Origin of the sequence: Streptomyces sp. NPDC048623, from assembly GCF_040650755.1 — a bacterium.
GTDB lineage: Bacteria > Actinomycetota > Actinomycetes > Streptomycetales > Streptomycetaceae > Streptomyces.
Genome location: NZ_JBEZHV010000025.1, coordinates 55,073 through 101,720 on the forward strand (window position 1 = coordinate 55,073; position 46,648 = coordinate 101,720).

The 46,648-nt window shown below is 73.0% G+C and carries 48 protein-coding genes (1 of these 48 only partly in view); 21 read left to right on the forward strand and 27 right to left on the reverse strand.

Annotated features, from left to right (window positions below):
* Window positions 1-887 carry the 5' portion of an excalibur calcium-binding domain-containing protein gene (locus tag AB0C73_RS29460; RefSeq protein WP_362536077.1) on the reverse strand. Its footprint begins 142 nt before the window's first position, so only the first 887 of its 1,029 coding nucleotides appear in the window; its start codon is at window positions 885-887; its stop codon lies beyond the left edge, outside the window.
* Window positions 888-961: 74 nt separating this feature from the next.
* On the reverse strand, window positions 962-1,297 hold the full coding sequence (locus tag AB0C73_RS29465; RefSeq protein WP_362536079.1) for a MazG-like family protein: 336 nt from the start codon (window positions 1,295-1,297) through the stop codon (window positions 962-964).
* A 40-nt stretch (window positions 1,298-1,337) separates the two neighbouring features.
* Here AB0C73_RS29465 and AB0C73_RS29470 point away from each other — a divergent pair, with 40 nt between their 5' ends.
* Both AB0C73_RS29470 and AB0C73_RS29475 read left to right on the forward strand, forming a co-directional pair.
* Window positions 1,338-2,315: a hypothetical protein gene (locus tag AB0C73_RS29470; RefSeq protein WP_362536081.1), complete on the forward strand. Its 978-nt coding sequence runs from the start codon at window positions 1,338-1,340 to the stop codon at window positions 2,313-2,315.
* 54 nt (window positions 2,316-2,369) lie between these two features.
* Complete coding sequence (locus AB0C73_RS29475) at window positions 2,370-2,699, forward strand: nuclear transport factor 2 family protein (protein ID WP_362536083.1); 330 nt, start codon at window positions 2,370-2,372, stop codon at window positions 2,697-2,699.
* A 30-nt stretch (window positions 2,700-2,729) separates the two neighbouring features.
* On the opposite strand, the gene AB0C73_RS29480 is transcribed toward AB0C73_RS29475, so the two are convergent.
* Window positions 2,730-3,575 carry an SDR family oxidoreductase gene (locus tag AB0C73_RS29480; RefSeq protein ID WP_362536085.1) on the reverse strand — a complete coding sequence of 282 codons (846 nt, stop codon included), beginning with the start codon at window positions 3,573-3,575 and terminating at the stop codon, window positions 2,730-2,732.
* A gap of 161 nt (window positions 3,576-3,736) precedes the next feature.
* On the opposite strand from AB0C73_RS29480, the gene AB0C73_RS29485 reads away from it, so the two are divergent.
* The 3 genes from AB0C73_RS29485 to AB0C73_RS29495 all read left to right on the forward strand — a co-directional run bounded on the left by AB0C73_RS29485 (window position 3,737) and on the right by AB0C73_RS29495 (window position 6,564).
* The gene (locus AB0C73_RS29485; RefSeq protein WP_362536087.1) at window positions 3,737-5,014 is read left to right on the forward strand and encodes a Bcr/CflA family multidrug efflux MFS transporter; all 1,278 of its coding nucleotides are present in this window, start codon (window positions 3,737-3,739) and stop codon (window positions 5,012-5,014) included.
* 25 nt (window positions 5,015-5,039) lie between these two features.
* Complete coding sequence (locus tag AB0C73_RS29490) at window positions 5,040-5,522, forward strand: hemerythrin domain-containing protein (protein WP_362536089.1); 483 nt, start codon at window positions 5,040-5,042, stop codon at window positions 5,520-5,522.
* 64 nt (window positions 5,523-5,586) lie between these two features.
* Complete coding sequence (locus tag AB0C73_RS29495) at window positions 5,587-6,564, forward strand: small ribosomal subunit Rsm22 family protein (protein ID WP_362536091.1); 978 nt, start codon at window positions 5,587-5,589, stop codon at window positions 6,562-6,564.
* Here the strand turns inward: AB0C73_RS29495 and ddaH are convergent.
* On the reverse strand, window positions 6,561-7,409 hold the full coding sequence (ddaH, locus tag AB0C73_RS29500) for a dimethylargininase (RefSeq protein WP_362536093.1): 849 nt from the start codon (window positions 7,407-7,409) through the stop codon (window positions 6,561-6,563). The two genes, AB0C73_RS29495 and ddaH, sit on opposite strands and share 4 nt — an antisense overlap.
* Before the next feature lie 168 nt (window positions 7,410-7,577).
* Here ddaH and AB0C73_RS29505 point away from each other — a divergent pair, with 168 nt between their 5' ends.
* Both AB0C73_RS29505 and AB0C73_RS29510 read left to right on the forward strand, forming a co-directional pair.
* A complete protein-coding gene (locus AB0C73_RS29505; protein ID WP_362536095.1) occupies window positions 7,578-8,267 on the forward strand; it encodes a TetR/AcrR family transcriptional regulator in 690 nt (229 codons plus the stop codon).
* 109 nt (window positions 8,268-8,376) lie between these two features.
* On the forward strand, window positions 8,377-9,150 hold the full coding sequence (locus AB0C73_RS29510) for a bifunctional DNA primase/polymerase (protein WP_362536097.1): 774 nt from the start codon (window positions 8,377-8,379) through the stop codon (window positions 9,148-9,150).
* A gap of 137 nt (window positions 9,151-9,287) precedes the next feature.
* On the opposite strand, the gene AB0C73_RS29515 is transcribed toward AB0C73_RS29510, so the two are convergent.
* Genes AB0C73_RS29515 through efeO form a run of 4 tightly spaced genes read right to left on the reverse strand, consistent with a single transcriptional unit; the run spans window position 9,288 to window position 13,737 of the window.
* The gene (locus tag AB0C73_RS29515; RefSeq protein ID WP_362536099.1) at window positions 9,288-10,325 is read right to left on the reverse strand and encodes a hypothetical protein; all 1,038 of its coding nucleotides are present in this window, start codon (window positions 10,323-10,325) and stop codon (window positions 9,288-9,290) included.
* Window positions 10,285-11,169 (reverse strand): iron uptake transporter permease EfeU, encoded by an 885-nt coding sequence (gene efeU / locus AB0C73_RS29520; protein ID WP_362536101.1) that lies wholly within the window; start codon window positions 11,167-11,169, stop codon window positions 10,285-10,287. Before efeU ends, AB0C73_RS29515 begins: the two co-directional genes overlap by 41 nt.
* Window positions 11,170-11,211: 42 nt before the next feature.
* Window positions 11,212-12,555, reverse strand: a complete 1,344-nt coding sequence (efeB, locus tag AB0C73_RS29525; RefSeq protein WP_362536103.1) for an iron uptake transporter deferrochelatase/peroxidase subunit — start codon at window positions 12,553-12,555, stop codon at window positions 11,212-11,214.
* Between the two features lie 15 nt (window positions 12,556-12,570).
* A complete protein-coding gene (efeO, locus tag AB0C73_RS29530; protein WP_362536105.1) occupies window positions 12,571-13,737 on the reverse strand; it encodes an iron uptake system protein EfeO in 1,167 nt (388 codons plus the stop codon).
* Between the two features lie 325 nt (window positions 13,738-14,062).
* Here efeO and AB0C73_RS29535 point away from each other — a divergent pair, with 325 nt between their 5' ends.
* Window positions 14,063-14,725, forward strand: coding sequence for a PhzF family phenazine biosynthesis protein (locus AB0C73_RS29535; RefSeq protein ID WP_362536107.1), 663 nt, complete (start codon window positions 14,063-14,065; stop codon window positions 14,723-14,725).
* A gap of 18 nt (window positions 14,726-14,743) precedes the next feature.
* Here AB0C73_RS29535 and AB0C73_RS29540 read toward each other — a convergent pair whose 3' ends face one another.
* Both AB0C73_RS29540 and map read right to left on the reverse strand, forming a co-directional pair.
* The gene (locus tag AB0C73_RS29540; protein ID WP_362536109.1) at window positions 14,744-15,397 is read right to left on the reverse strand and encodes a biliverdin-producing heme oxygenase; all 654 of its coding nucleotides are present in this window, start codon (window positions 15,395-15,397) and stop codon (window positions 14,744-14,746) included.
* Between the two features lie 134 nt (window positions 15,398-15,531).
* Window positions 15,532-16,389 (reverse strand): type I methionyl aminopeptidase, encoded by an 858-nt coding sequence (gene map, locus AB0C73_RS29545; RefSeq protein ID WP_362536111.1) that lies wholly within the window; start codon window positions 16,387-16,389, stop codon window positions 15,532-15,534.
* 57 nt (window positions 16,390-16,446) lie between these two features.
* Between map and AB0C73_RS29550 the strand changes: the two genes are divergently transcribed.
* Complete coding sequence (locus AB0C73_RS29550) at window positions 16,447-16,692, forward strand: hypothetical protein (RefSeq protein ID WP_362536112.1); 246 nt, start codon at window positions 16,447-16,449, stop codon at window positions 16,690-16,692.
* Window positions 16,693-16,701: 9 nt separating this feature from the next.
* Here the strand turns inward: AB0C73_RS29550 and AB0C73_RS29555 are convergent, their stop codons facing one another.
* Both AB0C73_RS29555 and AB0C73_RS29560 read right to left on the reverse strand, forming a co-directional pair.
* Window positions 16,702-17,856 (reverse strand): hypothetical protein, encoded by a 1,155-nt coding sequence (locus AB0C73_RS29555; protein ID WP_362536114.1) that lies wholly within the window; start codon window positions 17,854-17,856, stop codon window positions 16,702-16,704.
* Window positions 17,853-18,449, reverse strand: a complete 597-nt coding sequence (locus tag AB0C73_RS29560) for a sigma-70 family RNA polymerase sigma factor (RefSeq protein WP_362536116.1) — start codon at window positions 18,447-18,449, stop codon at window positions 17,853-17,855. The genes AB0C73_RS29555 and AB0C73_RS29560 overlap by 4 nt, the downstream gene beginning before the upstream one ends.
* A 111-nt stretch (window positions 18,450-18,560) precedes the next feature.
* On the opposite strand from AB0C73_RS29560, the gene AB0C73_RS29565 reads away from it, so the two are divergent.
* Window positions 18,561-19,046, forward strand: a complete 486-nt coding sequence (locus tag AB0C73_RS29565) for a plastocyanin/azurin family copper-binding protein (protein ID WP_362536118.1) — start codon at window positions 18,561-18,563, stop codon at window positions 19,044-19,046.
* The gene (locus tag AB0C73_RS29570) at window positions 19,036-19,476 is read left to right on the forward strand and encodes a hypothetical protein (RefSeq protein ID WP_362536120.1); all 441 of its coding nucleotides are present in this window, start codon (window positions 19,036-19,038) and stop codon (window positions 19,474-19,476) included. The genes AB0C73_RS29565 and AB0C73_RS29570 overlap by 11 nt, the downstream gene beginning before the upstream one ends.
* On the opposite strand, the gene AB0C73_RS29575 is transcribed toward AB0C73_RS29570, so the two are convergent.
* Both AB0C73_RS29575 and AB0C73_RS29580 read right to left on the reverse strand, forming a co-directional pair.
* A complete protein-coding gene (locus AB0C73_RS29575; RefSeq protein WP_362536122.1) occupies window positions 19,473-20,750 on the reverse strand; it encodes an MFS transporter in 1,278 nt (425 codons plus the stop codon). The two genes, AB0C73_RS29570 and AB0C73_RS29575, sit on opposite strands and share 4 nt — an antisense overlap.
* Before the next feature lie 110 nt (window positions 20,751-20,860).
* A complete protein-coding gene (locus AB0C73_RS29580; protein WP_362536124.1) occupies window positions 20,861-21,466 on the reverse strand; it encodes a hypothetical protein in 606 nt (201 codons plus the stop codon).
* A 100-nt stretch (window positions 21,467-21,566) separates the two neighbouring features.
* Between AB0C73_RS29580 and npdG the strand changes: the two genes are divergently transcribed.
* On the forward strand, window positions 21,567-22,280 hold the full coding sequence (npdG, locus tag AB0C73_RS29585; protein ID WP_362536126.1) for an NADPH-dependent F420 reductase: 714 nt from the start codon (window positions 21,567-21,569) through the stop codon (window positions 22,278-22,280).
* An 88-nt stretch (window positions 22,281-22,368) separates the two neighbouring features.
* On the forward strand, window positions 22,369-22,554 hold the full coding sequence (locus AB0C73_RS29590; protein ID WP_362536127.1) for a hypothetical protein: 186 nt from the start codon (window positions 22,369-22,371) through the stop codon (window positions 22,552-22,554).
* On the opposite strand, the gene AB0C73_RS29595 is transcribed toward AB0C73_RS29590, so the two are convergent.
* Window positions 22,551-23,348, reverse strand: coding sequence for a site-2 protease family protein (locus AB0C73_RS29595; protein ID WP_362536129.1), 798 nt, complete (start codon window positions 23,346-23,348; stop codon window positions 22,551-22,553). The genes AB0C73_RS29590 and AB0C73_RS29595 overlap by 4 nt on opposite strands.
* 177 nt (window positions 23,349-23,525) lie before the next feature.
* Between AB0C73_RS29595 and AB0C73_RS29600 the strand changes: the two genes are divergently transcribed.
* Window positions 23,526-26,879 (forward strand): BTAD domain-containing putative transcriptional regulator, encoded by a 3,354-nt coding sequence (locus AB0C73_RS29600; RefSeq protein ID WP_362536131.1) that lies wholly within the window; start codon window positions 23,526-23,528, stop codon window positions 26,877-26,879.
* 52 nt (window positions 26,880-26,931) lie between these two features.
* On the opposite strand, the gene AB0C73_RS29605 is transcribed toward AB0C73_RS29600, so the two are convergent.
* The 3 genes from AB0C73_RS29605 to panB all read right to left on the reverse strand — a co-directional run bounded on the left by AB0C73_RS29605 (window position 26,932) and on the right by panB (window position 29,780).
* A complete protein-coding gene (locus AB0C73_RS29605) occupies window positions 26,932-27,792 on the reverse strand; it encodes an ABC transporter permease (protein WP_362536133.1) in 861 nt (286 codons plus the stop codon).
* Window positions 27,789-28,802 carry an ATP-binding cassette domain-containing protein gene (locus tag AB0C73_RS29610; RefSeq protein ID WP_362536134.1) on the reverse strand — a complete coding sequence of 338 codons (1,014 nt, stop codon included), beginning with the start codon at window positions 28,800-28,802 and terminating at the stop codon, window positions 27,789-27,791. The genes AB0C73_RS29605 and AB0C73_RS29610 overlap by 4 nt, the downstream gene beginning before the upstream one ends.
* Before the next feature lie 114 nt (window positions 28,803-28,916).
* Window positions 28,917-29,780 carry a 3-methyl-2-oxobutanoate hydroxymethyltransferase gene (gene panB, locus AB0C73_RS29615; protein WP_362536136.1) on the reverse strand — a complete coding sequence of 288 codons (864 nt, stop codon included), beginning with the start codon at window positions 29,778-29,780 and terminating at the stop codon, window positions 28,917-28,919.
* Between the two features lie 215 nt (window positions 29,781-29,995).
* On the opposite strand from panB, the gene AB0C73_RS29620 reads away from it, so the two are divergent.
* The 3 genes from AB0C73_RS29620 to AB0C73_RS29630 all read left to right on the forward strand — a co-directional run bounded on the left by AB0C73_RS29620 (window position 29,996) and on the right by AB0C73_RS29630 (window position 33,753).
* Window positions 29,996-31,642 carry an MFS transporter gene (locus AB0C73_RS29620; protein WP_362536138.1) on the forward strand — a complete coding sequence of 549 codons (1,647 nt, stop codon included), beginning with the start codon at window positions 29,996-29,998 and terminating at the stop codon, window positions 31,640-31,642.
* Window positions 31,643-31,959: 317 nt separating this feature from the next.
* Window positions 31,960-32,553, forward strand: coding sequence for a TetR/AcrR family transcriptional regulator (locus AB0C73_RS29625; RefSeq protein ID WP_362536178.1), 594 nt, complete (start codon window positions 31,960-31,962; stop codon window positions 32,551-32,553).
* Window positions 32,554-32,715: 162 nt separating this feature from the next.
* Window positions 32,716-33,753, forward strand: coding sequence for an endonuclease/exonuclease/phosphatase family protein (locus tag AB0C73_RS29630; protein ID WP_362536140.1), 1,038 nt, complete (start codon window positions 32,716-32,718; stop codon window positions 33,751-33,753).
* 9 nt (window positions 33,754-33,762) lie between these two features.
* On the opposite strand, the gene AB0C73_RS29635 is transcribed toward AB0C73_RS29630, so the two are convergent.
* The 7 genes from AB0C73_RS29635 to AB0C73_RS29665 all read right to left on the reverse strand — a co-directional run bounded on the left by AB0C73_RS29635 (window position 33,763) and on the right by AB0C73_RS29665 (window position 40,230).
* The gene (locus AB0C73_RS29635; RefSeq protein ID WP_362536142.1) at window positions 33,763-35,526 is read right to left on the reverse strand and encodes an NAD+ synthase; all 1,764 of its coding nucleotides are present in this window, start codon (window positions 35,524-35,526) and stop codon (window positions 33,763-33,765) included.
* 39 nt (window positions 35,527-35,565) lie between these two features.
* Window positions 35,566-37,158, reverse strand: a complete 1,593-nt coding sequence (locus AB0C73_RS29640; protein ID WP_362536144.1) for a multicopper oxidase family protein — start codon at window positions 37,156-37,158, stop codon at window positions 35,566-35,568.
* A gap of 70 nt (window positions 37,159-37,228) precedes the next feature.
* The gene (locus AB0C73_RS29645; RefSeq protein ID WP_362536146.1) at window positions 37,229-37,789 is read right to left on the reverse strand and encodes a hypothetical protein; all 561 of its coding nucleotides are present in this window, start codon (window positions 37,787-37,789) and stop codon (window positions 37,229-37,231) included.
* 87 nt (window positions 37,790-37,876) lie between these two features.
* Window positions 37,877-38,296, reverse strand: a complete 420-nt coding sequence (locus AB0C73_RS29650; RefSeq protein WP_362536148.1) for a CBS domain-containing protein — start codon at window positions 38,294-38,296, stop codon at window positions 37,877-37,879.
* A 133-nt stretch (window positions 38,297-38,429) separates the two neighbouring features.
* Window positions 38,430-39,062, reverse strand: a complete 633-nt coding sequence (locus AB0C73_RS29655; protein WP_362536150.1) for a DUF305 domain-containing protein — start codon at window positions 39,060-39,062, stop codon at window positions 38,430-38,432.
* On the reverse strand, window positions 39,059-39,739 hold the full coding sequence (locus AB0C73_RS29660; RefSeq protein ID WP_362536152.1) for a DUF3105 domain-containing protein: 681 nt from the start codon (window positions 39,737-39,739) through the stop codon (window positions 39,059-39,061). The genes AB0C73_RS29655 and AB0C73_RS29660 overlap by 4 nt, the downstream gene beginning before the upstream one ends.
* Before the next feature lie 89 nt (window positions 39,740-39,828).
* On the reverse strand, window positions 39,829-40,230 hold the full coding sequence (locus AB0C73_RS29665; protein ID WP_362536154.1) for a hypothetical protein: 402 nt from the start codon (window positions 40,228-40,230) through the stop codon (window positions 39,829-39,831).
* Window positions 40,231-40,508: 278 nt separating this feature from the next.
* Here AB0C73_RS29665 and AB0C73_RS29670 point away from each other — a divergent pair, with 278 nt between their 5' ends.
* Complete coding sequence (locus AB0C73_RS29670) at window positions 40,509-41,870, forward strand: glutamine synthetase family protein (RefSeq protein WP_362536156.1); 1,362 nt, start codon at window positions 40,509-40,511, stop codon at window positions 41,868-41,870.
* A gap of 69 nt (window positions 41,871-41,939) precedes the next feature.
* On the forward strand, window positions 41,940-42,452 hold the full coding sequence (locus AB0C73_RS29675) for a GNAT family N-acetyltransferase (protein ID WP_362536158.1): 513 nt from the start codon (window positions 41,940-41,942) through the stop codon (window positions 42,450-42,452).
* On the opposite strand, the gene AB0C73_RS29680 is transcribed toward AB0C73_RS29675, so the two are convergent.
* Window positions 42,422-43,369 carry a LysR substrate-binding domain-containing protein gene (locus AB0C73_RS29680; RefSeq protein WP_362536160.1) on the reverse strand — a complete coding sequence of 316 codons (948 nt, stop codon included), beginning with the start codon at window positions 43,367-43,369 and terminating at the stop codon, window positions 42,422-42,424. The two genes, AB0C73_RS29675 and AB0C73_RS29680, sit on opposite strands and share 31 nt — an antisense overlap.
* Before the next feature lie 106 nt (window positions 43,370-43,475).
* Here AB0C73_RS29680 and AB0C73_RS29685 point away from each other — a divergent pair, with 106 nt between their 5' ends.
* Window positions 43,476-44,765 (forward strand): MFS transporter, encoded by a 1,290-nt coding sequence (locus AB0C73_RS29685; RefSeq protein WP_362536162.1) that lies wholly within the window; start codon window positions 43,476-43,478, stop codon window positions 44,763-44,765.
* Between the two features lie 8 nt (window positions 44,766-44,773).
* Here the strand turns inward: AB0C73_RS29685 and AB0C73_RS29690 are convergent, their stop codons facing one another.
* Window positions 44,774-45,205 carry a VOC family protein gene (locus AB0C73_RS29690; RefSeq protein WP_362536163.1) on the reverse strand — a complete coding sequence of 144 codons (432 nt, stop codon included), beginning with the start codon at window positions 45,203-45,205 and terminating at the stop codon, window positions 44,774-44,776.
* Window positions 45,206-45,459: 254 nt separating this feature from the next.
* Between AB0C73_RS29690 and AB0C73_RS29695 the strand changes: the two genes are divergently transcribed.
* Window positions 45,460-46,648: transposase (locus tag AB0C73_RS29695; protein ID WP_362536165.1), on the forward strand; the 1,189-nt coding region annotated here is incomplete at its 3' end.

Below are 46,648 nucleotides of genomic sequence, written 5' to 3' on the forward strand. Positions count from 1 at the left end.
CCTGAGCTGCCGGAGCCGCCCGTCGAGCCGTCGTTGTCGTAGGTGGGCTCGGGCGTCGGCTTGGGTGTCGGCCTGGGCTTCGGGGCCGGGTGGAGGCGGGTGTTCGGGGACTGGGGGCAGGGGGTGCCCGGGGCCGTGAGGTGGAGGCGGGCCGCGGTCGTCGTCGGGGACTCGACCGGGGCGGCCGGGGCCGGGGACTGGAGGCACACGGTCCAGTCGTCCGCCGTCGCGGGGAGCGGGACGTCCGTGTAGGCGCTGGCGGTCTCGACCGACTTCAGCGACAGCGGGGCCAAGGTCTCGGAGGCCGTCGCGAAGGTCTGCCCGGTGACCTTCGGCATCTTCGGGTACGGGATCGGGTCGCCGTCCCGCGCCGGGCACGGCGCCCCGGTCAGGACCACCGCGAAGTCGAGGGTGGGGTGCGCGGCCGAGTCCTGTGCCGCCGGGGCCTGGAAGCAGACCTTCCAGGCGCCGTCGTCCGCCTGGCCGGCATCGGCCTCGGACGCGTCGTGCGAGACGGTGCCGAAGCCGGCCGCCTGCGCCGCCGCCTTCGCCGTCCGCAGGTTCTGGCCCACGAAGCTGGGCGGCGCGCTCGGAGCGGTCGCGGGTGCGGTGGTGGGCGTGGCCGTCACCGGCGCCACCGCCTTCGGCTTCGCGTCGTCCTCCGGCGGGTCGCCCAGGAACGGCGCGAGGAACCACAGGCCCGCCAGGACCGTGGCGATGATCTTCGTGGCCCGGGCCCAGCGGCTCAGCCACGCGAGCGCGATGCCACCGGGCGGGAACACCACCAACGCCACGACGACCACCGCCGGATGCTGCCACCAGCGCCGCGCCGGCGGGGGCGGGGAGAAGGGCGCGTACGGGTGCGGGTACGGCGGAGGTTGCGTCATGGCGGGACTCCTCGGGCCGGGCAAGAAGATCGAGCGCCGCTCAACATACACACGACGTTCACCCTCTTCACCGTTTACTCATGAATTGGTGCTTCCGGTTCCAGCGACCGCCCCGCCACCCGTTCCACGTGCCCCTCGAACACCTCCCGCGCGTCCGGGGTCAGGGTCCGCAGGGCGACCATCGCCGTGATGATGACGTCGCACAGCTCGGCCTCGACGTCCTGCCAGGTGTGGGTGGTGCCCTTGCGGGGGTTCTGGCCCGTGGCGCCGATGACGGCCTGGGCCGTCTCGCCGACCTCCTCGGAGAGCTTGAGGACGCGCAGCAGTACCTCCTCGCCGCGCGGCAGGTGCTGATGGGTCGTGAGCCAGGTGTGGAGGCGGGTGACGGTGGTCCAGATGTCCTCGGTCATGACGGGCAGCCTGCCAGGTGCGGACCGGTAGGGTGCGCGGATGAGGTTCGGGGGCAAGGGGAGCGACCGGCGGTTCACGGCCGCGGTTCACACGTTCGAGGCGGCCGTCCGGGCCACCGGCTCGTGGGACCTGCCCGCCGCCTTCGAGGACCTGCGGCGCGCCTTCCGTGACGCGTCCGACGCCGAACTGCGCTCCGCCGGGCCCCGACTCGCCGCCCTCCTGCGCCGTCTCGGGCAGGGGCCGGACAGTGCTGTCGTCGGCATGGTCGCCGCGTGTGTCGAACGCGGGGCCGATCCCGTCGCCTGCGCGCCCGCCGTGCTCGAACGGGTGCGGGCCGGATTCGAGAGGGCCGGCGAGCTCGCCGAGCGCTGGGTCGCGGACGGGCGGGGCGAGTTGCCCGGGCCGGACGGGGAAGGGCTCCGCAACGCCGACTACGACACGTACGGCTACGGGCCGATCGTCGCCTGGCGTGCCCTCCCGTCCTTCGAGGCGGCGGCCCTCACCCTGCTCGGCTCCGCCGCCGTCCGCCGCGCCCTGGGCGCCGAGCGGGACGCGCACCTCACCGCCGTGGCGGGGTTCGGCGGCCGGTTCCGGCGGCTCGCCCACGCGTTCGCCGTCCTCGACGACGAGCCGGTGCTCGCCGTCCACCGCCCCACCGGCGCCCGGTTCATGCTGCGCGCCTCGGGGCTCGGCGACAACTTCCAGTTGCACACCCTGCTCGCCCACGCCCTGATCGGCGGCGGGCACCTCCCCGGCCGGGCCCCGTCCCGTACCGCCGTCGCGCGCTGCCGGGACCGGGACGGGGCAGCGCCCTTCAGCGAGGCCTTCACCCTTCACGCCGGCGACGGGACACGGGTCAGGAACCGGGACAGGCTCGTGGACGTTCCGCTCCAGGACGGTGTACGGCTCCTCGTCCTCGGCGACGTCCCCCACCCTCGCACCTGGCAGGCCCGCCGGCTGCTCCCCGGCATCACCGGAGACCTCGTCCTCGTACGCGTGCTGCCGCCGGAGGGCTGAACCCCCGGGCCCGGTTCCACCGCAACCGGGCCCGGCCGGTGTACCGCTGGAATCATGACGATTCCCGTGGAGCAGCTCGCCGACCCCGTCGTGCGCGCCTTCGTGACCGCCCTCAACGCCAACGACAAGGACGCCTTCTTCGGCCTCCTCACCCCCGACGCGACCATGTCCGACGACGGTACGGAGCGGAATCTCCGCGACTGGACCGAGCGGGAGATCTTCTCCTCCAACGGGCGCATGGAGGTGGAGGACGAGTCCGACGGCGGCCGGACCCTCGTCGCCACCTACACCAACGACACCTGGGGCTCGATGCGCACCGCCTGGCGCATCACCGTGGAGGGCGGGAAGGTCGCCCGCTTCGAGACCGGGCAGGCCACCCCGTAACGGCCCCGCCCACCCACCGGGGCGGGGCCCTCAGCCCCGCCCGATGTACGGCATCGTCGTCGCCATCACCGTCGCGAACTGCACGTTCGCCTCCAGCGGCAGCGCCGCCATGTGCACCACCGTCGCCGCCACGTCCGCCGCGTCCATCACCGGCTCCACCGCCACCTCGCCGTTGGCCTGCAGGATCCCGGTCCGCATCCGCGCCGTCATCTCCGTGGCCGCGTTGCCGATGTCGAGCTGACCGCAGGCGATCCGGTACGGACGCCCGTCGAGCGACAGCGACTTCGTCAGGCCCGTCATCGCGTGCTTCGTCGCGGTGTACGCGACCGAGTGCGGGCGCGGCACATGCGCCGAGATGGACCCGTTGTTGATGATCCGTCCGCCCTGCGGCGTCTGTTCCTTCATCGCCCGGAACGCGGCCTGCGCGCACAGGAACGCGCCCGTCAGGTTGACGTCCACGACCGAGCGCCAGGTCTCCGGGTCCAGATCCTCGACCGGCACCCCGCCGCCCGCGAACGTCCCCGCGTTGTTGAAGAGCAGGTCGACCCGGCCGAACCGGTCCCGTACCGCCGCGAAGAGGGCCGCGACCTGCTCGGCGGAGGTCACGTCCGTGGGGACGCACAGGACCCGGTCGCCGGGAAGGGGCGCCGCCGTCTCCGCCAGGGCCTCCGCCCGGCGGCCCGCGAGCGCCACCGACCAGCCCGCCGCCGCGAGCGCCCGCGCCACGCTCCGGCCGATGCCCGAACCGGCGCCCGTCACCACTGCGATGCCCGCGCTGCCGCCCGTACTGCTGCCCGCGCTGCTGCTTGCGTTGCCGCCCGCGTCGCTGCCTGCGTTGCTCATGGGCGCGCAGCGTACGGCAGCCGTATGCCCCATGAACTCATCCGTCCGACACGTGGATGTCCTGTACCCGACAGCGTGAGGTCGTTCCGCCCTCCTCGAATACCCGGAGGCCGGACGTCCGGGGTTCGAGCCGGCCTGGGCCCCGCCCGGACCACCTACCCTCTGGGAGAGGATTCAACGAAACGGAGCAGTCGATGGCGGAGAGCGGTCGGGTCACCACCGACGACGGGGCGGACATAGCGGACGCGGCTCCACCCGCCGCCTCCGCCCGGCGGGCCGGGCTGCTCGTCACCCTCGTCCTCGGCGGCCTGACCGCCCTGCCACCCCTCTCCATGGACATGTACCTGCCGGCCCTGCCGGAGGTCACGGACGCGCTCCGCTCGCCCGCCGCCACCATCCAGCTCACCCTGACCGGATGCCTCGCCGGCATGGCGCTCGGCCAGCTCGTCGTCGGCCCCATGAGCGACCGATGGGGCCGGCGGCGCCCGCTGCTCGTCGGCATGATCGTGTACGTCCTCGCCACCGCCGTCTGCGCGCTCGCGCCCTCCGCCGAACTGCTCATCGGCTTCCGGCTGCTCCAGGGCCTGGCCGGGGCGGCCGGCATCGTCATCGCCCGGGCCGTCGTCCGCGACCTGTACGACGGCGTCGAGATGGCCCGGTTCTTCTCCACCCTCATGCTGATCTCCGGCGTCGCACCCGTCGTCGCCCCGCTCATCGGCGGCCAGATCCTTCGGATCACCGACTGGCGCGGCGTCTTCTACGTGCTCACCGGCGTCGGCCTCGTCCTCACCCTGGTCGTGTGGCGCTTCCTGCACGAGACCCTGCCGCCCGAGCGGCGCCACGAAGGAGGCGTCGGCGAAGCCCTGCGCACCATGCGCGGGCTGCTCGCCGACCGGGTCTTCACCGGCTACATGCTGGCCGGCGGCCTCGCCTTCGCCGCGCTCTTCGCCTACATCAGCGCCTCGCCGTTCGTCGTCCAGGAGATCTACGGCGCCTCCCCGCAGACCTTCAGCCTGCTCTTCGGGCTCAACTCCGTCGGCCTCGTCGCCGTCGGCCAGATCAACGGCAAGCTGCTCGTCGGCCGGGTCAGCCTCGACAAGGCGCTCGGTCTCGGCCTCGGCGTCATCCTGCTCGCCTCGGTCGCGCTGCTCGTGATGACCAGCGGCGCCCTCGGCGACCCGGGGCTCGCGCCGATCGCCGCCGGGCTCTTCGTCCTGATGTCGGCGATGGGCCTCGCGATGCCCAACACCAACGCCCAGGCCCTGATGCGCACCCCGCACGCCGCCGGCTCCGCCTCCGCGCTGCTCGGCACCTCCTCCTTCCTCATCGGCGCCGTCGCCTCCCCGCTCGTCGGCATCGCCGGCGAGACCACCGCCGTGCCCATGGCCGTCGTCCAGGTGAGCTGCGCCGCCGCCGCGCTCTGCTGCTTCCTCCTGATGTGCCGCCCCTGGCGCGCCGCACCCGCGAAGTGACCGCCCCGGGAGGACGATCCGAGGCATGTGCCACTACTGCGGATGCCGCGACATCCCCCTGATCAAGGAGTTCATCGCCGAGCACGAGGCGGTCACCGACCTCGCGGGCGACGCCGTACGGGCACTGGACGCCGGCGACCCGGCGCGCGCCCGCCGCCTCGTCGCCGACATGGCCGGGCGGCTGCGCACGCACTGGGCGGGGGAGGAGCGGGGCCTGTTCACGGTGATGCGGGAGAACGAGGAGTACGCCGCGTACATCGACGCCCTCGTGCGCGAGCACCGCGAGCTCGCCGCCTTCCTCGACACCCTGGATCTCGACGATCCGGGGGATCGCGCCGACTTCGTCGAGTCCGTCGACGAGCTCCACGAGCACATCGCCAAGGAGGAGGACGGCCTCTTCCCGGCCTCCCTCACCGAGCTCACCGGCGACCAGTGGAACCTCTCCATGGACGCGTGGAAGGCCGTCCACGGGCGCGGGCCGGGGGCCGGGCGCGGGGCCGGGGCCTGAGCCGGGCCCTGAGCCTGGGGCCACGCCGCGGAACGGGCCGGCCGCCGCGAACTAGACTGTCGCGGTGAACGCCTCCGCCCCCTCCGCCGACACCCTGCGCGCCGCGCTCGGCGCCGTACTCGACGGGCTGCCGCCCCGGCAGGCCGCACAGGCCGTCGAGCGGCTGATCGCCAACTACCGGGGGACCACCCCGACCGACGCGCCCGTGCTGCGCGACCGGTCCGACGTCGCCGCCTACGCCGCGTACCGGATGCCCGCCACCTTCGAGGCGGTACGGGCCGCGCTGTACGCCCTCGCGGACGCCGCGCCCGACTGGACGCCCGGCACCCACACCGACGTCGGCGGCGGCACCGGCGCCGCGAGCTGGGCGGTCGCGGAGGCCTGGGACGGCGCCGCCCGCACCACCGTCCTCGACTGGGCCGAGCCCGCCCTCGAGCTCGGCGCGGAGCTCGCCCGCGGGGTCTTCGAGGCCGAGTGGCGGCGCGAGCGGATCGGCGGCGCGCTGCGGCTGCCCGACAGCGACCTGGTGACCGTCTCGTACGTCCTCAACGAGCTCAGGGAAGCCGACCGCACGGCACTCGTCACCGAGGCCGCCCGCGCCGCGCGGGCCGTGGTGATCGTCGAGCCCGGCACCCCCGACGGCTACGAGCGGATCATCGCCGCCCGCACCCTCCTCGTCGAGGCCGGCTTCACCGTCGCCGCGCCCTGCCCGCACAGCGGCACCTGCCCGATCGTGCCGGGCAGCGACTGGTGCCACTTCGCGGCCCGGGTCAGCCGCTCGTCGCTGCACCGGCGGGTGAAGGGCGGCTCGCTGCCGTACGAGGACGAGAAGTACGCGTACGTCGCCGTCGCCCGCTTCCCGGTCACCCCGGTGCCCTCGCGGATCACCCGCAAGCCGCAGATCCGCAAGGGCCAGGTGCTCCTGGACCTGTGCGGGCCGGACGGCCTCGGGCGCGAGACGGTCACCAAGCGGCACGGCGCGCTGTACAAGGAGGCCAGGGACGCCGAGTGGGGCGACCCCTGGCCCCCGGAGACCGACTAGGAGCGGGCCTCGTTCGCCGGCCGCAGCTCCTGTGTGCAGCACTTCACGCTGCCGCCGCCCTTGAGCAGCTCGCCCAGGTCCATCGCGATCGGCTCGAAGCCGCGCGCCCGCAGCGGTTCGAACAGGCCCACCGCCGCCTGCGGAAGCAGCACGTGCCGGCCGTCGCTCACCGCGTTCAGGCCGAGTACGGCGGCGTCACCGGCGCCCACCAGCAGGGCGTCCGGGAACAGGCGCAGCAGCACGGCGCGGCTGCCGGGGGAGAAGGCGTCCGGGAAGTACATGACCTCGTCCCGCGCGTCGTCCAGGACGCACAGCGCGGTGTCCAGGTGGTAGTAGCGCGGGTCCACCAGCTCAAGGCCGATCACCGGGCGCCCGAAGAACTCCTGGGCCTCGTCGTGCGAGAGCGGGCTGGAGCGGAAGCCGTGCCCGGCCAGGATCCAGGAGGCGGTCACGGCGAAGTCGCCCTCGCCCTCGTTGATGTGCTCGGGGACCTGGAGGTCCGCGTCCGGGTAACCGTTTCGCCGGAACCAGTCCAGGTGCGCCGCCGCCTCCGCGGAGCGCTCCGGATAGGCGAACCGGGCCCCGAGCACCCTGCCCTCCACCACGGTCGCGCCGTTCGCGGCGTAGACCATGTCGGGCAGGCCCGGGACCGGGTCGAGCAGTTCGACGGTGTGGCCGAGCACCCGGTAGCGGTCGCGCAGGTCCTCCCACTGCGCGAGGGCCAGGGGCAGGTCGACCGGCTTCGTCGGATCCATCCAGGGGTTGATGGAGTACGTCACCTCGAAGTGCGCGGGTGGGCACATGAGGTAACGGCGGGGCGAGGGCTCACGCGGAGTGGTGCGCAAAGAGGGCTCCTCTACGGTTCTGCGGGTTCTGCGGGCACCGATCGGCGAGCGCTGATCGGTAAGGCCATGGTCCGCTCTACGGGCGTCATGCGCAGTGGACCGTTCGGGTGGTTCGGATGAAGAACGAGTGACGAGACGTGACGTCTCGTCTCCTGCTAGATTGGGCGGATGTCCGACATCAAGGCCGCCGGTTCCCAAGCGCCTGGTTCCAAGGCCCCCGACGCCTCCCGGCGCAGCGAGCGCTCCCGACGCGCCATCCACGCCGCCGCCCTCGCCCTCGTCTCCGAACAGGGCTACGCCCGGACCACCGTCGAGGGCATCGCCGCCCGGGCCGGCGTCGGCAAGCAGACCATCTACCGCTGGTGGCCCGCCCACTCCAAGGCCGCCGTCCTCCTGGACGCCTTCCTCGACCTCGCCGAGCAGACCGCCCGGCAGGCCGCTGAGGCCGCCGGTGGCGACGGGGACGCGGACGGGGACGGGCCGGGACGTGAGATCCCCGACACCGGCGACCTCGCCGCCGACCTCAGGCGCGTGCTCCGCGCCACCGTCGACGAGCTCAACGACCCCGCCTTCGACCGGCCCGCCCGAGCGCTCGCCGCCGAGGGCATCGTCGACCCGGAGCTCGGCGCCGCGTTCACCGCCAAGCTCCTGGAACCCCGGCTCCGCCGGTACCAGCGCCGCATCGAGGCCGCTCGTGACGCCGGGCGGATCGACCCCGCCGTCGACCCGCGCATCGCCGTGGAACTCCTCGTCGGCCCCCTCCACCACCGCTGGCTGCACCGCACCGCGCCGCTCACCCACGCCTACGCCGACGACCTCGTCGACCTCGCCCTGCGCGGGTGGCTCGTACGCGAGTGAGCCCCGGGTTCCCGACTCCGGTCACCCGGGGCGCAGGATGGTGGGACCATGGAGTGCCTGCCGGGCGAACCCCGGCCGACCACGGGCGAGCATGAGTGTGAGGGGATAGATGGGCGACGGCATCGGCCGCTACCGCGGCACGGAGAGCAGACTCGCACAGTGGCTGCGCAGGCGCCCCAGGCGGACCGAGGCCGAGCTCGAGAACGAGCGCGAGAAGTCGCTCCTGGCCGTCGCCGCCGCGGGAATGCCCGTCGCGCCCGCCGCCCACCCCGTCGGCTACCGCTGTTCCTGCGAGCGGATCGGCTGTCCCACCCCCGCCCGCCACCCGGTCTCCTTCGCCTGGCAGACCCAGTCGACGACCGACCGCGCCCAGATCGAGCGCTGGGCCCGCAACCAGCCCGAGGCGAACTTCATCACCGCCACCGGCATGATCCACGACGTCCTCGACGTACCCCTCGCCGCCGGCCGCGCCGCGCTCGACCGGCTGCTCGCCGAGGGCGTCGAGGTCGGTCCGGTCGCCGTCTCCGACGCCGCCGAGGACCGGCCCGACGAGGGCCGGATGCTGTTCTTCACGGTCACCCGCGGCACCCCCGAGGACGAGGACGAGTGGTGGCCGTGCGAGCTGGACTGCCATCCCGAGACCATGGACGAGCACCCCGGCCTGCGCTGGCACTGCCGCGGCTCCTACGTCCTCGTGCCGCCGTCCCGGCTCCCCGGTGACGAGGGCAGCCAGCCCGTGCTGTCCTGGCTGCGCGGCCCCGAGCACGCGCTCCCCGAGCCGCTGAACCTCCTGGAGGCGCTCACCGACGCCTGCGCCCGCCACGCGGCCGATCAGGCGGAGCGGGGCGGCGAGCCCGCGGACCACGAGATCGCCTGGCGCTGAGCCCGACGGGCCTGACGGGCCCGTGGGGGTGCCGGGCCAGGCCCCGTACGGAGCTTTCCGTACGGGCGGCGCGGTAGGCCCCGTACGGGCGGTCCCGTAGGCCCCGTACGGCCGACCCGGTCCCGTACAGCCCCGGGTTACGAGCCCTCCGCCGCCGTCACGCCCTGGAGGCGGCCGAGCACCTCGACCCCGTCCGTCGTCGTGCCCGCCGGCTTCACCAGGGCCGCCTGGCTGGACACCCAGCGCTTGGTGATCGTGCTCTTGACCTCGCCGGTCATCAGGGCGCGCACGTCCGCGCCCACCTTCGGCCGGTAGCCGGGCGCGGCCGTCTGCCGTTCGAAGTACCGGGTGGCGAAGAAGACGAGGGCTCCGCCGTCCTCGGTCGCGAGGCCGAGCGGTGCGAAGTCGCCCCGGTTCTCGGCCTGGTCGACGTACTGGGTGGCGAGCCCGGGGCGGCCGGCCGCCTTCTTGCGGTCGTCACGCCAGCCGGTGGTGTGGGCGCCCGGCGCGAACGGCCCCTGCTGCCCGTCCTTGAGGAAGGACACGTACCGCTCGCCGAGCCGCTCGGGCGCGACCGCGAGCTCCGTGGAGTCGGCGGCGACCGGCACCGCGTACCCCTCCTCGGTGCGGAAGGCGGGCACCTCGTCCGGGCTCAGGATCGAGAGATAGGCGACCTCCCACTGCCGGGAGGCGCCGTCGCGCACGAAGACGAGCAGCCAGCGGGTGTCGTCGGCGCCCTTGTCGGCGTCCCGGTTGGAGTCGGCGTCGACGACGAACCAGCGCGGCCAGCCGGCCTTGCGCGGGACGGTGAACTTCGCGTCGGTGAGTTCGAGCGGCGTGTGGTTCTTGTTGCCGTCGGGGGCGGTGGCCTGGCGCGAGCGCAGTCCGGCCTGGTTGATCTCGCCGAGCGGACCGGTGACCCGGTCCGCGTCGAGGGCCGGGTCGTAGGCCTTGTCGGCCTTGTTGTAGGCGTCGGTGAAGTCCTTGAGGGCCCGCTCGGCCTCGGCGTCGCTCGCCGCCGGGATCAGCGCCGTCTCGCCGTGCACGGTCACGCAGCCGCTCGCGGTCAGCGCGAGGACGGTCGCGGCGACCACCGCAAGACCGCTCCGGCGGCGCCGGCGGCCTGTCGGTGTGTCAGCCGGTCGCCTCGGCCCGGTTCGCATCGGCCTTCTCATCGGTCTCGGTCGCCCTCTGCTTCTCCACCCGCCTGGACGGACCCGACCCTACCGGGGCGAGGAAGATCGCGAGCGTGGGGATCAGATACAGCGCCCACACCGTGATCTGAACCACCGTCGGATCGGGCTGGAAGTTGAACACGCCCTTGAGCAGCGTGCCGTACCAGCTGTCCGGCGGGATCGTCGCGGAGATGTCGAAGGCCTTGTTCTCCAGGCCGCCGAGGAAGCGGGCCTCCTGGAGGTCGTGCACGCCGTACGCGAGGACGCCGGCCGCCACCACGACCAGCATGCCGCCGGTCCAGGTGAAGAACTTCGCCAGGTTGATCTTCAGCGCGCCCCGGTAGAACAGCCAGCCGAGGAGGACCGCCGTGAGCAGGCCGAGGATCACGCCGGCCAGCGGCGCGTACGTGCCGTCCGAGGAGGCCCGTACCGACGCCCACACGAACAGCGCCGTCTCCAGGCCCTCGCGGCCGACCGCCAGGAACGCGGTCGCGACCAGCGCGCCGGTGCCCATCTGCAGCGCGGCGTCCAGCCTGCCGTGCAGCTCGGCCTTGAGGTGCCGCGCGGTGCGCCGCATCCAGAAGACCATCCAGGTCACGAGCACCACGGCGATGATCGACAGCGAGCCGCCGAGCAGCTCCTGCGCCTCGAAGGTCAGCTCCTGCGAGCCGAACTCCAGCCCGGCGCCGAAGGCGAGCGAGAGCCCGACGGCGACGCCGATGCCGATCCAGATCGGCCGCAGGGCGTCACGGCGCCCCGTCTTCACCAGGTAGGCGATGAGGATGCAGACGACGAGGCTCGCTTCGAGCCCCTCGCGCAGGCCGATCAGATAGTTGCCGAACACGGCGGTTCCCTTCCGGAGTTACGGGGTGACGAGATTCCCGAGTTACGCGAACAGCTCCCGGCCCCACCAGTCGCCCTTGTCACGGACGCCCGGCGGGATCGCGAAGACCGCCGAACCGACGTGCTGGGTGTACTCGTTGAGCGCGTCATGGCGGGAGAGCGAGGTCTGGACCGGGATGAAGCCGGTGCGCACGTCCTTCATGTACGCCAGGAAGAACAGTCCGGCCTCCAGGCGGCCGAGGCCGTCCGTGCCGTCCGTGAAGGAGTAGCCGCGGCGCAGGAGGGTCGCCCCGCCGTTGGAGTCGGGGTGCGCCAGGCGCACGTGCGAGTCCGGCTTCATGGCCTTCAGGAACGGCTCGTCGTGCTCCTTGGCCTTGCCGACCGGCGCCCCTTCCTTCTTGTCGCGGCCGAAGATGTCCTCCTGCTCGGCGAGCGGAGTGCGGTCCCAGGTCTCGATGTTCATCCGGATGCGGCGGGCGACCAGGTAGGAGCCGCCGTCCAGCCAGGCGGCCGGGCCCTGGGCGTCCTTGCCGGACACCCACACGTGCTTGGCGAGGCGGTCGGTCTCGGTGCCCGCGATGTTGCGGGTGCCGTCCTTGAAGCCGAACAGGTTGCGCGGGGTCTGCGCGTCCGGGGTGGTCGAGGACGTCTTGCCGAAGCCGAGCTGCGACCAGCGCACCGCGACCTTGCCGAAGCCGATCCGGGCCAGGTTGCGGATGGCGTGCACGGCGACCTGGGGGTCGTCCGCGCAGGCCTGGACGCACAGGTCGCCGCCGCTGCGGGCCGGGTCCAGGTTGTCGCCGGGGAACTTGGGCAGGTCGACCAGGCCGGCGGGCCGCTTGCCGGCGAGCCCGAAGCGGCCGTCGAAGAGCGAGGGGCCGAAGCCGATGGTGAGGGTGAGTCGGCTGGGCTTGAGGCCGAGCGCCTCGCCGGTGTCGTCCGGCGGGGCCTCCGGCAGACCACCGTACGCGCCCTCGCCGACCTCGTGACCGGCCGTCATCCGCTCGGCGGCCCGGGTCCAGTCCTTCAGGAGCTGGACCAGCTCGGCCCGGTCCGTCGTCTTCACGTCGAACGCGGCGAAGTGCAGCCGGTCCTGGACGGCGGTGGCGATGCCGGCCTGGTGGGCGCCGTGGAAGGCGACGGCCGCGCCGGTGTCCGCGACCGGGGCGGTGGGGGCGTCGTCGCGGCCCCGGGTCAGGGCGACGGCGCCGCCGGCCGCGGCGGCACCGAGCGCGAGCCCGGCCCCGCCCCAGCCGATGACCGCGCGGCGCGAGGGCGTGGCGCCCTCGGGCCGGGCGGCGTCCGTGACGGCCGCGGCGGCCTTCGCGTCCTGCTCGTCGGTCTCGGTCTTCTCGGTCTTCTCGGTGTTCTTGGTGTTCTCGCTCATGTCCGTGTCCCCCGATTACTTCGCGACCGCGGCGGCGAGCTTGGAGAGCGGCTCGGCCAGCGCGTTGACGCCGTCCGACAGCTCCTTGCGCTGCTCCTTGCCGACCTTCTCGTACGAGGTGAAGACGTACGTGTTCTTGTCCGTGCGGTACGTGTCGAGCAGCGTGTTCAGCGCGGCGAACTGCTTGTCGAGCTCGGCGACCAGCTTGGCGTCGTTCTTCTGCGCGACCGGCTTGAGCAGCTCGAAGGACTTCTGGGCGCCCTCGACGTTGGCCTTGAAGTCGACCAGGTCGGTGTGGGAGTAGCGCTCCTCCTCGCCGGTGACCTTGCCGGTGGCGACCTCGTCCAGGAGCTCCTTGGCGCCGTTGGCCATGGAGGTCGGGGTGATGTCGGCCTTGCCGACCCGCTTCACCCAGTCGGCGAGGTCCTTGTCGAGGAGGTCGGCGAGCTGCTTCTCGCGGTCGCCGATCTTCTTGTCCTGCCACAGCGCCTTCTCCAGGCGGTGCCAGCCGGTCCAGTCCTTCGCCGGGTCCTGGCCGTCCTCCAGGCCGTCCTCGCGGACGTCGACCTTCGGGTCGATGTCGCCGAAGGACTCGGCGACCGGCTCGGTGCGCTCCCAGCCGATGCGGGAGTCGGCGTAGGCCTTCTTCGCGGCCTCGACGTCACCGGCGCGGACGGCGTCGGTGAAGACCTTCACCTTGGGGAGCGTCTCGTCGGCCTGGGCCTGCACGTACTGGCGGTACGCGGCGACGGCGGCGTCCATCTCGGGGGAGCGCTTGGCGCCCGCGGCGGCGCCCTTGCCGGCCGTGGCGGTGACCTTCTGCTTGATGCCGTCGCCCTTCATGCCGGGCTTGCAGGCGATCTCGTAGTCACCGGCCTTGATCTCGGCGGTGATGGTGGCCTTGGTGCCGGGGCCGATGTTCTCGCGCTCGGTGACGATCCGCGCGTCCGGGTAGAGGACGTAGACCTCGGTGACCTTGCCGCCGCGGTTCTCGACGTTCAGCTTGAGGTGCCCGGCCGGGAACTCCTTCTTGGAGACCTCGCAGGAGTCGTCCTTGGCGATGACCGTGATCCCGCCGTCCTCGCTCCCCTTGGCGTCGCTTTTCTGCGTGCAGCCCGTGACGGCGGCCAGGGTCGCCGCGGTCGCGGCGGCGGTGACGACGGAGAGACGGACGGCTCGCATGGGTGCTCCAGTCGGGGACGGATCGCGGGCGATCGCTGGACGGATCTCTGAACGGGTGAGGCGAACCTAACTTAACCGAGGCTTACCTCAGCAATACCCCCGCGTCCAGTGATTCAGCTCTCAGGGCGGACGGCTCGGACACGGTGCGATCACGGCGGGCTCATGGAGGCATCACGACTTGGTCAAGTGCTGGTCAAGGTTGATGATTTGCCCTGTTTCGGGTGGTGTGAGGGGGTGCCGTTTGCTGCTCCGGCAGAACGGGCGCACATGTGGCCGATTTCCGGTGGACCGGCGGAGCGGGACGCGTGGATGCTTCAATTCCGCCATGAACACGACTGACATCGACGTCCTGCGGGTCTTCTGCGCGGGCGACGGACGCCACGGCAACGCCCTCGGGGTCGTGCGCGACGGGCGCGCGTACCCCGACGAGGCGGCGCGGCAGGCGCTCGCGAAGGAACTCGGGTTCAGCGAGACCGTGTTCGTCGACGACCCCGAGCGCGGGGACGTCGACATCTACACGCCCGGGGTCCGGCTGCCGTTCGCCGGGTACCCGCTGGTCGGTGTCGCCTGGCTGCTCGACCTGGAGGTCGTGTGCCCGCCGGCCGGCGAGGTGTGGGTGCGCGGGGACGGCGAGTTCACCTGGATCGAGGCCCGCGCCGAGTGGGCGCCGCCGCGCACCCTGCGCCAGTACGGCTCCGCCGCCGAGGTCGACGCGCTGACGGTGCCCGAGCCGGGGGAGTGGATCTACGCCTGGGCCTGGGAGGAGGAGGTCGCCGGGCGCGTCCGGGCGCGGGGATTCCCCGGGCGCGGCGACGGCATCGACGAGGACGAGGCGACCGGCGCCGCGGCCCTGCTGCTCACCGCCGAACTCGGCCGCGCGCTCAACATCACCCAGGGCCGCGGCTCCCAGCTGCTCACCGCCCCGGGACCCGACGGCATCATCGAACTCGGCGGCCGGGTCCGCCTGGAGCGCACCTTCACGCTGTGAGCCCCGCGGGTCCAGGCCTCAGGCCGCGCTGAGCGGGAACTCGCCCGCCAGCTCCCGGAACACCGCGCCGTTGAAGTCGAAGGCCCGCTTGCACTCGTCCACGATCCGCTGCTTCTCCAGGTCGTCCGCGTCCACCGCGTCGAGCAGCTCCCGGTAACCCCGCTTGAACGCCGCCGGGTTGGCGATGCCCTCGAAGACGTAGAAACGCACGCCGTCGCCCTTGCGTGCGAAGCCCCAGGTGCGCTCCGCCCTGTCGCGGATGATCTGACCGCCCGACAGATCGCCCAGATACCGCGTGTAGTGGTGCGCCACGTAGCCCGCGGGCCAGTCGCGGGCGCACTCGGCGACCCGCGCCGCGTACGCCTCGGTGGCCGGAAGCGCCGAGAGCCCCGCCCGCCAGTCCGGGCCCCGCAGATGCGCGAGGTCCTGCTCCAGGGCGGCCGTGCGGAACAGTTCGGCCTGTATGAACGGCCCGGCCACCGGATCGGTCCGCAGCGCCTCCGCGCCGTCCTCAAGCGCCCGGTACACGAACCACAGCTGCTCCGTGTAGCGCGCGTACGCGTCGACGGCCAGGCGCCCGCCGAGGAGGTCGCTCATGAACGTCGACGTCTCCGCCTCCGTGTGCTGCTCGTGCGAGGCGGTGCGGATGAGCGTCGAGAAGGGCGTGGTCAAGGCGTGCCTCCGGGACCGTCGGGCCGTGGGGTGACCGCAGGGGGCGGGAACCGGTTCGGCCGGCAGGCCGGTCAACCTGCCGGCCGAACCGGTTCCCGACGTCCTGTCGGTAAAAACGCTACCCCTCGGACGGGTCAGGGCAACGTAAGAATGTCCGTCCCGGTCTCCGTCACCACCAGGGTGTGCTCGAACTGCGCCGTCCGCTTCCGGTCCTTGGTCACCACGGTCCAGCCGTCGTCCCACATGTCGTACTCGTGCGTGCCGAGCGTCAGCATCGGCTCGATCGTGAAGGTCATCCCCGGCTGGATCACCGTCGTGTGGTGCGGCGAGTCGTAGTGCGGAATGATCAGTCCGGAGTGGAAGGACGAGTTGATGCCGTGCCCCGTGAAGTCCCGGACGACGCCGTAGCCGAAGCGCTTGGCGTACGACTCGATGACCCGCCCGATGATGTTGACCTGGCGGCCCGGCCTGACCGCCTTGATCGCCCGGTTCAGCGCCTCGCGCGTGCGTTCGACGAGCAGCCGGGACTCCTCGTCCACGTCGCCGCACAGATAGGTCGCGTTGTTGTCGCCGTGGACACCGCCGATGTACGCGGTCACGTCCAGGTTCACGATGTCGCCGTCCTTCAGGACGGTGGAGTCGGGGATTCCGTGGCAGATGACCTCGTTGACCGACGCGCACAGCGACTTCGGGAAGCCGCGGTAGCCGAGCGTGGACGGGTAGGCGCCGTGGTCGCACATGTACTCGTGCGCGACCCGGTCCAGCTCGTCCGTGGTCACACCGGGCGCGATGTGCTTGGCGGCCTCCTCCATCGCCTGCGCGGCGATGCGGCCGGCGATGCGCATCCGCTCGACGGTCTCGGCGTCCTGCACCTCCGGGCCGGAGTACGGAGTGGGGGCGGGCTTTCCGACGTACTCGGGGCGACGGATGGACCCCGGAACGGAACGGTGGGGGGACAGCTCCCCCGGTACGAGAAGCGACTGGCCAGACATGTCAGCGAGTCTAACGACCGCGTCTGGGGCAGCATGGTGACGGAGGAAGGAGCCCAGATGGCCCTGTTCAAGAAGCGTACGGCCGGAAAGCCGGGCGAGTGGTACTACTGCCTGGAGCACAAGAAGGTCGAAGAGGGCCCGGAGTGCCCGGCCAAGAACCGCTTCGGCCCCTACGCCTCTCCCGAGGAGGCCGCCCACGCGATGGAGACCGCCCGCGAGCGGAACCTGGAGTGGGACACCGACCCGCGCTGGCACGAACGGTCGAAGGGCGGTGCCGACGGCGCCGAGAGTGACACCCCCTAGGGCGACGGCTCACCGGGTGGCGGCCCCGCCCGCTCCGGCGAAGTGGGCCGTCGCCAGGACCGTGCCGTCCGCGGCCACCAGGCGGGCGCCGCTCAGGGTGCCGGGGTCCACGGGGGTCGGGGCGCCCCAGTAGCCGTAACCGGCCCTTACGGGGAACGAGCCGAGCGGTACGGCGGAGCCGTCGGCCCGGACCAGGAGACACCGCACCGGGCCGTCGGCCGTCCGGTCGCCGAGGTCGACCGACATGTACACCCAGCCCTTCCCGCCGGTGGCGTCCGTGGCGTCCGCCGGGTGCGCGTAGATCCGGCCGACGGGGCTGCCACCGGCGGAGAGCAGAGCCGCCTCCAGCACGTGCGGCGCCGGGGTCACCACCCGGGGCGCCGGTGGCGCCCCCTCCACCACGGTGCCGACCGCCCAACCGCCGAACCCGAAGACCAGGGCCGCGACCACGCCGCCGACGGCGAGCCGGAAGCGGCGCATCCGGGACGGGTGAGCCGGGGAGGGGCGAGTGTGGGGCGGGTGAGCGTGGGATCTGGGGTCCCTGGGCGGCCGGTCCTCGGCCCCGCGGTTCTCGGCCTGGCGGTCTCCGGCCTGGCGGTCCTTGGATCGGTGCTCCCCGGCCCAGCGGTCCTCGGCCTGGTACTCCCCGGCCCGTCGCTCCCTGGCCCGGCGGTCCTCGGCCCGGCGGTCCTCGGACCGGTACTCCTGGGGATGGCGGTCCTCGGGCCGGTGCTCCCCGGCCCGCTGCTCCCCGGGGCGGGGTGCCCAGGACCGGCGGATCCAGGACCGGCGGATCCAGGACCGGCGGATCCGGGACCTCGGCGCGGCCGGCTGCCCGGGTGCGGCCTGGGCCTCGGGCGCGGAAGAGCGGGACGCGGAAGTCTCGGGCGCGGAAGAGCGGGACGCGGAAGCCTCGGGCGCGGGGGGCATCGCCCGTACCACCCGGGTCTCGAAACCCACCGGCGGCTCCGCCCCCGGTAGCAGCCCGAGCAGCCCGTCCCCGACCGCCGTCAGGCGCTCCACGTACGCCCGGCAGTCCGGGCAGCGGTCCAGATGGGCCACCGCCTCGGCCCGCTCGCGGGCCGGGAGGATCCCGAGCGCCAGCTCGGCGCCCGCCTCGCGCAGCCGCTCGCAGTCCATGCCCGCGCCACCCACGCCGCTCACCGCGTCTCCTCGCTCTCCAGGAGCGCCCGCACCTTGATCGTCCCCGCCCGGATCCGGGTCTTGGCCGTGCCGAGCGGTATGCCCTCGAAGGCGGCGACCTCCCGCGCCGTCATCCCGTAGATCCCCGCCATGACCAGCGCCCGCGCCTGCTCCCGGGGCAGTGCCGCCACCGCCCGCCGGACCCGCTCGGCCGCGTCGTCGGCGAGCGCGCGCCGTTCCGGGGTCTCCGTCACGATCCCGACCAGCGTCTCCAGGTCCTCAGGGGCCACCGGGGTCGTGCGCCGCGCCCGTACGGCGTCGATCGCCAGGTTGTGCGCGATGGCGGTCAGCCAGGTCCGTACGGAACCGCGCCGCCCGTCGTACACCTGGGCGTGCCGCCACGCCCGCTCGAAGGTCTGCTGGGCCACGTCCTCCGCGAGCCGCGGATCCCCGACGACGGCGACGGCGACCCCGAAGACGGAGCGCTGGAAACGGCGCACGAAGGCCACCGCGATCTCCGGATCGCCGGTGGCGAGACCGGAGAGCAGTGCCTCGTCGGGAACCCGCTCCAGCGGAAGGCCCATGCGTCCCACACCCGTGGATACGTCCGACATCCGAGAAAGGATGGCCGGACCCTGTCCCATTGTCCGCCCGTGTCCGCCCGCCCCCGCAATCCCGGCACGGCCCCGGGCCGTACCTCCTGTGGGGGATTGGAGGACCGAACGATGACGGCACCACGAAAGCGCGCAGTGCTCGCCCTGTCGGCCGCGGGCCTCGCCGGCCTCCTCGCCGCCTGCGGAGGCAGTGACGGCGACGGTGGCTCGAACAGCGGCACCACCACCCCGCCGCCCGCGGGCGCGACCCGGGTGGCCACGGACCTGGCCGACTTCAGGATCACGCTGTCCCAGCAGAGCTTCGAGCCCGGCACGTACGCCTTCGTCGCGACGAACACCGGGCAGCACGACCACGCCCTGGTGGTCGAGGGGCCGGGCGGCGAGAACCGTTCCAGCACCGTCGCCCCGGGCGAGTCGACCACCCTCACGGTGACCCTGAAGGACGGCACGTACGAGGTCTACTGCCCGGTCGACGGACACAAGGACCAGGGCATGAAGACCGAGATCACGGTGGCCGGCGCCCCGGTCAACACCCCGAGCACCCCGACCACGCCGAGCACCCCGACGACCCCGACCTCCCCCGGCAATGGTTACTGACCGGACCCGGCGCGTCGCCGTGCTCGTGCTGCGGATCGCCGGCGCGGGCCTGACGGCGGCGATGGGCGCGATCCATCTCTCCCTGTGGGCCGACGGCTACCGCGACCTGGCCACCATCGGCGGTCTGTTCCTGCTGAACGGCGTCCTCGGCTGCGTACTCGCCCTGGCCGTCCTCGTGACCCCGTACCGCTGGCTCGGCCTGGTCGCCACCGCCACCGCGCTGTTCACGGCCGGCACCCTCGGGGCGCTGTTCCTGAGCCTCACCACGGGTCTGTTCGGCTTCACGGAGTCGGCGGACGCGGAGCTGGTCCGGCCGACGGTCGTGGTCGAGACGGCGGGCGTGCTCGTCCTGACCACCCTGGCGGTCTCCGCCCTCAGCCACCGCCACCACCCACGGGATCCACAGCAACCACAGCAACCACAGCGCTAGGCCGCCATCTCGGCCTCCTGCTGCGCCTTCCTGGCCAGCGCGTCCTCGTCCGTCTCGGCGTCGTACGAGAGCAGCTTCGGCAGCGCCAGGCAGAGCAGCCCCACCGACGCGACGCACGCGATGCCGCCCGACCAGAACGCCGGACGTGTGCCGGTCCAGCCGGCCATCGTGCCCGCGCGGACCTGGCCCAGCTGCGGGCCGACGCTGTACGAGAGGACCTCGATGCCCGCGAGCCGGCCGCGCAGCTCCTCCGGGATGGTCTGGTTCCAGATGGTGGCGCGGCCGAGTCCGCTCAGCATGTCGCCGGCGCCCGCGAACGCGAGGCAGACCAGCACCGCCCACACGTTCCCGAACCATCCCGCCGCCGCGATGGCCGCGCCCCAGCCGGCCGCCCCGGCCACCACCAGGACGCCGTGCCGCCGCACCTTCGAGGTCCAGCCGCTGGTCAGCCCGAGGAGGAGCGAGCCGACGGAGCCGGCGGCGTACATCAGGCCGAGGGACCAGTCGGCGTGGAGCTCGTCGGCGAGGAAGGGGAAGATCGCGTTCGGGAAGGCGAACAGCATCGCCGCCAGGTCGACGGCGTAGGTGCCGAGCAGCACCGGCCGCGACCACGCGTACCGCGCGCCCTCCGCGATCCCGCGCAGGGACGGGCGGTCGGCGTCGTGCGCGGCCGGCGCGGGCGACAGCCACCGGCACAGGGCCACGGACACCGCGTAGCCCGCGACGGTCACGGCGTACGCGGCGGCGTGCCCCGCGTACGCCACGACGACGCCCGCGAGCGAGGGCCCCGCGATGGATCCGACCTGCCAGCGCAGCGAGTTCAGCGCGGCCGCCGCGGTCTGCTGCGCGTGCGGCACGATCCGGGCGAGCAGCGAGTCGAGCGCAGGCCGCTGCAGCCCGGTCAGCGCGGACACCCCGGCGGCGACGGCGTAGAGCGGCCACAGCATCGGCTCCGGCAGCAGCGCGTTGAGCAGCAGCACCAGCGCGAGCAGCCCGAGCCCCGCCTCGGTCGCCAGGATCACCTTCCGCCGGTCCATGGCGTCGGCGAGCGCCCCGCCGTACAGCCCGAACACCACCAACGGCACGAGCTCCACGAGCCCCATCGCCCCGACGGCGAACGGCGACCCGGTCAGCTCCTTGATCTGCAACGGCAGCGCGACCAGCGCCATGAACGACGCGAACACGGTCACCCCGCCCTGCACCCACAGCAGCCGGAAGTCGCGGGAGGAGCGCCAGGGCGCGAGGTCGGGGAGGAGACGGGCGAGGCGTTTCACGAGGGGCCATGCTCGGCGGGGGCGGTGGACGGGGCAAGTGATTTACGGGCGGGGGCGGGGGTTTCCGGCCGCGCCGCGCCCTCGGCGCCGCAGGTCCCCGCCCCCGCCCCCTACCACCGTCCCGGCGGTGGTGCCGTCAGGCGGTCCGCCAGGCGGGTGAGGCGGTCGCGGAAGGTCAGGGGGCCGCGGGGGGTCGGGGGGAGGCAGTTCTCGCCGGTGGCGGCGCTGACCAGGTGCTGGACCGTGTCCAGGTCGACGCCCGCGTCCGGCGGGACGGTCAGGGTCTCGTGGGCGAGGCCGAGGAGCTCCGTGGCGCCGCCGTCCAGGGAGAGCACCGTCGCGCCCGCGCGGCGCGCGTCGTGGACGCGTTCGAGGAGGCCCTCGTCGGGGCGGGACGGAGCCACCATCAGGAGGGTCGCGCCGCGGCCCGCCGACTCGATGCGGCCGAGGCCGACCGCCAGGTGGGCCGGGTCGCCCGGGCGGGCCCGGTGGCGGACCAGGGTCGGGGACAGCTCGGGGCGGCCCGACCAGGCGGCCTCGTCGACCAGGTGCGCGGCCAGGTGCCACGGCTCGTACTCCCGCGTGCCGACGAGCAGCAGCCCGCCGCCGTGCGAGACGACGGAGGAGCGGAGGGAACCCGCGAAGCGGCGGGCCGCGCCCGGCCACTCGGTCCCGGCGAGCACTTCGCGCAGCAGCGCGACACGTACGGCGTCCATGGCCCCGGATGGTGCCCGAGCCGCCCCGCCCCGCGCGGGCGTTCGCACGAGCCTCACCCGGACGGGTCCCCGGTACCCGACCGGCCAGTAATCTCGGGCCATGACTTCTCCCTCTTCCCACACCGCCGCAAGCGCCGCCGCCCCGAAGGACCCCTGGGACCTGCCCGACGTCTCCGGCCTCGTCGTCGGCGTCCTCGGCGGCACCGGCGACCAGGGCCGCGGCCTCGCGTACCGGCTCGCCAAGGCCGGACAGAAGGTGATCATCGGCTCGCGCGCCGCCGAGCGCGCCGAGGCCGCGGCCACCGAGCTCGGGCTCGGCGTCGAGGGCGCCGACAACGCCGCCTGCGCCCGCCGCAGCGACATCGTGATCGTCGCCGTGCCGTGGGACGGGCACGCCAAGACCCTGGAGTCGCTGCGCGACGAACTCGCCGGCAAGCTCGTCGTCGACTGCGTGAACCCGCTCGGCTTCGACAAGAAGGGCGCCTACGCCCTCAAGCCCGAGGAGGGCTCGGCCGCCGAGCAGGCCGCCGCGCTGCTGCCGGACTCCCGGGTCACCGCCGCCTTCCACCACCTGTCGGCGGTGCTCCTCCAGGACGCCTCGATCGACGAGATCGACACCGACGTGATGGTCCTCGGCGAGGTCCGCGCCGACGTCGAGCTCGTCCAGGCGCTCGCCGGCCGCATCCCCGGCATGCGTGGTGTCTTCGCGGGCCGGCTGCGCAACGCCCACCAGGTCGAGTCGCTCGTCGCCAACCTGATCTCGGTCAACCGCCGCTACAAGGCCCACGCGGGCCTGCGCGTCACCGACGTCTGACCGGCGTCCGAGCCGGTCCCGTCGCGGATCGGGGCATGGGGGACACTGGACGGGCACCATCGCCGTACCCGGACAGGAGCCGACCCCCATGCCCCGTCTCGCCCTCTACTCCCTGGCCGTCTGCGCGCTCGCCGTCGCCGCGGCCGTGTTCTCCTTCGTCCAGGGGAACCTGATCGGCATCGTGTGGGTGCTGCTCGCCGGCCTCTCCTCGAACATGGCGTGGTTCTACGTCAAGCGCGCCCGCGCCACCACCGCGGAGCAGCCCCAGTCCTAGCTGGCCTGGCAGAACTCCGGGGTCTCCTGCCAGAAGCGGAACAGGTCGAAGCCGCACGCGTGCGACGACTCCGGCACCCCGAGCGCCGTCATGATCGCGTCGATCACGTCGAAGAACGCGATGTTGACGGGCGGGATCCACAGCAGCCCGATCACGATGAAGAAGCCGTACGCCGCGAACGGCTCGACCTGCCGCCTGATGTTGTACGAGAGCCAGGGCTCCACCACCCCGTACCCGTCCAGGCCCGGCACCGGAAGCAGGTTCAGGATCGCGGCCGTGACCTGGAGGAACGCCAGGAACGCGAGCGCGTACTGGAAGGTGACCGGCACCCCGTCGAGCGCGTCCAGCCAGAACGGCGCGGTGCAGACGGCGGCGAACAGGACGTTCGCCAGCGGCCCCGCCGCCGAGATCAGGCTGTGCTTCCAGCGCCCGTGCACCCGGCCGCGGTCGATGAAGACGGCGCCGCCGGGCAGACCGATGCCGCCCAGGATCACGAAGAGCACGGGCAGCACGATGCTCAGGACGGCGTGCGTGTACGCCATCGGGTTGAGCGTCAGATAACCGCGGGCGCCCACGGTGATGTCGCCGCCGTGCAGGGCGGTGCGGGCGTGCGCGTACTCGTGGAGACAGAGCGAGACGATCCACGCCGAGGCGACGAAGAGGAACACCGCGAGGCCGGGGGAGGCGGCGAAGTCCGTCCACACGGCCCAGCCGGTGACGGCCATGACCGCGAGGATCGCCAGGAAGACGGGACTGATCCGCCGTTCGTCGTGGCGATGGGTGGTCGTGGACATGCCTGTGCTCCCCGTGGCTGGTGACGTGGCACGGCGCACGCCGCGCCGTGTGCGGGAAACGTACCGGGCCCCCGGCGTGGTTCCGCCCCCGGGGCCCGGCCTGCCCAAGGCCGTCCCCCCGGCCCGCCTGCTCAGGCCCGTCCCCGGTTTCCCGCCCGACCCCGGAGAATGGGGGGCGTGCGTTATTGCGTCCTCGGGCCCACGCGGGCTCATACGGCAGAAGGAACCGTCGCCGTCGGCGGCCCCCGGGTGCGGGCGCTGCTCACCGTGCTCGCGGTGCGGGCCGGGCGCGCGGTGCCCGTGGGTGTGCTCGTGGACGAGGTCTGGGGCGCGGGAGCGGAACCCCCGGCCGACGCGGTGGCCGCGCTCCAGGCGCTGGTGGGGCGGCTGCGCAAGGCGCTCGGGCACGAGCGGGTGGAGTCCACCGAGGGCGGTTACCGGCTCGTGGCCGAGCCGGACGACGTGGACGCGCACCGTTTCGCCCGGCTCGCCGCCGAGGGCGTACGGGAGCTGGACGCGGGCCGGCCCGAACGCGCCGCCGCTCTGCTCGACGAGGCGCTGGCCCTGTGGAAGGGCCCGGCGCTCGCCGACCTGCCCGACCGGGCGGCCGAGGCGGCCCGCTGGGAGGCCCGCCGCCTGGACGCCCGCCGGGCCGGGCTCGGCGCGGCGCTCGCGCTCGGCGAGGCGGCCGGAGTATTGCCCGAACTGGCCGCGCTGTGCGCGGAACACCCGCTGGACGAGCCGCTGCAGGCACTGCGGATCCGCGCGCTGCGCGATGCCGGCCGCCCGTCCGAGGCGCTCGCCGCGTACGAGGAGGTACGGCGTGAGCTCGCCGACCGCCTCGGCACGGACCCGTCGCCCGAACTCCGGTCCCTGCACGCGGCGTTGCTGGCGGAGCCCGCGCCCGAGCCGGTGGGGTCCGCACCCCTCGCGGGCAACCTGCGGGCCCGGCTCACCAGTTTCGTCGGCCGCGAGGACGACATCTCCGCCCTCCAGGACGCCCTGCGCACCGCCCGGCTCGTCACCCTCCTCGGGCCCGGCGGCGCGGGGAAGACCCGCCTCTCCCAGGAGGCCGCGGAGCGAGCCGCCGGACACGCGGGCGCGGGCGGCAGCTGGCCCGACGGCGTCTGGCTCGCCGAACTCGCCCCCGTCACCGACCCGGAGGCCGTCACCGAGGCCGTCCTCGGCGCGCTCGGCGGCCGTGAGACCGTCCTGCGCGGCGCGGGCGCCGAAGAACTGCGCTTCGGCGAGGACCCGGCCGACCGTCTCGTCGAGCAGTGCGCGGGCCGCCGCATGCTGCTCCTCCTCGACAACTGCGAACACGTCGTGGGCGCGGCGGCAAGACTGACGGCCGAGCTGCTCGCCCGCTGTCCGGGCGTGACGGTCCTCGCGACCAGCCGTGAGCCCCTTGGCGTCCCGGGGGAGGTGCTGCGCCCGGTGGGCCCGCTGCCGGAGGCGACCGCGCTGCGGCTCTTCGCCGAGCGGGGCGCGGCGGCCCGCCCGGGCTTCTCGGTCGACGAGGGCCAGGACCGGGAGGCGGCCGCGGAGATCGTGCGCCGTCTGGACGGTCTGCCGCTCGCGATCGAACTGGCCGCGGCCCGCCTGCGTATGCTCACCCCGCGCCAGATCGCCGACCGCCTCGACGACCGTTTCCGTCTCCTGACCTCGGGCGCCCGTACCCTCCTGCCCCGCCAGCAGACGCTGCGCGCGGTCGTCGACTGGTCCTGGGACCTCCTGGACGAGCCGGAACGTGCGGTCCTGCGCCGCCTGTCGGTGTTCACGGGCGGCTGCGACCTGGAGGCGGCGGAGGCGGTCTGCGCGGAACCGGAGAGCGCCGGCCCCGCCGACGTCCCCGACGTCCCCGACGTCCTCGACGTCCTCGGTTCCCTCGTCGACAAGTCCCTCGTCGTCGCCACCCCCACCGACGCCGGTATGCGCTACCGCCTCCTGGAGACCGTCGCCGAGTACGCCGCCGAGCGGCTCGACGAGGCGGACGGGGACCGGGGCGCCACCGAGCGGCGGCACCTCACGTACTACCGCGAGCTCGCCCGGCTCACCGACCCCGAGCTGCGCACCGGGCGCCAGGTGGCGGCGATCGCACGCTTCACCGTCGAGTACGGGAATCTGCGGACCGCGCTGCGGCGGGCCGTCGCTGCGCGGGACGAGCACGAAGGCCTGGTGCTCGTACACGCGTTGCTCTGGTACTGGAACATGCGCGACCTCAGGGCCGACGCGCTGCACTGGGCCGAGTCCGTCGCCGCGCTCGGGCCCGATCCGTTCGGGCCGGACGCCGCGCCCGTCGTGCCGCTGTACGAGCCGGTCACCGCCGTCCCGCCGCTGGGCGAGGAGCAGTTGTGGGAGGCCAGGCGCGGGGTGCGGCTGATCGAGCTGCTGAACATGGACCACCAGACGGGGCGGTGGACGACCCCCGAGGGCGTCGCGCGGCTGCGGGTGATCGACGCGCACTATCCGCTGGGCCTCCCGCAGACCTGCCGGCTGCCCGGCTCCTTCAGCGTCTTCGCTGTCCTCCTCATCGCCGACCCGGGACGCATGGGCCAGGCCCTGGACGCGCATGTGGACGCCTGCCGCCGCTACGGCTACGAGTGGGAGCTCGGCAACGCCCTCCAGCTGCGCGCCAACATGCTCGCCAACCGCGCCGACCTGGCCGAGCGGGCGGCCGCCGACGCCGAGGAGAGCCTGCGGATCTTCGTACGGCTCGACGACGCCTGGGGCGCGGCCGAGGCGCTGTCCTCGCGCGGCGAGGCCCGTGAGCAACGTCTTGAGTTCGAGGGCGCCGCCGAGGACTACAAGGCCGCCATCGACTATGCGCGGCGGATCGGCGCCCAGTCCCAGATGGCGCTGCTCCGCGCCCGCTACGCCGACATGCTGTTCGAGACGGGCCGCCGGGAGGAGGCCGAGCGGATCCTGCGCGAGGTCGTCGAGGGCGAGCACGGGCGCGGGCACGAGCCGATGCTCGCGGCCCGGATCTTCCTCGCGGGGCTGCTCGGCCGGACCGGCCGCACGGCCGAGGCCCGGGTCCATCTGCACCGGCTGCTCGACGAGTTCCACTCGGACACCCTCTCCATCTTCGAGGGCTTCACGCTCGGCGCCCTGGGCTGGGTGCACAACCTCGACGAGGACCACGCCACCGCGTTCGCGTACGCCCGGCGCGCGTTCGAGCACTCCCGTGGCGCACTCTCGATGATGGTGGCCCCGCAGATGCCGGCGGCCCACCTGATCACCGCCGCCTGGGCGCTCGCCGGTCTCGCCGGTCTCGCCGGTCTCGGCGGACTCACCGGTCGAGGCGGCCCGTCGGCCCGCCTCGCCGCCGTGCTGCTCGGGGCGTACGAGTCGGCGCTCCCGCCCGCCCATCGGCCGCCGCCCATGGAGCGGGAGAACCTGGCCCGGGCCACCGCGCTCACCCGGGCCGCGCTCGCCGACGACGCCGCCTTCGAGGCCGCGTACGCCGAGGGCGGCGGCCTCTCCCTCGGGGAGGCCGCCGCCCTGCTCGAACGCGCCGACGCGATCTGAGGCGCGCCGAGTCCTTCCGTTCCCCCGAAGGGGATTCCCCCGCGTCGGCGGGTCAGGTCTTCTTGCGGAACTTGGCGACCGCGAGCGGCGCCGTGACGAGCGTGATGCCGACCGCCCAGGCCAGCGTCATCCACACCGCGTGGGCGACCGGGCCGCCGTTGATCAGGTTGCGGGCGGCGTCGGCGAGGTTGGACAGCGGGTTGTACTCGGTGAAGGACTGCAGCCAGCCGGGCATCGTGGTCGGCGGGGTGAAGATCGACGAGCCGAACTGCAGCGGCATCAGGACCAGCATGGCCATGCCCTGGACGGCCTGGGCCGTCTTCATGGTGAGACCGAGCAGGATGAAGATCCACATCAGCGCGGCGCCGAAGACCATCGACAGACCGATCGCGGCGAGGAGATGGAACACCGAGGTGTGGATCTCCAGGCCGAGCAGGAATCCCATGCCGAGCAGGATCGCGGTGGCCACCAGCATGCGGCCGACCTCGACGACGATCTTCGCGATGAGCACCGAGGAACGGGCGATCGGCATGGTCCGGAACCGGTCCATGACGCCCTTCTTGAAGTCGTCGTTGATGCCGGTGCCGACGGCCATCGCGATGTTCATGCCCATCATGGCCATCAGGCCGGGCACCAGGTAGTTCACGTACACCTGCTGGTTGCCCTTGCCGGCCACGGCGCCGCCGAAGACGTAGGTGAACAGCAGGATGAAGATGACCGGCATCAGGACGGCGTCGAACATCGACTCCGGGTCCTGCTTGATCTGCAGCGCGTTGCGCCGGGCCAGGGCGCCGATGTGGCGCAGGTTGGCGCGCAGGCCGATCCGGCCGTCGGTGCGGTCGTCCGCGGCCCGCCGGGCGGGCGCGGGGCCTCGGGTGCCGGCGGTGGACTCGGGCAGGGTGGTGGTGCTCATGCGGCGACCTCCTGAGGAATCGCGTCGGAAGCGTCGGATGCGGAGGCCGTCTTCTCGCCGGTGATGGCGAGGAACACCTCGTCGAGGCTGGGCAGATGGGTGCCGATGTGGGCGATGCCATAGCCGCGGGCGGCGAACAGGCCCACGACGGCGGTCAGTTGCTCGTCGCTGAGGATCGGTACGTACAGCGCGTCCTCGTCGGGGACGACGGTCGCGCCGGCGACCCCGTCCAGGCCGGTCTCGCGCAGCGCCCCCGCCATGGCGGTGAGGTCGGCCGGGTCGGTCGGGCGGACCGTGAGGGTCCGGCCGCCGACCCGGGCCTTGAGCTCGTCGACCCCGCCCCTGGCGATGACCCGGCCGCGGTCGATGACGGTCAGCTCGCTCGCGAGCTGCTCCGCCTCCTCCATGTACTGGGTGGTGAGCAGCACGGTCGCGCCCTCGGCGACCATCCGCTGCACCTCGTCCCACACCTCGTTGCGGGTGCGCGGGTCGAGACCGGTGGTGGGCTCGTCCAGGTAGAGCACGGAGGGCTGCCCGATCATCGAGGCGGCCAGGTCGAGGCGGCGCCGCATGCCGCCGGAGTAGTTCATCGCGGGGCGCTTGGCGGCCTCGGTGAGGGAGAAGCGCTCCAGCATCTCGTCGGCGCGGCGGCGGGCGTCCTTGCGGGAGAGATCGAGCAGCCGCCCGATCATGTAGAGGTTCTCCCAGCCGGACAGCTTCTCGTCGACGGAGGCGTACTGGCCGGTGAGGCCGATGGTGCGGCGCAGCTGGCGGGGCTGGCGCACCACGTCGTAACCGGCGACGACGGCGGTCCCGGCGTCCGGGACGATGAGGGTGGACAGACAGCGGACGAGGGTGGTCTTGCCGGCGCCGTTGGGACCGAGGACGCCGAGGACGGTGCCCTCGCGGACGTCCAGGTCGATCCCGTCGACCGCTTTCGTCGCGCCGAAGTGCTTCACGAGGCCCCGGACCTCGACGGCGTTGGTGTGTGATCGCGTCATGTCCACCATGGAACAGGGCGCCACCGACAGCGCACCGACAGGCGACCGACAGCCCCGCCCACAGACGTCGACAGCCCGCCGACGGGGGACGGTCGGCGGGCTGTCTCGTGGTGCCGGAGGTGGCTAGTGGAAGGTGTGTTCCTCGGCGGGGAACGCCCCGCCGGCCACGTCCTCCGCGAAGGCCTTGGCGGCGTCGCCGAGGGTCTCGCGCAGGTTGGCGTACTGCTTGGTGAAGCGCGGCACCTTGCCGCCGGTCAGACCGGCCATGTCGGTCCAGACGAGGACCTGGGCGTCGGTGCCCGGGCCGGCGCCGATGCCGATGGTGGGGATGTGCAGGGAGCGGGTCACCTCGGCGGCCAGCTCGGCCGGGACGAGCTCCAGGACCACGGCGAAGGCGCCCGCGTCCTGCGCGGCCTTGGCGTCGTGCAGCAGCTTGTGGGCGGCCTCGTCGGAGCGGCCCTGCACCCGGTAGCCCATGGTGTTGACGGACTGCGGGGTCAGGCCCAGGTGGGCCATCACGGGGATGCCGGCCTGGACGAGCATCTCGGTCTGCGGCAGCGAGCGCTCGCCGCCCTCCAGCTTGATCGCGCCGACGCCCGCCTCCTTGACCAGGCGGGTGGCGTTGCGCAGGGCCTGGACGGGCCCTTCCTGGTACGAGCCGAAGGTGAGGTCGGCGACGACGAGGGCGCGCTTGGTGCCCCGGACGACGGCGGCGGACAGCAGGGTCATCTCGTCCATCGTGACGGGCACGGTGGTGTCGTAGCCGAGATGGCAGTTGCCCATGGAGTCGCCGACGAGGATCACGGGGATGCCGGCCTCGTCGAAGACGGAGGCGGTCATCGCGTCGTAGGCGGTGAGCATGGGCCACTTCTCGCCGCGGGTCTTGGCGGCGGCGATGTCGTGGACGGTGATGCGGCGGGTGCCCTTCCCTCCGTACAGCGCCTTGCTGCTGTCGGCGGGCGGTTTCTGGGCAGCCTGAAGCGTCATGGTGAACGGCTCCTTCTGTCATCTCGAGGCGCCCTGTGGCGTCCCCGGACCACATCCATGGTGGCACTTCCCGGGCCGGACGGGGAAGCCGGGCGGGGGTGGGGGCCGGCGTGGCGCTGTTCACATCCCCGCTTCACCCGCCCGCAACGTAAAGAGTCCGTCTTCTTATTCGATACGAGACGGTCTCGTATCGAAATGGGTCTAGGCTGAGCGGCATGTCTCAGCCGTCCCCTGTCTCCGCCGGTCCCTCGGGACCCGCCGGCGCCGCCGGAGCGCCGCACCGCGTTCCCGAGGCCGTGCACCGCCGCCGTTGGGCGATCCTCGGCGTGCTCATGCTCAGCCTGCTGATCGTGGTCCTCGACAACTCGATCCTCAACGTCGCCGTCAAGACCATCGCCAGCCCCGACCCGGTCGGCATCGGTGCCACCCAGAGCGAGCTCGAGTGGGCGATCAACTCGTACACGCTCGTCTTCGCCGGGCTCCTCTTCACCTCCGGCCTGCTCGGCGACCGACTCGGCCGCAAGAAGATCCTGCTCTTCGGCATCACCGTCTTCGGCCTCGGCTCCGCGCTCGCCGCGTTCTCCTCCAGCCCCGGCGAGCTCATCGCCTACCGGGCCGTGATGGGCCTCGGCGCCGCCTTCGTCATGCCGGCCACGCTCGCCGTCCTCATGAACGTCTTCGAGCGTGAGGAGCAGCCCAAGGCCATCGGCATCTGGGCCGGCAGCGTCGGTCTCGCCATCGCCGTCGGCCCCATCACCGGCGGTGTGCTCCTGGAGCACTTCTGGTGGGGCTCGATCTTCCTGGTCAACGTGCCCGTCGTGCTCCTCGCCCTGGCCCTGATGAGCTGGCTCGTCCCCGAGTCCAAGGACCCGAAGCCCGGCCGTATCGACCTGCCCGGTGTGCTGCTCTCCGTACTCGGCCTCGTCCTGCTCGTGTACGGCATCATCCGCGGCGGTGAGCTCGCGAGCTTCACCGATGTCACCGTGCTGCTCCCGGCCCTCGGCGGCCTCGCCGTCCTCGCCGGCTTCGTGCTGTACGAGAAGCGCAGCGACCACCCGGCGCTCGACGTCTCGTACTTCCGCAAGCCCGCGTTCTCGGCCGCCGTCGCCGCCATCGCGCTCGTCTTCTTCGCCCTCATGGGCGTGACCTTCTTCTCCGCGTTCTACCTGCAGAGCGTCCGCGGCTACAGCGCCCTGCAGGCCGGCCTGCTGATCCTGCCGCTCGCCATCGCCCAGATGGTGTTCGCGCCGCGGGCCCGCCTGGTCGTGGAGCGCTTCGGCGCCAGGGCCGTCTGCACGGTGGGCATGCTCGCCGTCGCCGTGGGCCTGTCCGCCTTCGCCTTCTTCGAGGCCGGCACGCCCGTGTGGGTCCTGGAGATCGTCTTCTTCCTGCAGGGCGCGGGCATGGCGCACATCATGCCGCCGGTCACCGTCGCCGTGATGCAGTCGCTGCCGCGCGAGAAGGCGGGCTCCGGCTCCGCGATCAACAACACCTTCCGGCAGGTCGGCGGCGCGCTCGGCGTGGCCGTCCTCGGCTCGGTGCTCTCCAGCACCTACCGGGGCGAGATCGAGGGGCACCTGGGCGCGGTCCCGGCGGGGCTGCGCGAGACCGCCGGCGAGTCCATCGAGGCCACCCTGGCCGTCGCCGGCAAGCTGGGCCCGGCCGGCCGCGACCTGGTCGCCCCGGCCTACGACGCCTTCCTCGACGCGATGCACGTCACCGCGATCGGTTCGGCCGCCGTCGCCGTCCTCGGCGCGCTCGTCGTCGCCCTCTTCCTGCCCGGCCGCACCCCCGAGGGCCAGGCCCCGGCGACGGCGGTCCCCGGCACCCGCGCGGAAGCGGGAGAATCGGTGACGAGGTAGGCAGGCCGGGAGGCGAACCCATGAGGAAGGCGGAACCGGACGTGACGCAGCGGTCGCAGCGGTCGCCCCACGCCGACGCGGCGAACGCGAGCGCACCTGCGCGCCAGGCGACCCCTGGGACGCCGCGCCGCGCCCCGGCGGGCCTGGCGGGCACCGGCCTGGCGGCCCCGGCGGACCCGGGCTCGGCCCATGCCCCGGCGGACCGCAGTCCGGCGCCGGTCCCCGGCTCCGCGTCGGGTCGCGCGTCGGCGCCGACCTTCGCTGCCGCGCCCGCGTCGGTTCCCGCCCCCGACTGCCCCGGTTCCGACGTCGGAGGTGTGCGGCGGGGGCGGCCGCGGAGTGGGGCTGTTGATCAGGCGATTCTCGATGCGGTGATCGAGCTCCTGGAGAGCGGGCTTTCGCTCTCCGATCTGTCCATCGAGAAGATCGCCCGCACCGCCGGGGTCGGCAAGGCCACGATCTACCGTCGCTGGCCCGGCAAGGACGAGCTCTTCGTCGACCTGCTGCGGGCCGTCGAGCCGCCGGACCCGGTGCTGCCCGGCACCTCGGTACGGGACGACCTCGTCACCTTCCTCGAATCGCTGCGGCAGCGCGGACTCGCCAAGCGGAGTTCCACGCTGCTGCACAGCGTCTTCGCGCAGATGCAGCTCTATCCCAAGTTGTGGGACGCCTACCACCAGTGCGTCATCGAACCCCGCCGCCGCATCGGCCTGGACGCCATCCGGCGCGGGATGGAACGCGGTGAACTCCGCGCCGACCTCGACCTCGAACTCGTCAACGACCTCTTCGTCGGCCCGCTGCTCGTCCGCACCGTCCTGCGGCCCGGCGCGCCACTCGACTCCGCCCTCCCGGAGCAGATCGTCGACGCCGTCCTCGACGGCCTGCGCCCGCAGGGCGGGACCGGAGACTGACACGCCGGGACGAATGTGCGCGTTCTGTCACAGCCCGCCGCCCCGCGCCACCTGCAGGAACCCGCGCCGCGCGGGCGTCGTCCCTCGATGCGTACGACCGATCCGGAGTGGCCTAGGGTCAATGCCGGGTCGCACAGCAAGGCAGCAGTGAGGACGGCAGCGATGGCGCGGGTGGACATGACGGAGACCGAGGACGGCGGAACGCCGGGCGATCAGGGCTCCGCCTCCCGGCCGGGCGGCCGGTTCGCCCGCTGGCGCCGCGGCTGGCGCGGCGACCGCGGCATCTGGCGCCGGGGCATCCTCCTCGCGCTGTGCGCCGTCCTGGTCGCGCTGGTGATGGTGTTTCACGCCGAGATCCCCAACAAGATCGGCAACCTCGGCAGTCTGACCGAGACCTTCCTGCCCTGGTTCGGCCTGTTCGTCCCGCTGCTGCTCGCCCTCGCGCTGCTGCGGCGCTCCGCGACCGCGCTGATCGCGCTCGTCCTGCCGGCCGTGGTCTGGCTCAACGTCTTCGGCGGGCTCGTCGTCGACAAGTCGCAGGCCGGCGGCGACCTCACCGTGGTGACCCACAACGTGAACGCCGAGAACCCCGACCCCGAGGGCACCGCCCGCGAACTCGCCGCGTCCGGCGCCGACGTCGTCGCCCTGGAGGAGCTCAAGGGCGACATGGTCCCGGTGTACGAGCGGGCGCTCGCCGGCACCTACCGGCACCACTCGGTGCAGGGCACGGTCGGCCTGTGGAGCAGGCACCCGCTGCGCGACACCCGCCCGGTCGACATCCGGCTCGGCTGGACCCGCGCCATGCGGGCCACCGTCGCCGCGCCGGCGGGCGAGGTCGCCGTGTACGTGGCCCATCTGCCCTCCGTACGCGTCAAGCTGAACGCCGGCTTCACCGCCACCCAGCGCGACGCCAGCGCCGACGCCCTCGGCGAGGCCATCTCCCGCGACCGCCACGAGCGCATCGTGCTGCTCGGCGACCTCAACGGCACCATGAACGACCGCGCCCTGAACGGCGTCACCGCCCAGCTGCGTTCGACCCAGGGCGCGGCCGGCGACGGCTTCGGTTTCAGCTGGCCGGCGTCCTTCCCGATGGCCCGCATCGACCAGATCCTGGTGCGCGGCGTCGAGCCGATGTCGTCCTGGACCCTGCCGGAGACGCGGAGCGACCACCTTCCGGTGGCCGCCCGCGTCAAACTGTGATGCAGAGTCTCAGGAGGTCGTCTCCCGCCACCGGTTGGTGATCGGAAGCCGGCGGTCCTTGCCGAAGCCCTTCGCGGAGATCTTCGTGCCCGGCGGGTACTGGCGCCGCTTGTACTCGGCCGTGTCGACCATCCGCAGCGTCCGCGCCACCAGCTCCTCCTCGAAGCCCGCCGCCACGATCTCGTCCTTGCCGCGGTCCCGGTCCACGTACAGCTCCAGGAGCCGGTCGAGGACCGCGTAGTCGGGCAGCGAGTCCGTGTCGACCTGCCCGGGGCGCAGTTCGGCGCTCGGCGGCTTGGTGAGGGTGTTCTCGGGGATCGGCGGGGTCTGCCCGCGCTCCTCGGCGGCCCGGTTGCGCCAGCGGGCCAGCCGGAAGACGTCCGTCTTGTAGACGTCCTTGATCGGGCCGTACGCGCCGACGGAGTCTCCGTACAGCGTCGAATAGCCCACCGCGAGCTCGGACTTGTTGCCCGGCGCGAGCACGATGTGGCCCTCCTCGTTGGAGAGCGCCATCAGCATCGTGCCGCGCAGCCGCGACTGGAGGTTCTCCTCGGCGAGGCCGGTGAGCGCCAGCGATCCCATGTACGCGTCGAACATCGGCTCGATGGACACCGTACGGAAGCTGAGGCCGGTGCGCCGGGCCAGTTCGGCGGCGTCGCCGCGGGAGTGGTCCGAGGAGTACTTCGACGGCATCGACACCCCGTACACGTTCGCCGGGCCGAGCGCGTCGCAGGCGATCGCGGCGACGAGCGCCGAGTCGATGCCGCCGGACAGGCCGATCAGGACCGAGCGGAAGCCGTTCTTCGCGACGTACGCGCGCAGGCCCACGACCAGGGCCGAGTAGACCTCCTCGTCGTCGTCGAGACGGTCCGCGAAACCGCCGGTCACCTCCGGCTCGTACGCGGGCAGTGGCTCCTCGGAGAGAACCACCCGGTCGATCCGCAGCCCGTCGTCGACCGTCCCGGCCGGGGCCTCGGCGAGCGGGGCGGCGGCCGGCAGGTCGAGGTCGAGGACCACACAGCCCTCGCTGAACTGCGGGGCGCGCGCCAGGACTTCGCCGGCCGCGTCGACGACGATCGAGTCGCCGTCGAAGACCAGCTCGTCCTGCCCACCCATCATGGCCAGGTAGGCGGTGACGCAGCCGGCCTCCTGGGCCCGCTTGCGGACCAGTTCGAGCCGGGTGTCGTCCTTGTTCCGCTCGTACGGCGAGGCGTTGACCGAGAGCAGCAGCCCGGCCCCGGCGGTGCGGGTGGCCGGCACCCGCCCCCCGTCCTGCCACAGGTCCTCGCAGATCGCGAGGGCCACGTCCACGCCGTGGACGCGCAGTACGGGCAGGGTGTCGCCCTGCACGAAGTAGCGGTACTCGTCGAAGACGCCGTAGTTGGGCAGGTGGTGCTTGGCGAAGCGCAGCACCACCTTGCCGCGGTGCAGCACCGCGGCCGCGTTCTCCGGCGAGCCGGCGGGCCGCCCGAGCCGGGGCAGGTCGTGCTCGGAGCGGTCGAGATAGCCGACGACCACGGGCAGTTCGCCGAGCCCCTCGTCGGCGAGCCGCCGCCCGAGCGCCGCGAGGGCGGCCCGGGAGGCCTCGACGAACGAGGGGCGGAGGGCGAGGTCCTCCACCGGATAGCCGGTGAGCATCATCTCGGGGAACGCGACGAGGTGCGCGCCCTGGGCGGCGGCGTGCCGGGTCCAGTGGACGACGGCCTCGGCGTTCCCGGCGAGGTCGCCGACCGTGGAGTCGATCTGATTCAGAGCGAGGCGTAGTTGAGGCACGCGCTCAGTTTATCGTCAATTCGACGCTATGTCGTGCGTCTATGCGTTCCGGTAGCCCAGGATCGTCATCATCCCCGTCTCCGCGTGGTAGATGTTGTGGCAGTGGATCATCCACTGGCCGGGGTTGTCGGCGTCGAACTCGATCGCCAGCGTCTGCTGCGGCAGCACCACCGCGGTGTCCTTCCGCACCCCGTTCGCCAGGGCGAAGGTGTGGCCGTGCAGGTGCAGCGGGTGCCACATGCTCGTGGTGTTCGTGAACTCCATCCGGACCCGCTCGCCCGCCTTCACGTCGAACCGCCGGTCCGGGTCGTACGGCCTGCCGTCGAAGGCCCAGTCGTACTTCATCATCCCGCCGGTGAGCTTCGAGGTGATCGTCCGGTCGGGCTTCCGCGCCGCGAGAGCCGCATCGGGCGCCGGCTTCAGCCGGTCCGCGGTGAGCACCCGCCCGTCCAGCTCCTTCGGGCGTACGCCGGGGGCCGGGGCGGCGCCCCTGCCCGTACGCAGCACGGCGAGTCCGGTGCGCCGCTTGCCCTCGGCGAGCGCGGTGAGCGGGAAGACGCCGTCCTTGACGGTGACGAGCACGTCGTAGCGCTCGCCCATGCCGAGCAGCAGCGCGTCGGTCGTCGCGTGGGTGACCGGGTAGCCGTCGGTGTGGGTCACCGTCATCTCGTGGCCGCCGAGCGCGATCCGGAAGGCGGTGTCGCCGCCCGCGTTGACGAAGCGGATCCGGACACGGTCGCCGGGCTTGGCGGTGAACTCGCCCGGGTCCTCCGGGACCCGTCCGTTGACCAGGTAGTACGGGTAGGCCACGTCGCCCGCGTCGCCGCCGAGCAGCTCGCTGACGGCGCCCATCATCATGCGGGAGGGGCCGGTGGAGGCGCCGGCGGACGGGGCCGCGCTCTCGGGCACGGAGTGGTCCATCCCCGGCATGGAGCTCATGTCGCCCATGTCGTGCCCCATGCCGTGCCCCATGCCGCCCATGCCCTGGCGGAGTTCGGCGAGCACGGCGTCCGGCGTCGAGCCGTCCACCCCGTCGACCCAGTCGTCCACGACGACGACCCACTCCTTGTCGTAGGAGAGGGGCTCCTTCGGGTCCTCGACGATCAGCGGCGCGTACAGGCCGCGGTCCATCTGGACACCGGAGTGCGGGTGGAACCAGTACGTGCCGGGGTGCGGGACCTTGAAGCGGTACGCGAACTCGGCACCCGCCCTGATGTCCTGCTGGGTGAGGCCCGGGACGCCGTCCATGTCGTTGCGCAGGGCGAGACCGTGCCAGTGCACCGAGGTCGGCTGCGGCAGGTGGTTGGCGAGGGTGAGGGCCAGGGTGTCGCCCGCCGTGACCCGCACCTCCTTGCCGGGCAGTGCGTCCCCGTACGCCCAGGACCTCACCGTGCGGCCGGCACCGAGGTCCAGGGTGGTGGGGGTGGCGGTGAGCTTGACCTCGCGGACGGAGCCGCCGCCGGGCCGCATCCGTTCGGCGGCGCCGACCTCGGTGCCGGTGGGGGAGACGTAGCCGGCGGCGGCGTCGGCCGGGGCGGACCCGCCGGAGCAGGCGGTGAGGAGTCCGGTGCCGGCGAGGGCCAGGCCGGCGCCGAGAACGGAACGGCGGTTGAGCTGCGGAGACGGAGACATGACGGACGCACCTCTCGTGCGAGGGAAGGAGGAAAGGGGAATGGACGGACGCGTCTGCTGCCCGTTCCTCCTAGATCCGCAGGACCGCCACCCGGTCGAGCACGGCGAGCCCCGGCGGCGGTGCCTGCGGCCACGCGGGCCGGCGCACCCCGCTCGTACGGCCTGCCGCGTGCCCGCCCCGCCGCCGCATCCGCAGCAGCGCGAGCCCGCCGAGCACCACGGCGAACGTGCCGAGCACGGCGAGACAGACGGCGAGCGGCCCGCCGCTCTGGTGGGCGGGGGCTTGCGCGGGGGTGGTGGGGGAGTGGGGCGCGAGGTGCCGGCCGGCTCCGGCGCGGCCTGCGTCTGCGGCCGCGTGGGTGGCGGTCCCGGCGAGGCCGAGGGCAGGGCCGTGGGCCGGGTTGTGCCCCTGGCCGTGGCCGACCGCGTGGGCGGCCGTCCTGGCGGGGCCGTGGGCAGCGCCGTGACTCCGGCCGTCACCCACCGCGTGGGTGACCCCCGTCATCGCCGCCGCAGTGTGTCCCGCCCCCGGCTCGTGCCCCAGCGTGTGCATCGTGACCAGCCCGAGCAGCAGCGCCGCGAGCAGCAACAGCCGCTCCACACCGCCCCGTGCCCGTACGGTCTCCGACATACCGGGCAGCATATACCCCTGCCCCGTACCACGCCGGACCGCCCGGGCGCCGTGGCCCGGGCGGTCCGAAGCGGTTTCGAAGGGGCGTCAGCGCGCCGCGTAGACGCTCTCGCAGAACGCCTTCAGCTGCTCGTCCGACAGGTGCTGGGCCAGATCGGCCTCGCTGATCATGCCGACCAGGCGCTTCCCCTCGACGACCGGAAGGCGCCGGATCTGGTGGCTCTGCATCTCCTCCAGGACCGCGCCGACGTCCGAGCCGGCCTCGATCCAGCGCGGAGTGCCCTTGGCCATCTCACCGCAGGTGACCTTCGCCGGGTCGTGGCCCATGGCCACACAACCGACCACGATGTCGCGGTCCGTGATGATGCCGCAGAGCCGTTCGTTCTCGTCGGCGATGGGCAGCGCGCCCACGTTGAGGTCGCGCATCAGCTGGGCGGCGCGGTCGAGCGTCTCGTGTGCCGGGATCCAGCGGGCTCCCGGGTGCATGATGTCCTTCGCCGTGGTCATGGGGTGCGTACCTTTCGTAGAACGTCGTCGTACTGCGGTCGTACGTACGTCCCCGAGCGCTCCCATTCTCCGTTCGCGACGCGGCCCCCGCGACCGCAGCGGTCACGGGGGCCGTCCTACCGGAGGCGAGGAGTCACGCCGCGGCGCCGCGCGCCTTGAGCATGTCCGCCATCAGCTTGATCTCGGACTGCTGCGCGTCGGCCATGCCCTGCGCCAGATCGCGCTCGATGCCCGGCACGCACCGCTCCGCACAGCCCTCGGCCATGTGGATGCCGCCCTTGTGGTGCTCGGTCATCAGCTTCAGGTACAGCACCTCGGCCTCGCGGCCGGAGGCCTTTCGCAGCTGGTCGAGCTCGGCGCGGGTCGCCATGCCCGGCATCAGCTCGCCGTCCTCGCCGCCCATGTCGTGGCCCATGCCCATCCAGGTCATCGGCGCCACGCCGGACTGCACCTTCGGCAGCCCCCACATGTCGAGCCAGCCGAACAGCATGCCGCGCTGGTTCGCCTGGGTGTTGGCGATGTCGTACGCGAGGCGGCGCACCTCCTCGTCCTTCGTCCGGTCGCGGACGATGAACGACATCTCGACGGCCTGCTGGTGGTGCACCGCCATGTCCCGGGCGAAGCCGGCGTCCGCCGACTCCGCGGTGGGGGTGGCCGGGGCGGCCCCGTCACGGTCGGCGGAGGCGACGGTCACCGCGCCGCCGGCGAAGAGCAGCGCGAGGACCACGGCGGTGACGGACGCCCACTGCGTCCGGTTCAGCTTCACTGGGCCTGTTCCATCTCGGTGCCGCCCTGGCCGCTCGCGTCCATGCCGCCGGTGCAGGCGGCGCCCGGCTCGGGGGTCTGCGGGCCGGCCACGTACTTGGTGAAGAAGGCGTCCACGCGCGGGTCGTCGGCGCCGTCCACGGTCACCTGCTTGCCCCAGGCGCTCAGCATGATGGCGCCGGACTGGCTGTCGACCGGGCTCATCAGCGAGTACGGGGTCTTCTTGACCTTGGCCTTCAGCTTGTCGAGGTCACCCGCGGCGGCCTTCTTGTTGTACGTCACCCAGACCGCGCCGTGCTCGAGCGAGTGCACGGCGTTGACGTCCTGGACCGGCTTGTCGTAGACGTCGCCGTTGCAGTTCTGCCAGATCGGGTTGTGGTCGCCGCCGACCGGCGGGTTCATCTCGTACTTGACCGGGGTCTTGACGTGGTTGCGGGTCAGCTTCTTGGCGTCCCAGGACTTCTCGCCCTCGATGGGGGACTTGGCGGCCGCGTCCGCCTGCTCCTGCTTGGTGTTCTCCTTGTTGATCACCCAGCCGCCGAAGCCGACCAGGCCGAGGACCACGACGGCGCTGATGCTGATCGTGAGGATGCGGTTGCGGCGCTCGCGGGACTGCTCGGCGCGGCGCATCTCCTCTATCCGGGCGCGGCGGTCGGCGGTGGTGGAACGGTTCGCCATGATGAAGTCGTCCTTCTTGAAGTCTGGGGGGTTACGAAGTGGTTCGGGGCGTGCGGGAGGGTCCCGTCGTCAGGGGGAGAGTGGTCCCCCTACGTCCGCAGGACTTGAAGGACATGCAGGTCCGGCGCCCGGGGCCGGGCGTCGGGGCGGGCCGGCCGCCCGTCGTCGAGAGCCGCCCAGGGGCGCGCGAGCCGCCCGTCCGCGTGCAGCGGGGGATCGAGCGGCGGCGCGCTGAGCACGGCCGGGGAGAGCGCCGGGAAGAGGGAGCAGTCGCCGCGCTCGTACGGGCAGATGTACTGCTCGTCGGCGGAGGCGTTCACGGCGGTGGCGGCGGTCGGGGCGGCCCTGGTGACCCTGTGGGCTCCGGGCTGCGCGCCCGGGTCGGCGACGCCCAGACAGAGGAAGAGCGCGCCGAGGAGCGTCGCCACGGCACTCACCAGTGCTGTGGGACGCGGGTGCCAGGACAGGCGTACGAGCCGCGGGTCCCCCATGGGCGCCGATGGTAGTGCCAGAAAGGGGCCCGTGGGCCGAACGGGGTACCACTCGGTACCGCTCCGCGCCCGCTCCGCGCCCGCTCCCTGCCGGGCGAGCCCGCGGGCCGCCGTACGGACGCCGCCTTTCGGCCGTTCCCCCGTTACCTGTGTCACATCCGAGCAGGCACTATGGGTGTGCAACGTGCACGAAACCATGTGGTGGGATGCTCAGGCGCCCCCCGAAGTGCTCGAGGCGGTGGGAGCAGGCGGCCTGACCAGCGAGGATGGGTGTGGAAATGGACAAGCAGCAGGAATTTGTGCTCCGTACGCTCGAGGAGCGCGACATCCGCTTCGTGCGTCTGTGGTTCACCGACGTGCTCGGCTTCCTGAAGTCGGTGGCGGTGGCCCCCGCCGAGCTGGAGCAGGCCTTCGACGAGGGCATCGGCTTCGACGGCTCCGCGATCGAGGGCTTCGCCCGGGTGTACGAGTCCGACATGATCGCCAAGCCCGACCCGGGCACCTTCCAGATCCTGCCGTGGCGCGCCGAGGCCCCGGGCACGGCCCGGATGTTCTGCGACATCCTCATGCCGGACGGCTCGCCGTCCTTCGCCGACCCCCGCTATGTCCTGAAGCGTGCCCTTGCCAAGACCTCGGACCTCGGGTTCACCTTCTACACCCACCCCGAGATCGAGTTCTTCCTCCTGAAGGACAAGCCGCTCGACGGCACCCGCCCCACCCCGGCCGACAACTCCGGCTACTTCGACCACACCCCGCAGAACGTCGGCATGGACTTCCGCCGCCAGGCCATCACGATGCTGGAGTCGATGGGCATCTCGGTGGAGTTCTCGCACCACGAGGGCGCGCCGGGCCAGCAGGAGATCGACCTGCGCTACGCGGACGCGCTGTCCACCGCCGACAACATCATGACCTTCCGCCTGGTCATGAAGCAGGTGGCGCTGGAGCAGGGCGTGCAGGCGACCTTCATGCCGAAGCCGTTCTCCGACTACCCCGGCTCGGGCATGCACACCCACCTCTCCCTCTTCGAGGGCGACCGCAACGCCTTCTACGAGTCGGGCGCCGAGTACCAGCTGTCCAAGGTGGGCCGCTCCTTCATCGCCGGTCTGCTGAAGCACGCGGGCGAGATCTCCGCCGTCACCAACCAGTGGGTCAACTCCTACAAGCGCATCTGGGGCGGCTCGGGCCGCACCGCCGGTTCGGGCGGCGAGGCCCCCGCGTACATCTGCTGGGGCCACAACAACCGCTCCGCGCTGATCCGCGTCCCCATGTACAAGCCCGGCAAGATGGGCTCCTCGCGCGTCGAGGTCCGCTCCATCGACTCCGGCGCCAACCCGTACCTGACCTACGCCGTCCTCCTCGCCGCCGGCCTCAAGGGCATCGAGGAGGGCTACGAGCTCCCGGCCGGCGCCGACGACGACGTCTGGGCGCTGAGCGACGCCGAGCGCCGCGCGATGGGCATCGAGCCCCTCCCGCAGAACCTCGGCGAGGCGATCACGCTGATGGAGCGCAGCGAACTGGTCGCGGAGACCCTCGGTGAGCACGTGTTCGACTTCTTCCTCCGCAACAAGAAGCAGGAGTGGGAGGAGTACCGCTCCGAGGTCACGGCCTTCGAGCTGCGCAAGAACCTGCCGGTGCTGTAAGCGGCCAAGGTGCCCGAGGGGGCGGAAACTCCCTCGACCGGCGCGGCGGGGGCGAGCAGACTGCCCGCCGTGGCAGAAACGAAGATCATCGAGACCGGACGGCTCGTCCTGCATCCGCTCGGCGTCGCCGACGCCGAGCGGATCGTCCACGCCGAGCAGCACGGCGCGGCCGCCCACTGGGGCGAGGGCTACCCGACCCAGGGCGACATCGCCGGTGTGGGCAACTTCCTCAGGGGCGTCGCCGAGCGCGGCGATCCCGGGGCCTACCGGGCGTACGAGATACGGCTCCGGGCCGACGGGACCGCGATCGGCGGGATCGGCTTCCACGGACCGCCGGACGCCGACGGCGTCGTCACCGTCGGCTACGGTCTGACGCCCGCCGTACGCGGCCGCGGCTACGCCTCCGAGTCGCTGCGCGCCCTGATCGCCCGCGCGCGGGAGGCCGGTGCCACGGCAGTCCGGGGTGACGCCGACCTGGACAACATCCCCTCGCACCGGGTCATGGAGGCGGCGGGCATGGCGTACGAGGGCGAGGACGAGCGGGTGCGGAACTACCGGGTGGTGTTCGCGGAGCGCGCCTGACCGCGCGCTTGCCCGATGCGGGCCGCTGTGTGTGCCGCGGTGCGGGCCGCCGTCTCGGCGAAGGTCCTGATCAGGGCCGTCTCGGTGGCGGTCGCCCAGACCAGGCCGTACTCCAGGGGCGGGGCGTCGTGGAAGGGGACGTACGCGACGCCGGGGCGCGGGTGGTAGCGGGCGCCCCGGGCGGCGCCCGGGGAGACCCCGCGTCCGGCGCCGACCAGGGAGAGCACCTCCTCCCAGGTCGCGGCGGCGGGGCCGTGTGCGACGGGCGCGCCCGACGGCGTGCGGGTCGGGTAGTGGGCCTCGTTCCAGGCCCGTGAGGCGGCCGGGCCCGCGGTGACGAGGGTGAGCCCGGCGAGGTCGTCGAGGCCCACCGAGGCGCGGGCGGCCAGCGGGTGGGCGGCCGGGACGAGCAGCACCCGGTCCTCGCGGATCAGGACAGGGCCGGCGGTGAGGCCGGGGACGCCGACCGGGAAGGCCGTGTACTGGACGTCGAGTCCCCCGTCCTCGACGGGGCGGGTGGCGCCCGCGAGCGGGACCTCGCGCAGGGTGATCTCGCAGCCGGGATGGCGGGCGAGGAACGCGTCGGCCGCGGCCGTGAGCAGCTCCCCGGCCCACGGCGACGCGAATCCGACCCGCAGCGTGCCGAGTAGGCCGCGCCCGGCGGCGGTGGCGCTCTCCAGGGCGGCCAGGATCCGCGCGTGGGCCGGGCGCAGCTCGTCGAGGAGGCGCCGCCCGATCGGGGTGAGGGCGACGCTGCGGCTGGTGCGGGCGAAGAGCGGGGTGCCGACCCGCCGTTCCAGCTTCTTGATCGTCTGCGAGACGCGCCCGGTGGAGACGCCGAGCCGCTCGGCGGTACGGCCGAAATGGAGTTCCTCGCCCAGGGTCAGGAACGCTTCGAGCTCATGACGCTCCAGCACGGCGGCACCTCCCCAGCACGGTGGACGCGATCGTTGAGTCTCGCTCAACGCCGATGACATTCTTCCAGCTTGATGGGGTCCGGCGGCGGGCGGGAGCCTGAACCGCGTGACCCTCCCGACCTCCCGTACCCGCCTGGACCCCCAGGCCACGCCCGCCCCCGCCCCCGCAGCCGCCACCGCCCCGCTGAACGTTCCCGTGCTCGCCGTCGCCGGGGCCGTCGCGGTGGCCAACCTCTACTTCCCGCAGCCGCTGCTCGCCGCGATCGCCCGCGGGCTCGCGGTCTCCGACCGCACGGCGGGCCTCCTCGCGACGGCCGGACAGCTCGGGTACGCGCTCGGCATCCTGCTCCTCGTGCCGCTCGCCGACACCGCGCGCCTGCGCCGACTCACGAGTGCGCTGCTCGCCGTGACCGCCGCCGCCCTCCTCGCCGCCGCCGCGGCCCCCGACGCCCTCACCCTGCTGCTCGCCACCCTGGTCCTCTCCACGACCACCGTGCTGCCGCAGATCCTCACCCCGGTCGCGGCCGCCCTCGCCGGGCCCGGGCGGCGCGGCCGGGTCGTCGGCTCGATCGGCCTGGCGCTCACACTCGGCTCGACCCTCTCCCGTACCGTCTCGGGCGCGCTCTCCGACGCCACCGGCAGCTGGCGCACCGCCTACGCGGTGGCCGCGGTCGCCACGGCCGCACTGCTCCTCGTCCTGCCGCGGGCGCTGCCGGAGCGGCTCGCCGCCGCCGCACCGGGCGCGCCCCCCGTCCCGTACCGGCGGACGCTCGCCACCCTGCCGCGGCTGCTCGCCGCGCACCGCGCCCTGCGGGTGTCGGCGCTCACCGGGGCGAGCGTCTTCGCCGCGTACAGCGTGTTCTGGGCGGCGCTCGTCTTCCACCTGGCCGCGCCGCCCCTGGGGTACGGGCCGAGCGCGGCCGGTCTGTTCGGCCTGCTCACCGTGCCGGCGGCGCTGGCCTCGGCGTACGCGGGACCGCTGACCGACCGGCACGGCGCCGGTCCGGTGGCCCGGTGGGGCCTGGGCTGCGTGATCCTGGGACTCGCGGTCGCAGGACTCGCACCGGAGTCGGCCGTCGCGCTCGTCGTCGCGGCCGGGCTCGTGGTCCTGGGGACCAGCGGCTGCCAGGTGGCGAACCAGGCGCGGGCGCTCGGCCTCGGCCGCGCGGTGACGGCCCGCGCCAACACGGTGTTCATGCTGGCCACCTTCGGCGGCGGCGCGCTCGGCTCGCTCACCGCCGCGTGGCTGTACGGGGCGTACGGCTGGACGGCGGCGCTCCTCGCGGCGGCGGGCTTCACCGCGCTCGGCCTGACGGGCGCGGTGCTCCCGGGCCGCGCTGAGGCGCGGGCTGAGGCCCGCGCTGAGGCCGGCGCTGGCCCGGCTCTGCCAGCGTGACCCCGCTGTCAGCGTGCGGAGAGCTCCGACGGCGCCTCCTGCACCGTCCACCCGTTGCCGTCCGGGTCCTGGAAGGACAGGAAGGAGTTCCAGGTGTCGCCCTTGCCCTCCTCCCAGCCGGTCGCGCCGACATGCATGACCGGGGAGACGTCCACGCCCGCCGCGACGAGCGCGCCACGCGCCGCGTCGATGTCCGTGACGCACAGCTGGAGGCCGTGCAGGGAGCCGGCGGCCGTCGCGCCGGCGCCCGGGAACGTGGGCATGCCCTGGATGAGGGAGATCGAGCAGCGCGAGCCGGGCGGGGTCAGCTGGATGATCCGGACGCCCGGGGCGACCTCCTGGTCCAGGTCCACCTTGAAGCCGCACTTCTCGCCGTAGAACTCCTTCGCCCGGTCCAGGTCGGTGACGGGCACGGTGATGACTTCCAGGGTCCAGTTCACGATCACGTCTCCTGCGGGTGGGTGCCGGTGGGTGCCGGTGGGGCACGTACCACCCTGACGCACCGGCCCGCCGCCGCGCACCCGGACCACCCACGTCCACCCGCCGGATAGGCTCACGTGTTGCCTTCGAGATCCGTAATGATTGCTGAGGGCGGCATTCGTGAGTTCGCGAGTTCGTGGGTCGAATGTGTGACCTTTTCGCGGTGGTCTCGTTGATCGGATGACGGCACCAGCACTGCGAGGGAGGGGGGTTGGTGAGCCGGAGGCTGCCGCTGGGGGCGGGCGAGGCGGCCCGCACCGCGTGTGCCCGCGTCCTGCTCCGGTCGGGCGTGGACGAGAAGACCGGTGTTGTCCTCACCTCCGCCGCCCTGTCGGAACGGGTGGGCTGGTGCGCCGATCTGGTGGCGGGCATGGCCGGGGTGTTGCTGTCCGGGCACTGGAATACCGCTGATGTGGACACACTGGCCTCCGGGGTGGATGCGGGCGGGAAGACGTTGCCGTCGAATGCGTGGATGGCCTTGCGCAGGCTGGGCTGGACCACCGCCCCCAGCGGGGGTGTGCGGGTGAACGACCGGATCGTGCGCATGGCCCAGGAACAGGCCGGGCGCGCTTTGCGATCGGTGAAGTGGCGTGCTGATCTGGTGGCCGGTGTACTGGCCTCCTGGCCCGCCGACCCGAACAGACGCACCCCCGAGGAGTGGAACGCGACGCGGGCCGCGATTCCCGGCGGGGAGTACCTTCCGTCGAGTGTGATCCGTTCCCGCACGCGGCAGATCGCCTCGTATCTGTGTGAGCACGGCCGTCTGCCGGCGGATGTGTTCGAGCTGGAACCCGAGCCCTGTACGGCGCGGATGCTGCTGCTCGCCGCGTGCGACGGCCAGCAGGCCACCATCGAACGCTCCGTGACCGAGCCGACGAGGGTTCTGCTGCGGCTTCAGCTCCCCGCCCGTCCGGACCCGCAGAAGTATGCGGACTGGACGTGGGTGGCCTGCCCGATCCTGCTGCCGCCCACGGTCCCGGCGAACGCGATCCTCCACCCGCCCACCCTGCGCCCCACGGGCGAGAAGGTGCGGGCCGATCTGGCCTTCACTCACCCGGCGCCGAAGACCCGGCGCAGCGGTCACACGGTGGCTCTGGGGGTGGACTGGGGCCTGAACACGCTCCTCAGCGCGGGCGCGGCCCGGCTTCACCCGGACGGGCGTATCACCGCCCTCGGCGCGGGCGCGCAGTTCCGGGCCGCCGGTGTGCTGGCCAAGCAGTACCGGCTGCGCCGTATCAGTGAGCACCTCAACGCGAAGACCGGCCACTACACCCGGCTCGCCGACCCCGCCCTGGACCGCAAGGCGCAGGTGCTGGCGGAGGAGATCCGGCGGGTGTCGGAGCGGCGCTCGAACCTCAACGACGCCCTCGCCTGGAGTGCGGCCCGCTGGGCCGTGGACCAGG

Excerpts from the sequence above, each read along its gene's own strand:
- AB0C73_RS29465 (WP_362536079.1), bottom strand. The coding sequence starts at position 1,297 with ATGACCGAGGACATCTGGACCACCGTCACCCGCCTCCACACCTGGCTC.
- AB0C73_RS29470 (WP_362536081.1), top strand. The coding sequence starts at position 1,338 with ATGAGGTTCGGGGGCAAGGGGAGCGACCGGCGGTTCACGGCCGCGGTT.
- AB0C73_RS29475 (WP_362536083.1), top strand. The coding sequence starts at position 2,370 with ATGACGATTCCCGTGGAGCAGCTCGCCGACCCCGTCGTGCGCGCCTTC.
- AB0C73_RS29480 (WP_362536085.1), bottom strand. The coding sequence starts at position 3,575 with ATGGGGCATACGGCTGCCGTACGCTGCGCGCCCATGAGCAACGCAGGC.
- AB0C73_RS29485 (WP_362536087.1), top strand. The coding sequence starts at position 3,737 with ATGGCGGAGAGCGGTCGGGTCACCACCGACGACGGGGCGGACATAGCG.
- AB0C73_RS29490 (WP_362536089.1), top strand. The coding sequence starts at position 5,040 with ATGTGCCACTACTGCGGATGCCGCGACATCCCCCTGATCAAGGAGTTC.
- AB0C73_RS29505 (WP_362536095.1), top strand. The coding sequence starts at position 7,578 with ATGTCCGACATCAAGGCCGCCGGTTCCCAAGCGCCTGGTTCCAAGGCC.
- AB0C73_RS29510 (WP_362536097.1), top strand. The coding sequence starts at position 8,377 with ATGGGCGACGGCATCGGCCGCTACCGCGGCACGGAGAGCAGACTCGCA.
- AB0C73_RS29515 (WP_362536099.1), bottom strand. The coding sequence starts at position 10,325 with ATGAGAAGGCCGATGCGAACCGGGCCGAGGCGACCGGCTGACACACCG.
- efeB (WP_362536103.1), bottom strand. The coding sequence starts at position 12,555 with ATGAGCGAGAACACCAAGAACACCGAGAAGACCGAGAAGACCGAGACC.
- efeO (WP_362536105.1), bottom strand. The coding sequence starts at position 13,737 with ATGCGAGCCGTCCGTCTCTCCGTCGTCACCGCCGCCGCGACCGCGGCG.
- AB0C73_RS29535 (WP_362536107.1), top strand. The coding sequence starts at position 14,063 with ATGAACACGACTGACATCGACGTCCTGCGGGTCTTCTGCGCGGGCGAC.
- map (WP_362536111.1), bottom strand. The coding sequence starts at position 16,389 with ATGTCTGGCCAGTCGCTTCTCGTACCGGGGGAGCTGTCCCCCCACCGT.
- AB0C73_RS29550 (WP_362536112.1), top strand. The coding sequence starts at position 16,447 with ATGGCCCTGTTCAAGAAGCGTACGGCCGGAAAGCCGGGCGAGTGGTAC.
- AB0C73_RS29560 (WP_362536116.1), bottom strand. The coding sequence starts at position 18,449 with ATGTCGGACGTATCCACGGGTGTGGGACGCATGGGCCTTCCGCTGGAG.
- AB0C73_RS29565 (WP_362536118.1), top strand. The coding sequence starts at position 18,561 with ATGACGGCACCACGAAAGCGCGCAGTGCTCGCCCTGTCGGCCGCGGGC.
- AB0C73_RS29570 (WP_362536120.1), top strand. The coding sequence starts at position 19,036 with ATGGTTACTGACCGGACCCGGCGCGTCGCCGTGCTCGTGCTGCGGATC.
- AB0C73_RS29580 (WP_362536124.1), bottom strand. The coding sequence starts at position 21,466 with ATGGACGCCGTACGTGTCGCGCTGCTGCGCGAAGTGCTCGCCGGGACC.
- npdG (WP_362536126.1), top strand. The coding sequence starts at position 21,567 with ATGACTTCTCCCTCTTCCCACACCGCCGCAAGCGCCGCCGCCCCGAAG.
- AB0C73_RS29590 (WP_362536127.1), top strand. The coding sequence starts at position 22,369 with ATGCCCCGTCTCGCCCTCTACTCCCTGGCCGTCTGCGCGCTCGCCGTC.
- AB0C73_RS29595 (WP_362536129.1), bottom strand. The coding sequence starts at position 23,348 with ATGTCCACGACCACCCATCGCCACGACGAACGGCGGATCAGTCCCGTC.
- AB0C73_RS29605 (WP_362536133.1), bottom strand. The coding sequence starts at position 27,792 with ATGAGCACCACCACCCTGCCCGAGTCCACCGCCGGCACCCGAGGCCCC.
- AB0C73_RS29610 (WP_362536134.1), bottom strand. The coding sequence starts at position 28,802 with ATGGTGGACATGACGCGATCACACACCAACGCCGTCGAGGTCCGGGGC.
- panB (WP_362536136.1), bottom strand. The coding sequence starts at position 29,780 with ATGACGCTTCAGGCTGCCCAGAAACCGCCCGCCGACAGCAGCAAGGCG.
- AB0C73_RS29620 (WP_362536138.1), top strand. The coding sequence starts at position 29,996 with ATGTCTCAGCCGTCCCCTGTCTCCGCCGGTCCCTCGGGACCCGCCGGC.
- AB0C73_RS29630 (WP_362536140.1), top strand. The coding sequence starts at position 32,716 with ATGGCGCGGGTGGACATGACGGAGACCGAGGACGGCGGAACGCCGGGC.
- AB0C73_RS29640 (WP_362536144.1), bottom strand. The coding sequence starts at position 37,158 with ATGTCTCCGTCTCCGCAGCTCAACCGCCGTTCCGTTCTCGGCGCCGGC.
- AB0C73_RS29645 (WP_362536146.1), bottom strand. The coding sequence starts at position 37,789 with ATGTCGGAGACCGTACGGGCACGGGGCGGTGTGGAGCGGCTGTTGCTG.
- AB0C73_RS29650 (WP_362536148.1), bottom strand. The coding sequence starts at position 38,296 with ATGACCACGGCGAAGGACATCATGCACCCGGGAGCCCGCTGGATCCCG.
- AB0C73_RS29660 (WP_362536152.1), bottom strand. The coding sequence starts at position 39,739 with ATGGCGAACCGTTCCACCACCGCCGACCGCCGCGCCCGGATAGAGGAG.
- AB0C73_RS29665 (WP_362536154.1), bottom strand. The coding sequence starts at position 40,230 with ATGGGGGACCCGCGGCTCGTACGCCTGTCCTGGCACCCGCGTCCCACA.
- AB0C73_RS29670 (WP_362536156.1), top strand. The coding sequence starts at position 40,509 with ATGGACAAGCAGCAGGAATTTGTGCTCCGTACGCTCGAGGAGCGCGAC.